Origin of the sequence: uncultured Lactobacillus sp. (assembly GCF_946477725.1) — a bacterium.
Taxonomy (GTDB): Bacteria; Bacillota; Bacilli; order Lactobacillales; family Lactobacillaceae; genus Lactobacillus.
Genome location: NZ_CAMKZC010000005.1, coordinates 1 through 57,671, shown reverse-complemented (window position 1 = coordinate 57,671; position 57,671 = coordinate 1). Strand labels below are relative to the sequence as shown.

At 36.2% G+C, this 57,671-nt stretch carries 55 protein-coding genes, 1 tRNA gene, 1 pseudogene and 1 other annotated feature (1 of these 58 running past the window's edge); of the genes and pseudogenes, 46 read left to right on the top strand and 11 right to left on the bottom strand.

Annotated elements, in window-relative coordinates:
- The 5 genes from Q0R51_RS03705 to Q0R51_RS03685 form a co-directional block, all read left to right on the top strand.
- Positions 1-250, top strand: the 3' portion of a protein-coding gene (locus Q0R51_RS03705) for a rhodanese-like domain-containing protein (RefSeq protein WP_046325094.1). 155 nt of this gene lie to the left of the window's left edge; 250 of the gene's 405 nt are visible here — the last part of the coding sequence; the start codon falls outside the window, past its left edge; its stop codon occupies positions 248-250.
- 69 nt (positions 251-319) lie between these two features.
- A complete protein-coding gene (gene miaA, locus Q0R51_RS03700; RefSeq protein WP_294756773.1) occupies positions 320-1,240 on the top strand; it encodes a tRNA (adenosine(37)-N6)-dimethylallyltransferase MiaA in 921 nt (306 codons plus the stop codon).
- Complete coding sequence (locus Q0R51_RS03695) at positions 1,233-2,486, top strand: methionine gamma-lyase family protein (RefSeq protein ID WP_294756771.1); 1,254 nt, start codon at positions 1,233-1,235, stop codon at positions 2,484-2,486. The genes miaA and Q0R51_RS03695 overlap by 8 nt, the downstream gene beginning before the upstream one ends.
- Positions 2,487-2,655: 169 nt before the next feature.
- A complete protein-coding gene (gene glnA, locus Q0R51_RS03690; RefSeq protein ID WP_294756770.1) occupies positions 2,656-3,993 on the top strand; it encodes a type I glutamate--ammonia ligase in 1,338 nt (445 codons plus the stop codon).
- A gap of 260 nt (positions 3,994-4,253) precedes the next feature.
- Positions 4,254-5,438 (top strand): MFS transporter, encoded by a 1,185-nt coding sequence (locus tag Q0R51_RS03685; RefSeq protein ID WP_294756768.1) that lies wholly within the window; start codon positions 4,254-4,256, stop codon positions 5,436-5,438.
- A gap of 92 nt (positions 5,439-5,530) precedes the next feature.
- Here Q0R51_RS03685 and pyrE read toward each other — a convergent pair whose 3' ends face one another.
- Positions 5,531-6,166: an orotate phosphoribosyltransferase gene (pyrE, locus tag Q0R51_RS03680; protein WP_294756765.1), complete on the bottom strand. Its 636-nt coding sequence runs from the start codon at positions 6,164-6,166 to the stop codon at positions 5,531-5,533.
- Complete coding sequence (pyrF, locus tag Q0R51_RS03675; protein WP_046325088.1) at positions 6,166-6,873, bottom strand: orotidine-5'-phosphate decarboxylase; 708 nt, start codon at positions 6,871-6,873, stop codon at positions 6,166-6,168. The genes pyrE and pyrF overlap by 1 nt, the downstream gene beginning before the upstream one ends.
- A gap of 242 nt (positions 6,874-7,115) precedes the next feature.
- On the opposite strand from pyrF, the gene Q0R51_RS03670 reads away from it, so the two are divergent.
- The 6 genes from Q0R51_RS03670 to carB all read left to right on the top strand — a co-directional run bounded on the left by Q0R51_RS03670 (position 7,116) and on the right by carB (position 15,415).
- Positions 7,116-8,039 carry a dihydroorotate dehydrogenase gene (locus tag Q0R51_RS03670; protein ID WP_294756763.1) on the top strand — a complete coding sequence of 308 codons (924 nt, stop codon included), beginning with the start codon at positions 7,116-7,118 and terminating at the stop codon, positions 8,037-8,039.
- A gap of 197 nt (positions 8,040-8,236) precedes the next feature.
- Complete coding sequence (gene pyrR, locus Q0R51_RS03665; RefSeq protein ID WP_046325086.1) at positions 8,237-8,779, top strand: bifunctional pyr operon transcriptional regulator/uracil phosphoribosyltransferase PyrR; 543 nt, start codon at positions 8,237-8,239, stop codon at positions 8,777-8,779.
- Between the two features lie 144 nt (positions 8,780-8,923).
- A complete protein-coding gene (locus Q0R51_RS03660; protein WP_187157577.1) occupies positions 8,924-9,880 on the top strand; it encodes an aspartate carbamoyltransferase catalytic subunit in 957 nt (318 codons plus the stop codon).
- Complete coding sequence (locus tag Q0R51_RS03655) at positions 9,880-11,154, top strand: dihydroorotase (protein WP_294756758.1); 1,275 nt, start codon at positions 9,880-9,882, stop codon at positions 11,152-11,154. Before Q0R51_RS03660 ends, Q0R51_RS03655 begins: the two co-directional genes overlap by 1 nt.
- A complete protein-coding gene (locus Q0R51_RS03650; protein ID WP_294756756.1) occupies positions 11,155-12,240 on the top strand; it encodes a carbamoyl phosphate synthase small subunit in 1,086 nt (361 codons plus the stop codon).
- Positions 12,233-15,415: a carbamoyl-phosphate synthase large subunit gene (gene carB / locus Q0R51_RS03645; RefSeq protein WP_294756755.1), complete on the top strand. Its 3,183-nt coding sequence runs from the start codon at positions 12,233-12,235 to the stop codon at positions 15,413-15,415. Before Q0R51_RS03650 ends, carB begins: the two co-directional genes overlap by 8 nt.
- A 77-nt stretch (positions 15,416-15,492) precedes the next feature.
- Here the strand turns inward: carB and Q0R51_RS03640 are convergent, their stop codons facing one another.
- On the bottom strand, positions 15,493-17,892 hold the full coding sequence (locus Q0R51_RS03640; RefSeq protein ID WP_294756753.1) for a Xaa-Pro dipeptidyl-peptidase: 2,400 nt from the start codon (positions 17,890-17,892) through the stop codon (positions 15,493-15,495).
- 109 nt (positions 17,893-18,001) lie between these two features.
- A complete protein-coding gene (locus Q0R51_RS03635) occupies positions 18,002-18,358 on the bottom strand; it encodes an arsenate reductase family protein (protein ID WP_294756751.1) in 357 nt (118 codons plus the stop codon).
- 135 nt (positions 18,359-18,493) lie between these two features.
- Between Q0R51_RS03635 and Q0R51_RS03630 the strand changes: the two genes are divergently transcribed.
- From Q0R51_RS03630 to Q0R51_RS03620, 3 genes are all read left to right on the top strand, one after another.
- On the top strand, positions 18,494-19,501 hold the full coding sequence (locus tag Q0R51_RS03630) for a LuxR C-terminal-related transcriptional regulator (protein ID WP_187157509.1): 1,008 nt from the start codon (positions 18,494-18,496) through the stop codon (positions 19,499-19,501).
- A 283-nt stretch (positions 19,502-19,784) separates the two neighbouring features.
- Positions 19,785-20,975 carry a nitrate/nitrite transporter gene (locus Q0R51_RS03625; protein WP_294756747.1) on the top strand — a complete coding sequence of 397 codons (1,191 nt, stop codon included), beginning with the start codon at positions 19,785-19,787 and terminating at the stop codon, positions 20,973-20,975.
- Positions 20,976-20,989: 14 nt separating this feature from the next.
- Positions 20,990-22,615, top strand: a complete 1,626-nt coding sequence (locus Q0R51_RS03620; RefSeq protein ID WP_294756744.1) for an amidohydrolase — start codon at positions 20,990-20,992, stop codon at positions 22,613-22,615.
- A 67-nt stretch (positions 22,616-22,682) separates the two neighbouring features.
- Here the strand turns inward: Q0R51_RS03620 and Q0R51_RS03615 are convergent, their stop codons facing one another.
- On the bottom strand, positions 22,683-23,720 hold the full coding sequence (locus Q0R51_RS03615; RefSeq protein ID WP_110446246.1) for a PTS transporter subunit IIC: 1,038 nt from the start codon (positions 23,718-23,720) through the stop codon (positions 22,683-22,685).
- 510 nt (positions 23,721-24,230) lie between these two features.
- Here Q0R51_RS03615 and Q0R51_RS03610 point away from each other — a divergent pair.
- A complete protein-coding gene (locus tag Q0R51_RS03610) occupies positions 24,231-24,716 on the top strand; it encodes a hypothetical protein (protein ID WP_052724654.1) in 486 nt (161 codons plus the stop codon).
- 80 nt (positions 24,717-24,796) lie between these two features.
- On the opposite strand, the gene Q0R51_RS03605 is transcribed toward Q0R51_RS03610, so the two are convergent.
- Positions 24,797-24,870 (bottom strand) — tRNA-Arg (locus tag Q0R51_RS03605).
- Between the two features lie 201 nt (positions 24,871-25,071).
- Between Q0R51_RS03605 and Q0R51_RS03600 the strand changes: the two genes are divergently transcribed.
- The 16 genes from Q0R51_RS03600 to Q0R51_RS03525 all read left to right on the top strand — a co-directional run bounded on the left by Q0R51_RS03600 (position 25,072) and on the right by Q0R51_RS03525 (position 39,573).
- Complete coding sequence (locus tag Q0R51_RS03600) at positions 25,072-26,835, top strand: DUF2207 domain-containing protein (RefSeq protein ID WP_294756740.1); 1,764 nt, start codon at positions 25,072-25,074, stop codon at positions 26,833-26,835.
- 87 nt (positions 26,836-26,922) lie between these two features.
- A complete protein-coding gene (locus Q0R51_RS03595) occupies positions 26,923-28,242 on the top strand; it encodes a DUF2325 domain-containing protein (protein ID WP_294756847.1) in 1,320 nt (439 codons plus the stop codon).
- Positions 28,243-28,416: 174 nt separating this feature from the next.
- Positions 28,417-29,256 carry a YitT family protein gene (locus Q0R51_RS03590; RefSeq protein WP_294756738.1) on the top strand — a complete coding sequence of 280 codons (840 nt, stop codon included), beginning with the start codon at positions 28,417-28,419 and terminating at the stop codon, positions 29,254-29,256.
- Positions 29,257-29,343: 87 nt separating this feature from the next.
- Positions 29,344-29,418, top strand: a sequence feature (ribosomal protein L21 leader region).
- A 13-nt stretch (positions 29,419-29,431) separates the two neighbouring features.
- Complete coding sequence (gene rplU / locus Q0R51_RS03585; RefSeq protein WP_046332289.1) at positions 29,432-29,746, top strand: 50S ribosomal protein L21; 315 nt, start codon at positions 29,432-29,434, stop codon at positions 29,744-29,746.
- Positions 29,747-29,759: 13 nt separating this feature from the next.
- The gene (gene rpmA, locus Q0R51_RS03580; protein ID WP_038523172.1) at positions 29,760-30,053 is read left to right on the top strand and encodes a 50S ribosomal protein L27; all 294 of its coding nucleotides are present in this window, start codon (positions 29,760-29,762) and stop codon (positions 30,051-30,053) included.
- 143 nt (positions 30,054-30,196) lie between these two features.
- Complete coding sequence (locus tag Q0R51_RS03575; protein ID WP_294756734.1) at positions 30,197-31,306, top strand: Xaa-Pro peptidase family protein; 1,110 nt, start codon at positions 30,197-30,199, stop codon at positions 31,304-31,306.
- Between the two features lie 72 nt (positions 31,307-31,378).
- Entirely contained in the window at positions 31,379-31,948 is a 570-nt protein-coding gene (gene efp, locus Q0R51_RS03570; protein ID WP_046325073.1) for an elongation factor P, read from the top strand.
- Positions 31,949-31,965: 17 nt separating this feature from the next.
- Entirely contained in the window at positions 31,966-32,424 is a 459-nt protein-coding gene (locus Q0R51_RS03565) for an Asp23/Gls24 family envelope stress response protein (protein WP_046325072.1), read from the top strand.
- Complete coding sequence (gene nusB, locus Q0R51_RS03560; RefSeq protein WP_294756732.1) at positions 32,402-32,794, top strand: transcription antitermination factor NusB; 393 nt, start codon at positions 32,402-32,404, stop codon at positions 32,792-32,794. The genes Q0R51_RS03565 and nusB overlap by 23 nt, the downstream gene beginning before the upstream one ends.
- Before the next feature lie 56 nt (positions 32,795-32,850).
- Positions 32,851-33,699: a tetrahydrofolate dehydrogenase/cyclohydrolase catalytic domain-containing protein gene (locus Q0R51_RS03555; RefSeq protein WP_294756730.1), complete on the top strand. Its 849-nt coding sequence runs from the start codon at positions 32,851-32,853 to the stop codon at positions 33,697-33,699.
- Positions 33,689-35,047, top strand: a complete 1,359-nt coding sequence (xseA, locus tag Q0R51_RS03550; protein ID WP_294756728.1) for an exodeoxyribonuclease VII large subunit — start codon at positions 33,689-33,691, stop codon at positions 35,045-35,047. Before Q0R51_RS03555 ends, xseA begins: the two co-directional genes overlap by 11 nt.
- Complete coding sequence (locus Q0R51_RS03545) at positions 35,037-35,279, top strand: exodeoxyribonuclease VII small subunit (protein WP_046325068.1); 243 nt, start codon at positions 35,037-35,039, stop codon at positions 35,277-35,279. Before xseA ends, Q0R51_RS03545 begins: the two co-directional genes overlap by 11 nt.
- Before the next feature lie 12 nt (positions 35,280-35,291).
- Positions 35,292-36,158 (top strand): polyprenyl synthetase family protein, encoded by an 867-nt coding sequence (locus Q0R51_RS03540; protein WP_294756726.1) that lies wholly within the window; start codon positions 35,292-35,294, stop codon positions 36,156-36,158.
- A complete protein-coding gene (locus Q0R51_RS03535) occupies positions 36,158-36,970 on the top strand; it encodes a TlyA family RNA methyltransferase (protein WP_294756724.1) in 813 nt (270 codons plus the stop codon). Before Q0R51_RS03540 ends, Q0R51_RS03535 begins: the two co-directional genes overlap by 1 nt.
- Before the next feature lie 9 nt (positions 36,971-36,979).
- Positions 36,980-38,668, top strand: a complete 1,689-nt coding sequence (gene recN, locus Q0R51_RS03530; protein WP_294756722.1) for a DNA repair protein RecN — start codon at positions 36,980-36,982, stop codon at positions 38,666-38,668.
- Positions 38,669-38,685: 17 nt separating this feature from the next.
- Entirely contained in the window at positions 38,686-39,573 is an 888-nt protein-coding gene (locus tag Q0R51_RS03525; RefSeq protein ID WP_294756720.1) for a GNAT family N-acetyltransferase, read from the top strand.
- A gap of 33 nt (positions 39,574-39,606) precedes the next feature.
- Here the strand turns inward: Q0R51_RS03525 and Q0R51_RS03520 are convergent, their stop codons facing one another.
- Entirely contained in the window at positions 39,607-39,882 is a 276-nt protein-coding gene (locus tag Q0R51_RS03520) for a hypothetical protein (RefSeq protein WP_046325063.1), read from the bottom strand.
- A gap of 177 nt (positions 39,883-40,059) precedes the next feature.
- Here Q0R51_RS03520 and gmk point away from each other — a divergent pair, with 177 nt between their 5' ends.
- From gmk to Q0R51_RS03470, 10 genes are all read left to right on the top strand, one after another.
- The gene (gene gmk, locus Q0R51_RS03515) at positions 40,060-40,674 is read left to right on the top strand and encodes a guanylate kinase (RefSeq protein WP_294756718.1); all 615 of its coding nucleotides are present in this window, start codon (positions 40,060-40,062) and stop codon (positions 40,672-40,674) included.
- A 1-nt stretch (position 40,675) separates the two neighbouring features.
- On the top strand, positions 40,676-40,894 hold the full coding sequence (rpoZ, locus tag Q0R51_RS03510; RefSeq protein WP_110446232.1) for a DNA-directed RNA polymerase subunit omega: 219 nt from the start codon (positions 40,676-40,678) through the stop codon (positions 40,892-40,894).
- Positions 40,895-40,955: 61 nt separating this feature from the next.
- Positions 40,956-43,355 carry a primosomal protein N' gene (gene priA, locus Q0R51_RS03505; RefSeq protein WP_294756717.1) on the top strand — a complete coding sequence of 800 codons (2,400 nt, stop codon included), beginning with the start codon at positions 40,956-40,958 and terminating at the stop codon, positions 43,353-43,355.
- 13 nt (positions 43,356-43,368) lie between these two features.
- Entirely contained in the window at positions 43,369-44,313 is a 945-nt protein-coding gene (fmt, locus tag Q0R51_RS03500; RefSeq protein ID WP_294756716.1) for a methionyl-tRNA formyltransferase, read from the top strand.
- Complete coding sequence (rsmB, locus tag Q0R51_RS03495; RefSeq protein WP_367178614.1) at positions 44,291-45,625, top strand: 16S rRNA (cytosine(967)-C(5))-methyltransferase RsmB; 1,335 nt, start codon at positions 44,291-44,293, stop codon at positions 45,623-45,625. The genes fmt and rsmB overlap by 23 nt, the downstream gene beginning before the upstream one ends.
- A 4-nt stretch (positions 45,626-45,629) precedes the next feature.
- Complete coding sequence (locus Q0R51_RS03490; RefSeq protein ID WP_294756713.1) at positions 45,630-46,379, top strand: Stp1/IreP family PP2C-type Ser/Thr phosphatase; 750 nt, start codon at positions 45,630-45,632, stop codon at positions 46,377-46,379.
- Positions 46,376-48,355 (top strand): Stk1 family PASTA domain-containing Ser/Thr kinase, encoded by a 1,980-nt coding sequence (gene pknB / locus Q0R51_RS03485; protein ID WP_294756710.1) that lies wholly within the window; start codon positions 46,376-46,378, stop codon positions 48,353-48,355. The genes Q0R51_RS03490 and pknB overlap by 4 nt, the downstream gene beginning before the upstream one ends.
- Positions 48,348-49,241: a ribosome small subunit-dependent GTPase A gene (rsgA, locus tag Q0R51_RS03480; RefSeq protein WP_294756708.1), complete on the top strand. Its 894-nt coding sequence runs from the start codon at positions 48,348-48,350 to the stop codon at positions 49,239-49,241. Before pknB ends, rsgA begins: the two co-directional genes overlap by 8 nt.
- 8 nt (positions 49,242-49,249) lie before the next feature.
- The gene (gene rpe, locus Q0R51_RS03475) at positions 49,250-49,900 is read left to right on the top strand and encodes a ribulose-phosphate 3-epimerase (RefSeq protein ID WP_294756844.1); all 651 of its coding nucleotides are present in this window, start codon (positions 49,250-49,252) and stop codon (positions 49,898-49,900) included.
- Positions 49,897-50,583, top strand: a complete 687-nt coding sequence (locus Q0R51_RS03470; protein ID WP_294756707.1) for a thiamine diphosphokinase — start codon at positions 49,897-49,899, stop codon at positions 50,581-50,583. Before rpe ends, Q0R51_RS03470 begins: the two co-directional genes overlap by 4 nt.
- 55 nt (positions 50,584-50,638) lie before the next feature.
- On the opposite strand, the gene Q0R51_RS03465 is transcribed toward Q0R51_RS03470, so the two are convergent.
- Positions 50,639-50,863 (bottom strand): IS3 family transposase, encoded by a 225-nt coding sequence (locus tag Q0R51_RS03465; protein ID WP_081945382.1) that lies wholly within the window; start codon positions 50,861-50,863, stop codon positions 50,639-50,641.
- Positions 50,864-50,911: 48 nt separating this feature from the next.
- The gene (locus Q0R51_RS03460) at positions 50,912-51,304 is read right to left on the bottom strand and encodes a DDE-type integrase/transposase/recombinase (RefSeq protein ID WP_152560586.1); all 393 of its coding nucleotides are present in this window, start codon (positions 51,302-51,304) and stop codon (positions 50,912-50,914) included.
- A gap of 121 nt (positions 51,305-51,425) precedes the next feature.
- Here Q0R51_RS03460 and Q0R51_RS03455 point away from each other — a divergent pair, with 121 nt between their 5' ends.
- The 5 genes from Q0R51_RS03455 to Q0R51_RS03435 all read left to right on the top strand — a co-directional run bounded on the left by Q0R51_RS03455 (position 51,426) and on the right by Q0R51_RS03435 (position 55,529).
- Positions 51,426-51,632 (top strand): hypothetical protein, encoded by a 207-nt coding sequence (locus Q0R51_RS03455; protein WP_038524448.1) that lies wholly within the window; start codon positions 51,426-51,428, stop codon positions 51,630-51,632.
- Positions 51,633-52,270: 638 nt separating this feature from the next.
- Positions 52,271-52,654, top strand: coding sequence for an acyl carrier protein (locus Q0R51_RS03450; RefSeq protein ID WP_052059689.1), 384 nt, complete (start codon positions 52,271-52,273; stop codon positions 52,652-52,654).
- On the top strand, positions 52,636-53,733 hold the full coding sequence (locus Q0R51_RS03445; RefSeq protein WP_052059688.1) for an aminotransferase class I/II-fold pyridoxal phosphate-dependent enzyme: 1,098 nt from the start codon (positions 52,636-52,638) through the stop codon (positions 53,731-53,733). Before Q0R51_RS03450 ends, Q0R51_RS03445 begins: the two co-directional genes overlap by 19 nt.
- The gene (locus tag Q0R51_RS03440) at positions 53,733-54,326 is read left to right on the top strand and encodes an NAD(P)H-dependent oxidoreductase (protein WP_038524445.1); all 594 of its coding nucleotides are present in this window, start codon (positions 53,733-53,735) and stop codon (positions 54,324-54,326) included. The genes Q0R51_RS03445 and Q0R51_RS03440 overlap by 1 nt, the downstream gene beginning before the upstream one ends.
- Positions 54,327-55,529, top strand: coding sequence for a beta-ketoacyl synthase (locus tag Q0R51_RS03435; RefSeq protein ID WP_122052582.1), 1,203 nt, complete (start codon positions 54,327-54,329; stop codon positions 55,527-55,529).
- A gap of 353 nt (positions 55,530-55,882) precedes the next feature.
- On the opposite strand, the pseudogene Q0R51_RS03430 reads toward Q0R51_RS03435, so the two are convergent.
- A pseudogene (locus Q0R51_RS03430) lies at positions 55,883-56,139 on the bottom strand (transposase); the annotation flags it as partial.
- A 54-nt stretch (positions 56,140-56,193) separates the two neighbouring features.
- Entirely contained in the window at positions 56,194-57,588 is a 1,395-nt protein-coding gene (locus Q0R51_RS03425) for an IS3 family transposase (protein ID WP_222710143.1), read from the bottom strand.
- Positions 57,589-57,671: the final 83 nt, after the last annotated feature.

The window sequence follows — 57,671 nt, the reverse complement described above, 5'->3', positions numbered from 1 at the left end:
GGTAGATTTACGTGAAAAAGCTCCTTTTAAAAGAAAACATATTGATGGGGCCAGAAACTTGCCTTACACAATGCTTAAATACCAATATACTGAATTGAGAGCAGATTTACCTGTTTATTTGTACTCCGACTCTTTATCAGTTACTTTACGTGCTGCCAGATTTTTACAAAAAAAGCATTTTTCTTCAATTAAATGGTTGAAGAATGGTTTTGATGAGTGGGATGGACGCACCAAGAAATCTAAATATTAAATAAAAAACATGTTTGTTGCACTGATCAAACGTGTTTTTTCTATGTTATTCATGAATGAGAATGTGATTATGCAAAAAGTTTTAGCTCTCGTCGGGCCGACAGCTATTGGTAAAACTGCTTTGGCAATTGAGCTTGCTCAGAAAATTAATGCTGAAATAATTTCAGGTGATTCCATGCAGGTCTACAGAGAGGTCGCAATTGGAACCGCTAAGGCAACTCCTACAGAACGAAAATTAGTACCACATTATTTGGTCGACACTCAAACAATTTTTAAACCTTATTCAGTAGTTGATTTTGTTACCCAGGCAGAAAAAGCCATTGAGCAAATAGTGCAGAAAAATAAAGTGCCTTTGTTGGTCGGTGGCACTGGCTTTTACGTTAATGCTTTGCTTAATAAATTGCAATTAGGTGAGCCGAATAAAGAAAATGCAGCTGTATCAGATAAATGGCAGGATTATTTAAATAAAAACGCTAAGACGGCGCTTTGGCAAGAACTAAAAAAACGCGATCCTTTAGCTGCTCAAAAAATTCCGTTAAACAATTCACGTAGAGTTTTAAGAGCTTTAACGGTAATTGATCGTACAGGACATAAATTTTCAGAACAACAGGATAAAATTGAACCGCGATACCAGTATTTTATTATTGGATTAAATTCTGCACGTCCAGAAATTTACTCTAGGATTAATAAACGTGTTGATCAAATGATGGACGAGGGCTTACTTGACGAGGCCCGTTTTGTCTATCAAAATCGTGACCAAGAATATACTATTTTACAGGCTATTGGCTATAAAGAATTTTTTCCTTATTTTGCTGGTCAGGATAATCTGGAAAATTGTATTAAAAATTTAAAAAGAGCTTCAAGAAGATATGCTAAAAGACAGCTGACATATTTTCACCACCAGTTACCCGTTTACTGGTTTGATCCTTTATCTGATTCAAATTGTGTGCAAGAGATTTTACAGAAAGTTGAGGAATGGTTAAATGAATAATTGGCCAAAAGAATTACAAGAAATTGTAGCTGATATTGATAAAAAGATTGAGCCGCAGCTGGCAAAAATTGAGCAAAACATTCTTTTTAATCAAAATAAAGTTTTGCAGGCGTTTAAAGATAAAGCAGTAGCAGAATCGGATTTGATTGGCAGTACCGGTTATGGCTCCGATGACAGTGGACGAGATAAACTTGATCGTATTTACGCCCAAATATTTCATACGGAAGATGCTTTAGTACGTTCACAGTTTGTTTCTGGCACTCACACTTTGGCTACAGCCATGGCTGGAAATTTATTGCCAGGTGATGAATTAACGTACTTAACCGGTATGCCTTATGACACTTTGCAACAAGTTATCGGAATTGCCGGTAATGGCAGGGGCAGTTTAAAAGCATATGGAGTAAAATTTTCTCACGTTGATTTATTACCCGATGGCAGCGTTGATTTTGCTTCTGCCCGCAAATTGCTTGCAGATCATCAACCTAAAATGGTAGTCATCCAGCGTTCACGTGGTTATAATACTAGGCCTAGCTTCACTGTAAGTAAGATTAAGCCGATGATTGCTATGATTAGGGAGGTTTCACCTAAGAGCATTATTTTTGTTGATAATTGTTATGGGGAATTTTCAGAAAAACATGAACCTACAGAATATGGTGCTGATTTAATGGCAGGCTCTTTAATCAAAAATGCTGGTGGTGGTTTAGCCAAAATTGGTGGTTATGTTGTTGGTAAACATGAGTTAATTGAAAACACAGCGGTCCGTCTTACAGCTGGCGGAATAGGTAGAGAAGAAGGTGCCAGCTTAAATAACAATTTAGATTATTTTGAAGGCTTGTTTATATCTCCTAGCGTTACTGGCAATGCCATTAAGGGTGCAATATATGCGTCTGCACTTTTAGAAAAGATGGGGTTAGAAGTTTCTCCTAAATGGAATGAAGACAGAACCGACTTAATTCAGACCGTTATTTTTCATAATAAAGATAAAATGATTAGGTTCGCTAAAGCTTTACAGGAAAACTCGCCCATTAATTCATTTGTGGATCCGATACCAAGTAATGACACCGGTTATGAAGATCAGGTAATCATGGCAGATGGATCCTTTGTTGAGGGTGCCAGCATTGAATTTTCAGGAGATGGCCCAATCAGGCCACCATATGCTTTATATATGCAGGGTGGATTGACCTATGCCCATGTGAAAATAGCGATTACTAATGCAGTTAACGAATTATTTTTTCAAAACAAATAATAGATAATCATAAATGTAAAGTAAAACTTTGGTAAAGTTTTAATATTTTGTGTTAGACCACTTTACAATGATTTAATCATTTGCTAATCTTATATCTAGTTTTAAATGAGGAATATAATTCCAATTAAGACTATACCAATTATTGTATGATTTTTTTAGGTGGAGAAGCATGACAAAGAAAATTTCAGCAGACGACATCAGAAAAAGTGTAGCAGAGGAAGATGTCAGATTTATTAGACTAGCTTTTACAGATATTAACGGAACTCTTAAAGCGGTTGAAGTTCCAAATAGTCAGCTAGACAAAGTTTTAAGTAATGATGTCCGCTTTGATGGTTCTTCAATCGACGGATTTGTTCGTTTGGAAGAAAGTGATATGATATTATATCCTGATTTTTCCACTTGGTTCGTTTTACCTTGGGATGACAGCGCAGGTGGTAAAATTGGCTGTTTAACATGTTCAGTTCATACCACAGATGGTAAACCTTTTGCTGGAGATCCACGAAATAATCTCAAAAGAATCATTGGCCAGATGAAGGAAATGGGTTTTACGGCTTTTGACATTGGTTTTGAAGCGGAATTTCATTTACTTAAACTTGATCAAAACGGCAACTGGACTACAGAAGTTCCTGATCATGCATCATATTTTGATTTAACCTCAAATGATGAAAGTGCGAGCTGCCGTAGAGATATTGTTGAAACTTTAGAGAGTATTGGCTTTGAAGTAGAAGCTGCTCACCATGAAGTTGGAGACGGTCAGCAGGAAATTGACTTTAGGTTTGATGATGCTTTAACAACGGCTGATCGTGTTCAAACTTTTAAAATGATCGTACGAGAGATTGCCAAACGACATGGTTTGTTTGCGACATTTATGGCTAAGCCTTTACAAGGCCAAGCAGGAAATGGCATGCACACTAACATGTCATTATTTAAGGGTAATCAAAACGCCTTTTATGATGAAAACAACGAGTATCATTTGTCAAAAACGGCTTTGTACTTCTTAAATGGTATTTTGGAACATGCTCGTGCAATTACAGCTGTCGGTAACCCCACTGTTAATTCTTATAAACGTTTAATTCCTGGTTTTGAGGCACCGGTATATATTTCTTGGGCTTCAAAGAATCGTTCACCAATGGTTCGAGTACCGGCTGCTGGTGAATTGAATACTCGTCTTGAAATGCGTTCAGCTGATCCTACTGCCAACCCATATTTGCTTTTGGCTGCTTGCTTAAGTGCTGGTATGGCAGGAATTAAGGAAGAAAAAATGCCAATGGAACCAATTACTTGCAACTTATTTACTTTAAGTGAAAAACAACGTAATGAAATGGGGATTAAACCATTGCCTTCGACTTTGCATAATGCCCTTAAAGCATTTAAGAAAGACAAGTTAATTCAAGACGCTTTAGGAGAACATTTAACTCAAAGCTTTATTGATTCTAAAGAATTGGAATGGTCCCAATATACTCAAACGGTTTCTGACTGGGAAAGGAACCGTTATATGGGTTACTAAACTAACTTGCTCTAGTATAGAAACTATTTCTGAATCTGGGTAATAAATTAATTAAAGATCTTTATGCCAAGCTATGGTTAGCTTGGCATTTTTGTTTGACAGTTTTTATAAGCAACCTGCTTAGCGGATGAATAAAAAAGCTAATAAACTAGCATTAAACGCAAAATAATAAATAATATATTCATTACAAGCTGTTGGAAAAATCAAATGAATTTAAGTGATAAAATAAATGAGTTGGGTTTTAAGTATAAGAGGTAAAAATGGTAAAAAGAAAACGAATATATACTAAAGACGTAATATTAGTTATGGCAGCTTCGTTCTTTTTTATGTTTAGTACGATGTTTGTAAATCCTTTAATCAATGGTTATGCCAAAAGTTTAGGTGCTAGTAGTGCTTTTGCGGGGATAATTGTGGGAATTATGAGTATTGCTGCGATGTTTTTGCGCCCGATTGCTGGTAATTTAACGGATAGATTTTCCAAATATCGTTTATCCTTTGTTGGGGGAGTTTTAATTGTAGTCGGAGTAATTGGCTATGTGTTGGCGCCTACAAGCAGTTGGCTACTTCTTTTTCGTTTAATTAATGGTTCAGGCTACGTTCTTTGCACCGTTTGTATGACTACCTGGCTTGCTTTTTTGGTACCGCGTGCTCATGTCGGTCAAGCAATGGGATTTTACGGCTTGATGAATGCTCTGGCCATGGCTATCGCTCCAGCGTTAGCAATTAATATTTATCAAAAAACCGGGTATCGGTTAGCGATTATTGCTTCCGGCATTTCTGCCTGTTTGATGGTCATTATGATTCAGTTTGTAGGAAATAAAGCAAAACCGCAAAATATTAATAAATCTCAAGCACAGAATTCATTACTGCACATTAAAATTATTCAGAAAAATGTATTGCCCATAGCAATGCTTACTACCTTATTTGCTTTTCCTTATTTCGCCACTCAGGCAGACCTGGTAACTTATGCTGAAGAGCAGCATCTTAATATAAATGTGGGCTCGTACTTTCTAATATATGCGGTGGTATTACTGCTTATAAGAATTACACTTAAAAATCTGTTTGATACTGTCAAATTCGGTACCTGGTTTTGGGTGAGTGTTGCAGCTACTTTGATTTACCTTATTTTATTGGCTACAATGAAAAACAATTTTTTAATGGGTCTGGCGGCCGCTTTTATGGCAGTAGGATATGGTTTAATGTATTCTGTTTTGCAGTCAACTGCAATGCTTTTGGCACCAATTAGTGAGCAGGGCCTAGCAAGTAGTACATTTTACTTGGGTCTAGATATTGGTATGGCCTTTGGTCCGATAATCATGGGCTTTGTGAATGATATGCTACCGGCTAAATATTTTTATTTGGTGCAATTAATTTTAGTACCATTTATGATATTGATCTATTTACATTACCGTACTCGTCTAAACAGTGCAATTAGGCATCATTAAGTTAAATTTTGAATAAAAAGAAACTGACTAAGCTTGTTTTTTGTGCAAACTTAGCCAGTTTTTAATGCATGTTAAAATATTGAAACTACTTTTTACTGAAACTTTTCACCCCATGCCCACGGGTCTTCATGCCAAGTTTTTAAAGCTTCATATTCTTTGGCATTTATATAATTCATTTCTTTTTCTTTTTGCAGCAGTTCTGGGTATGTTAATAGCGGACTATAATCAACACCGGCTTGAGCAAAATTAGCTGTGGTATCCTTTAAATAGTAGGTGAATATTGAACTTACTCCAATCACATGACCACCCTCTTTTTCAGTGGCTTTCACTGCATTAATAACTGATCCACCAGTAGTAATTAAATCATCAATTAGAACAATCCGATCATTTTCAGTAAAAAGGCCTTCGATTTGCTTACCTTTACCGTGATCTTTGGGCTTTGGTCGGACATAAATCATTGGTAAATTTAATTTGGCAGCAACCCATGCAGCATGAGGAATGCCAGCCGTTGCAACCCCGCCAATGATACTTACATCTGGATATTTTTCTTTAATGAGAGTTGCTAAATCTGAGGCAATCCAGTCGCGCAAATCTGGATAAGATACAGTTAATCTCAGATCTGTATAAACAGGTGATAACATTCCACTTGCATAAGTGTAAGGCTTGTTAGGGGATATTGTAATAATCTTCTTTTCAACTAACTTGTTAATGATTTGATCTTGATACATTATTCAAACTCCTTTTTAATTTCATGATATATTTGAGCAGGATTTTTTGCCTGGGTAATCGGACGACCAACTACGATTGCGCTGGAGCCAAATTCTTTGGCTTTCTGTGGAGTTGCAATCCGCTTTTGATCATCGTTAGATTTATTAGTTAATCTAATTCCCGGTGTAACATATAAAAAATCAGAACCAAAGTGCTTTCTTAGATTTTTGACCTCAAGTGGTGAACAAATCACGCCATCAGCTCCGGCCTTTTTTGCGGTTTGGGCTAAGCTGACAACTTGTTCAGGCATTGACAAAGAACAATTTTGCTCAGTAGACAAGACTTTTGCAGTAATTGAAGTTAGTTCTGTTACTGCTAGTAACTTTGGCACCTCACTACCTTGAACTGTGCCATCTTTTAAACCGTTCTTGGCGGCAGTAATCATCTCACTGCCCCCTAAAGCATGAATGGTTGTGCAGTAGACACCTAGATGCGCTATCTGTCTTGCAGCTTGGTATACCGTGTTTGGAATATCATGTAATTTAAGGTCTAAAAAAATGTGGTAACCTTGTTTTACCAGGCTGGTAACTAAATCTGCGCCATAATGATAATAAAGTTCCATCCCGATTTTGAGGTAGGTTTCTTCAGGCCGACCCAGATTTGCCAGTAAATTTTGCACTTCTTTTTGGTTATCATAGTCCAAAGCCACAAATACTGCTTTTTTCATTAAAAACCTCCACGAAAAAAAAGCCTATTTTGGTACGAGAGTGCATCAAAATAGACTAGCTAAAATTTGCGTCATGTTTTCAACTTGCGGTCTCTCTGTACCGTTTAAAGTTTATCATTATTGAGATTACCATTTTTATTTAAAAAATACAACCAAATTTTATTTTGAAATGGTGAAAAAATTGTGTAAAATATAGCCAAAATAATTGTACTGACAGAGAGCTTACATTTTGGGAGGATAAAATGACCAATATTAGTGTTAAATTACCCGGACTTAACTTAAAGAACCCGGTAATGCCGGCGAGTGGCACATTCGGATTTGGTGACGTACCAGCAGCAAAAAAATTTGACTTGAATGAGTTAGGGGCGTTAGTTATAAAAACTACTACCCCGAAAGCTCGCTTAGGTAATCCGCAACCGCAGATTGCAGTTGTAGATAAGGGCGTTTTAAATTCGGTTGGATTGACCAATCCAGGAGTAGATAATGTTATTGGGAATAAATTACTGGCAATCAAAAAACAATATCCCCAACTTCCTTTGATTGCCAGTGTTGGTGGTGAAAGTAAAGAAGGCTATATTGAAGTTGCGCAAAAACTATCGCAGTCCAAAATGGTTGATGCCCTGGAAATTAATGTTTCTTGTCCTAATGTTGCTCAGGGTGGAATGACCTTTGGAGTTCATCCCGAATTAGTTGCGGAATTAACTGCTGCTATAAAACAGGTTGTTAACTTGCCTATTTTTGTCAAGTTAACACCAAATGTAACGGATATAACCGCAATTGCACAAGCTGCTGAAGCAGGCGGCGCGGATGGCTTATCACTGATCAATACGATAACCGGAATGCGCATTAACATTGAAACGCGTAAACCTCTTTTGGGAAATAATTATGGCGGTTATTCTGGTCCCGCTGTTAAACCAATTGCCTTATACCAGATTAATCAGGTAAGAAAAAATACCCAGTTGCCCATCATTGGTATGGGTGGCATTAGCTCAGCCGAAGATGTAGTGGAATTTATGCTGGCTGGTGCTAACGCAGTCGAAGTAGGTAGTGCGCATTTTAAAGACCCTTTGGCTTGCCCGCATATTGCACACCAATTGCCGCAGCTTTTAGAGAAACTCGGAGTCAAAGATATCAATGAACTGGTAGGACAGGTTGAATTCAATTAATAAACCCGACTTGTCAATATGCAGCTTTACTATTGACAACTATTGCTTTAGCAAGTATATTTAAATAGATGTCCTTTTAAGTTAGTCCCGAGAGGCTAGTAAGGAAAGTTCAATTAAGTATTGACTTTTACGAAACACTTAGTCTCAGGCAGATTAAGTGTTTTTTTTATGGGCAAAGCACTAGTAGGAGAAAAAAGATGACAAAAGAAATTTGGGATGCATCTGCAATGAAAAGAGCGCTAACCAGAATTACTTATGAAATCATTGAGCGCAATAAAGGTACTGAGAATTTAGTTCTTATAGGAATTAAAACTCGTGGTGTTTATTTAGCTCAACGAATTCATGATCGAATTGAAAAACTTGAAGGTGTTGATGTACCGCTAGGTCAGCTTGATATTACCTTATATCGAGATGATCGTCATGATGCATCATTGAAGCTGGATCCCGTTGTTAATTCTAAAGAATTAGGTGTTGAAATTAGCAATAAGCACGTAATTTTAGTTGATGACGTGATTTTTACCGGTCGAACGATTAGAGCAGCTATGGATGCTTTGATGGACAAAGGCAGACCTAGTTCCATTGCTGTTGCTGCTTTGGTTGATCGCGGTCACCGTGAACTGCCAATTCGAGCAGACTTTGTTGGTAAAAATGTTCCAACTTCTTCACATGAAGAAATTGCAGTCCATGTAGAAGAAATTGATAATAAAGACAATGTAGAATTAAAACCATTGCCGCAATAAGAAATCAATTCAACCGTTTAATTGGCTCCAGAGAGGGTCAGAAGGGTTTGAGTTTATTTTGTTGAGTCATCGACTGAACTAGAGACCCTTTTGTAAACCTGGAGCTAAAAAGCTTCAGGTTTATTTTTGTGGAAAGAGTAAAAAATGAAAAATAGCAATTTTGTAACTTTAAAATCATTTGTCAGTGTTGAAAATTTAACTGTAGCAGAAGTAGGGGCGCTTATCGAGCGTGCAGAATATTTTAAAAATGGTGGAGCCCGCCCGCATTTAACTCAACCGGTTTATGTTACTAATATGTTTTTCGAAAATTCGAGTAGAACACATACCAGTTTTGAAATGGCGGAAAGAAAATTAGGTTTGACGGTCATTCCGTTTGATGCTGCTCATAGTTCAACCCAAAAGGGTGAAACTCTGTATGATACTTCTTTAATTATGGCAGCACTGGGAATTGACCTTGAGGTTATCAGACATTCGGAAAATGAATATTATGAGAAATTAATACATCCAAATAAAAACCAACACCTTAATATTGGTGTGATAAATGCTGGTGATGGTAGCGGTCAGCATCCTTCACAGTGTTTACTTGATATGATGACAATTCACGAACATTTTGGTCATTTTAAAGATCTCAAGGTAGCCATAGTAGGAGATATTACTAATTCGAGAGTAGCTAAAAGTAACATGGAACTTTTAACCAGGTTAGGAGCAAAGGTATATTTCTCAGGTCCTGATTATTGGTATGACAAACAATATGACAAATATGGTGAATATCTGCCGATAGATGAATTAGTTGCTCAAATGGATGTAATGATGTTGTTGCGGGTGCAGCATGAAAGACATGCAGGAGATCCTAACGAAGCCAAATTTGATGCTAAAAAATATCATGACAAATACGGAATTAATCAGAAACGCTATAACGCTATGAAAGATGATGCCATTATTATGCATCCAGGTCCAATTAACCATGATGTTGAGCTTAGTGGCAATTTGGTGGAAGCTCCAAAGTGTAGGTTCGTGCGTCAAATGGAAAATGGGGTCTTTATGAGAATGGCAATGATTGAAGCTGTTATGCGGGGACGCAATTTAGGAGGATTATCCTAATGGCAACAGTTATTAAAAATGGTTACATATACACTGGCGGAGAAATAGTCCATAGCGACCTTTTAATCAAAAATGGTGTGATTGCCGCAATTGGCAATAATTTAACAGCTGAAAAAGAGATTAATGCACAAGGAAAACTGGTTAGCCCTGGTCTAGTTGATGTTCACGTTCATTATCGGGATCCTGGCCAAACTGAAAAAGAAGACGTCCGAACTGGCTCATTGGCAGCAGCACATGGCGGTTTTACTACAGTCTGTGCGATGCCTAATGTAGACCCCGTTCCTAATACTCCCGATTTACTGGCAAAAATGGTCCAGAATAATCACAAAGCTGGTTTAGTCCATATTTTGCAGTATGCACCCATTACAGTTAATGAGGATAGTAAAGAAATTCCCGATTATGCTGGGTTAAAAAAGGCTGGTTGTGTTGCTCTAAGTAACGATGGCAAAGGGGTGCAGGATGCGCAAACTATGTTTTTGGCAATGCAAAAAGCTCAAGCAAATAATTTGCTAATAGCTGAACACGCGCAGGATGATTCTCTTTTTAATCATGGCGTTATGAATGATGGACCAACAGCGCGGCTACTTAAACAGGAGCCGATTACTGAGCTGGCAGAGACTACTCAAATTGTGCGTGATCTTTTATTGGCAGAAAAGACCGGCGTTCACTACCACGTTTGTCACGTTTCCACCAAAACAAGTGTGGAATTAATTAGGATTGCTAAAAGTCATGGTATTAATGTTACCTGTGAAGTGGCACCTCATCATCTTTTATTGGGGGAAGAAAATATTGGTAAAGATGATAGCAATTTCAAGATGAACCCACCTTTAAGAACCAAAGAAGATCAAAAAGCACTAATAGCGGGATTACTTGACGGCACGATTGACATGATTGCGACTGATCATGCACCACATACTGCAAAGGATAAACAAGGTGGCTTTAAAAAGTCCGCTTTTGGTATCGTAGGGAGCGAAACGGCCTTTAGTGAGCTTTACACCAAATTTGTCAAAACTGGTATTTTTACATTACAGCAATTATTAAACTGGTTGACAAGCGCTCCAGCCAAGGCCTTTGGTCTTAAAAAAGCAGGAAGAATAGCTGTAAATCAACCAGCTGATATTGCCATTTTTAATCTTGAGCGAAAAGCGGCTATCAATAGCGCTTGTTTCAAATCCAAAGCAAGAAACACTCCTTTTAATCAAGATTTAGTATTCGGTCAAACGGAATTAACAATGGTTGATGGCAAAATTGTTTTTCAAAAGGGAGGAAAGTAAATGAGATATTTAATTTTGGAAGATGGCAGCATTTTTGCAGGTGAAGGTTTTGGCGGAGATCGGGTAACCAAAGGTGAAGTCGTTTTTACCACTGGTATGACCGGTTATCAAGAAGCAATCACGGACCAGTCTTATGCCGATCAAATTCTGGTATTTACCAACCCATTAATTGGTAATTATGGCATTACGCTAGCTGATTATGAATCACTTGAACCGGGAATAAAAGGGGTGATTTGTCACCAAGTTGCGCGCTATCCCGACAACTGGCGCATGCAGACTACTTTGCCCGATTTTCTTAAGAGCTTAAATATTCCGGGAATTCAGGGAATTGATACTAGAAAATTGGTTAAAAAACTGCGCGCACACGGTACAATGAAGGGCCAGATCTGCGATTCTAAGGAAAATGCTGCTCAAATTGCCGCTGATTTAAGAGCAAATAAAATTACTGCAGGAGTGGTTAAGCGTGTTTCAACTGCGAAATCATATCCTGTGCCGGGTTCAAAACGGAATATTGTTGTTGTCGACTTTGGCTTGAAAAACAGTATTTTACGTGAACTTAGTAAGCGAGACTGCAATTGTATAGTTCTGCCTTACACGACTTCAGCTGCAAAAATTTTATCCCTGCAGCCAGATGGGGTGTTATTGTCAAATGGTCCCGGCGATCCACTTGAAATGAAGGATGCAGCTAAAATGGTGCAGGAAGTTGAGCAGAAAATACCACTCATGGGTATTTGTATGGGACATCAGGTTTTTGCTTTAGCCAACGGTGCTAAAACTTATAAAATGAAGTTCGGTCACCGCGGCTTTAATCATCCTGTACGTGAAATTGCTACTGGGAATATTGGGTTTACCTCTCAAAATCATGGTTATGCAGTTAGTCGTGATTCAATTGACCCTGAAAATTTAATGGTAACTCATGTAGAAGTTAATGATGGGACCATTGAGGGCTTACGGCATAAAAAATATCCTGCTTTTTCAGTGCAATTTCACCCTGACAGTACCCCTGGTCCGCACGATGAGGAAGGGATTTTTGATTATTTTATGCAAATGATTGATCAAAGAAAGGACAATGAAAGTCATGCCTAAAAGAACCGATATAAAAAAGATCATGGTAATTGGTTCAGGTCCAATTATTATTGGTCAAGCAGCAGAATTCGATTATTCTGGAACACAAGCATGTTTGGCTTTACGTGAAGAAGGCTATGAAGTGGTTCTGGTTAATTCCAATCCTGCTACTATCATGACTGATACTACAATTGCTGACAAGGTTTATATTGAGCCGTTAACTGTTGAATCAGTTTCCCGCATTATTCGTAAGGAATACCCTGATGCAATATTGCCTACTTTAGGTGGTCAAGTGGGTTTGAATATGGCCTTATCGTTAGCTAAAAGCGGCATTTTAGACGAATTAAATATTGAATTGTTAGGAACAAAACTTGATTCAATTGAACAAGCCGAAGACAGAGAAAAATTCAAGGAACTTTGTCAAACACTGGGTGAACCTGTTCCGCCTTCAACCAGTGTTAAAACAGTCCAAGAAGCTTTAGATTTCGGAGATAAAATTGGATATCCCATTATTGTCCGTCCCGCCTTCACTATGGGAGGAACTGGTGGTGGAATTTGTAATGATCGCGCTGAACTTGAAAAAATTGCCAAAAATGGCTTGGAACTGTCTCCGGTTACCGAATGTTTAATTGAACGGTCGATTGCTGGTTATAAAGAGATTGAATTTGAAGTAATGAGAGATCATGATGATAATGCCATGATTGTCTGCTGTATGGAAAATTTTGATCCTGTCGGTATTCATACCGGGGATTCAATTGTTTTCTCACCGTCACAGACATTATCTGACAAAGAATATCAGATGTTGCGTGATTGCTCCTTAAAGCTTATTCGGGCACTAAAGATTGAGGGCGGTTGCAATGTTCAATTGGCCTTAGATCCAAATAGTTTTAACTATGATGTCATTGAAGTTAACCCCAGAGTTTCACGTTCTTCTGCCTTGGCTTCTAAAGCTACTGGCTATCCGATTGCCAAGATGGCGGCCAAAATTGCTGTGGGTATGACTTTAGATGAAATTAAAAACCCAGTAACAGGCACTACCTTTGCGGAGTTTGAACCAGCATTGGACTATGTTGTCTGCAAGATACCACGCTGGCCCTTTGACAAATTTGCCAAAGCTAATCGCGAACTGGGTACACAGATGAAAGCGACTGGGGAAGTGATGGCGATAGGGAGAACAGCTGAAGAAGCCTTTCAAAAAGCCGTTCGTTCCCTGGAAATCGATCAAAAAGATTTTTATTCAGTTGAAGCTCATAAAGCCAGTGATGAGGACCTCGAAAATAAACTGGTTAGAGCGCAGGATGATCGTCTTTTCTACTTAGCTGAAGCCTTTCGCCGGGGTTATTCAATGTCGGACTTGCATGAATTAACCAAAATTAATTTTTACTTTTTAGATATTGTTAAGCATATTGTCGATTTAGAAAAAGTTATTGCCGCAAATCCTGATGATTTGAAGGTCCTTAAAAATGCTAAAAAATATGGTTTTAGTGATAATACAGTCGCTAATTTGTGGCACGAAGATGAAGACAAAGTAAGAACTTTGCGCAAGCAAAACCATTTGCTGCCAGTATATAAAATGGTGGACACTTGTGCAGGTGAATTTGTTTCTCAAACTCCATATTTTTATTCTACTTATGATACCGAAAATGAGAGTCAGAAAACTTCCAAGAAGTCTGTTTTGGTAGTTGGTTCAGGTCCAATCCGCATAGGGCAGGGTGTAGAGTTTGATTATGCCACAGTACACTGCGTTAAAGCCCTGCAAAAGATGGGTTATGAAGCCATTGTCATTAATTCAAATCCAGAAACTGTTTCAACTGATTTTTCCGTTTCTGATAAATTGTACTTTGAACCTTTAACTTTAGAAGATGTGTTAAATGTTTGTGATTTAGAACAACCAGAAGGTGTAATTATTCAGTTTGGTGGACAAACTTCAATCAATTTGGCCGCTGGTCTGGAAAAACATGGTATCAAGATTTTAGGTACTAGCGTAGAGGATCTTAATCGAGCAGAAGATCGAGAATTATTTGATCAAGTAGTAAAAGAACTAGGTTTGAAGCAGCCGCAAGGAATTACCACAACTACACATGATGGTGTAATTAAAGCAGCTGAGAAGCTGGGCTATCCGGTTTTAGTCAGACCAAGTTATGTATTAGGTGGAAAGGCAATGGAAATTGTTTACAATCAACCTGAACTTGAAGACTACTTGCACAACCATGTTGACATTGCCAGTAGTCATCCAATTTTGGTAGATGACTACCTCGATGGTCGCGAGTGTGATGTTGATGCTATTTGTGACGGAGAAGAAGTACTTATTCCTGGAATAATGGAGCATATTGAACATGCTGGGGTTCACTCTGGAGATTCTATGGCCGTCTACCCGGCTCAAACATTTTCTCCTGCCATTAAGCAAAAAATCGCTGACATTACCAAAAAACTGGCTTTAAAGCTTAATTGCCGTGGAATAATGAATTTGCAGTTAATTGAGCGCGGGGGAGAAATCTATATTATTGAAGTTAATCCTCGTGCCAGTCGTACGGTCCCGTTTTTAAGTAAAATTACCAGTATTGAAATGGCTCAGGTTGCTACTCGGGTCATTATGGGTGAAAGTCTAAAGGAGCAAGGCTATAAAGATGGTCTGGCACCAGAAACAAAAATGATTAGTGTTAAAGCACCAGTCTTCTCGTTTAGTAAACTTTCAGATGTTGATAGCTACTTGGGGCCGGAAATGAAATCAACTGGCGAAGTCATGGGCAGCGACTTGAGTTTTCCAAAAGCACTTTATAAGGCTTTTTCAGGAGCCAACATGCAAATACCAGACAGTGGCAACATTTTGTTAACCATTGAAGATCGGGATAAGCAGGAAATATTACCTATTGCTCAAAGATTTGCTCAAATTGGTTATCGTATTTTTGCTACCAGTGGTACAGCAAGCTTTTTAAAGCAAAACCAATTACACATTACACTGGTTGATAAGATTCATCAGCACAGTGAGACTAATATTTTAAATGAGTTTAAAAATGGGAAAATTGATTTGGTAATAAACACTATGGGACATGACTTGGCGAAAACTTCTGACGGCTTTATTATTCGTCAAGCGGCCATCCAGCAAAATATTCCTTTAATTACTAGCTTGGACACTGCCCGTGCACTTCTAACTGCCTTAGAAAACCGCTCGTTTTCTACAATAAGCATAAAATAAAATTTAATAAGCAAAAGAGCAACCGCGTAAACAACAGTTGCTCTTTTTGTACTTAAAAAGGTGCGTGCAGATAAATTTTATTTAATACTAAATTTAATAGCTGTTTCAGACAGATCTATTGTATAAGTCGTATTTTCAAGGGGTCTCTTGGTCATTCCCTGATCGGTTGAATAAATAATTAAGCAAAGTTTGCTGCCAACAGGCATTGTGTAGTAGGTTGGCTGCAGCTTAAATTGTAAGTCATAAAATTCACCGGCTTTAATACTACTTGGCCTTTTCATATCCGCATAATTTTGCAGATTCATATGAGATTTGGTAATTAATTTAGCATGAGTCAGCTTATCCGGCATAAATTCTTGCAAGGAATCTAATTGAAAATGAAAGCCTAATTCTTGGCCACCTGGCATTAGGATTCTAGGAGTAGCTGTCAGCCGTTTACGATCGCCTATTTCAACTAAAGCTACAGAAATTTGACCTCTGTTAAGACTGGATGCTACCCGCATTCTTATTTCTGGTCGTCCAACTATTGTTACTGGATGAATAAATTCATCGGTCGTGAAGCGCAAACTTGCTTGAGCCCATTTCTTGTTGCCACAAATAAACTGGTATTGCCAGTCATTTTCAGAAATTTTGGCTTTTTTAAATTCGGTTCCGCCTACATCTGTGAAGGAAACTTTCTTTTCGCTACTTGTGTCCTTTGCTAATTCATTGTCATCAGCTGGGAAATAAACTGTTTCTTTTCCGCTATCATTGCTCCAATCCTCTTCTTCATGCCACTTATCTGCTTTTAGATTGTCCTGAACTAAGACAGTTGGCCATTGCTGATATGCGTTGTTTTCAAGACCTAATAGTTCATGAACCAGCCACAAATTCATCAGGTCGGTAAAATCAATTGAAACTAAATTGTTCATGTTATAGTGGGGACCTTGATGCAAGAAAAGATGATGTTCTACAGGAAGATTTTTGACTTTTTGCCAAATTTTGTAAACATTTTTCGGCTTGACATTCCAATCATTGAGACCGTGGACACTAATCCAGGAACACTTAATATTATTGGTATGATGACGATAATTGCGTTTTTCCCAGAAATCAGAATACTGGCCGGTTTTACGATCAGCTTTGTCTAATAAAATCTTTTGCATTGCGTCAAATTTAGGTTTGATCTTTAAGTAGTCTCCTGCATCCCATAAGTTGGACTGACAAGTTTCTGCCAGCATGTCTAGGTCTTCTCCTTGACATTCTTCTGGCGCTATTACTAATCCATGCTCACGATAATAATCATACCAAGAAGAAATGGCAGCTTCAGAAATAACCGTTTTTAAACCGGCAACACCGGTAGTTGCGATTGCTATTTGCAAGGTTCCTAAATAAGACCGTCCGGTCATCCCAATCTTTTTGTTGCACCAGGTAGCTTTGGTTTCATGTTGTCTGGATCTATCAGTGTAAGCAATTCTGTCCCCATGTAACCATTCAATTATTTCTTTTGCACTTTCGGTTTCTTCTGGTGCGCCGGTAATTCTGAGGCCATCACTGCCGCGGGTACCAATCGCTCCAGCAAAGACGCTGGCGAAGCCGCGAGCTAACATGTATTCGTTTAAACCGTAGGAAGATTTGCCAACGGCTTGTTCGACTGACTTATAAGACACAGTATCATTGTTTGGCTTTTGAGCTTTAACAATTGGAGCAGCTTGATATTGCGGATTTTCCCATTCTGTTGCATCACACAAATTTTCGTCAACGTTGTGGTTACGCTTTTCATTATCAATCATACCGCCAAAATAGGGACTAGCTGTGTATAATGCTGGTACAGGCATATTTTCACTTTCAATTGGTCGAAAAATGGTTGTTTGCAAGAGATCGCTCTTGCCGTCGCCATCAGTGTCAAGGTCACTTTCAACGTAAACTACTTCTCTGATTATTTTGCTGGTATCAAAAACTGGCATACTTTTGCCATTAAAATAGAGAAACTTATTTTTGGTAAATTGGCTTTTGCGGTTATAAAAATAGCCTTCACCCGCCATCACATCAATTAAAAGCTGTCCGTTTTTAGCACGAGTATTTAGTAAACGATAAAAGGCGCGGATGAGTGCTTGCTGATCATTAATATCTGCAATATAGGGCAGCGCCTGCTTTTTCATGAATTTTAGAGGATCTACCAGTTGATAATCGTACCCAACGTGGTACCCTAAAAGTTGCAAGGCCACGTTATAGAATTGGGGAGACAGTATTTTTACCGGATTGCCGTCTAAAAATTGCTTGAGTGTTTGTGTTTCTGATACAGCAAACTCGGCTAATTTTGCCTTTCGTGCACCCGCATCTTTGGGATCGACTACTGCCACTGCATTTGCTGTCAGTTCAGCTAAAAGTTCTGCAAAAGTAAGCTTTCCATAATCGGCTGGTAAAAATTTAATTTGTTGCAATTCTTTAACTTCTGTTTGGTAATCAGTTTTGACATAAGCGTATTGATTGTATTTCATAAAATTCTCCTTTTTGTATTATTTTACCTGTTATTAAGATCATTAGAAAGCCAGTTATTAAAATAAAAAAGAAAGAAGGTTTTAAAAAATCTTCTTCCTCTAATGTAAATCATAGCCAAACTTCTTGGTAGGTCTTTTCATTAAAACCGCAGGTCAGTTTTTCACCTTCAACCACCAATGGTCGTTTAATCAATTTACCATTTTTGGACATCATATCTGCTGCGGCGGCAATTGACATATCAGCTACCTGATCTTTGAGATGCAGTTTGCGGTAGTCTTGTCCGTGCGTGTTGAAAAAATACTTTAACCCGCGATCATGATGTTGGGTAAGCCAATTAATTAAGTCAGCTTTCTCGGGTGGTTGCTCTACCAAATCCTGAAAGTCAAATTTAACATTGTGCTCTGTTAACCATTTTTGAGCTGCTCTTGAAGTTGAGCAGCGCTTATAACCGTAAAATTTTATCATTTTCATGCTCTCCTTTGCTTAAATTATAGCAATGATGGCAAGCAAAAATACAATAATAAAAACATTTTTATAATTTAGGATGTATTATGTTAAACTCAGTGTATAGTTTTGAAATAAAATTTGGGAGTTGCAATTTTGCAAGAAATATTTGTTTATATTTATAATATTGCCTTTTTAGTTCTTTATTTATGGGTAATAAATGTTTCAGAATATGCTTATAAAACCACTAATAATAGTATTTTTTACTATGTGGGCCTGCTTTATGTAACGTTAATAATTGACAGTACGATAGCTTTTTCATCAGATCTGCTAAAAGTCACTAATAGTAATTACCAGATTGATACCAAAGCCTTTTATTTAATTAGAATTTTAGCATTTATAATAGGGGGAATTTGTTATGTTAAATTGATGTCCAGCATGATAAATAAGAAACCCCAAATTTTATACTATATACCTATTTTTGCTGTGTCCTTGTTAAATGTCGCTTTTGTGTTAAATTCTTATAGTGAACAAAATGCGGGAGTACTCCAAAGGAGTACCCAGGATGCTAGTATTTTATTTCTTTGCATAATTTATTTTTGTAACACTTTTAAATCAGATTCTAAAGGAAAAAATAGCAAGAAAAAATATTACGATCGTGCTGTAATATTAACTGCTATTTTTATGACGTTGTCATGCTTAGAAGGAATCTTATTTTTATTTTTGAACGATTTAAATCAAAATAGTTTTGTCATTTTAACCAGTTATATGAGAGTTATCGGTTTTAATGAAGATCTTTTTTCAATTATCCTGTCTTTATTAATTATTTGGTTTGCTAAAAGGGAAGAGGAAGAAGCAAATAAAAATAACTTAGAAATTTTAGTGCAGCAAAAAATGAATCAATATCAATCTATGCTTCACGAAAAGGAAAATGCCAGCGAAGAAAGTCAAGTTGTTGAATTCTGTAATTATTACAATATGACAAAAAGAGAATCAGAAATATTAAGACTAGTTTTAAAGGGAAAGAAGAATCAGGAAATAGCTGATGAATTGTATATTTCTGTAGGAACTGTGAAAACACATATATACAGCATTTATAAAAAATTAGCTGTTGATCGCCGCAGTCAGCTAATGCATGTTTTTATGGAATATAAAGAAAAATAAGCTAAAACTAATTGGGTAAATCTCAAGTTCAAGCATAGAGACTGGAAAATCATGTCACTGGTGAGTGATTTTTCAGTCTTTTTTCAGTTTTGCCAATATTTTATAGCACCGTTTTTTAGAGTTTTGGCATCTACTACTAAAGTTTAGTTTTTAAAATTGCTTAGTTGCAGCACATTTTATGCTTAAAATACAACGAAAGTTGATTGCATCATTACTCTTTTTTGCTTAATTTGATCTATGAATTTAATCCATAAATGGATCAAACAGAAAAGGAGAAAAAGTTATGGAGAAACAAAAATTGCCTGCTTATCGCTGGGTGATTCTAACGATTGTTAGTTTGTTGTGTTTTATTGCTAATTATATTCAGTTTCAGGTTTCAGCGTTGGCCACGATTATTATGCCTCAATTGCATATTACGACTGCTGAGTTTTCGGCTCTCTTAATGGCCCCAATGCTCGTAGCCGTTGTGCTCAGTATTCCGGCTGGTTCTTTAGGAGATAAATTTGGCTCTAAAAAGGTAATATCTGTGGGTTGCATTTTATCCATCATAGGTGCATTTGGCCGGTTTATTGCATCTAATTTTGCCATGATGATGATAATGCTCTTATTATGCGGTATTTTTATTTCACTTTTAAATGCCAACTTAATTAAAGTTTTGGGTACCTGGTTTAAGCAGGATACAGATGCTGCCATGGGTGTATTCTACGCAGCTTCATGTTTGGGAATAACTTTGGCTCAAATCACTAGTTCATGGTTTCCGTCTGTTAATGCCGCTTATATGTTTTCATCTATTTCATTATTAGTTTTAACTATTTGCTGGATAGTTTTTGTTCGTGATACTCCTAAAGGCGAATCATTGCCGCCAGCAGAACCGACAATGAAATATTTAAAAGTTGCTATTAAAAGTAAAAATACCTGGATTGTCTCAATTTGTGCTGGCTTAGGAATCGCCTCAACAACTGCTTATGCTGGTTTTTTACCGCAGGCGCTTAATTTAGGTCAACATATTAATAATTCAACAGCCGGAATTATGTCTTCTGTAGTTACTGTCGGTAGTTTCTTTGGCTCTTTAATTGGTCCAGCTTGGTGCAACAAGCTTGGTCGTTACAAGATGTTTTTGACCGTAACGACATTAATTGGTGCGATCGTAATGTACTTTACCTGGTATACACCAGCTGGTTTCTTTTTATGGGCCATGTTAGTAATTAATGGTTTCTTTACTGCAATTAGTGGACCAATAGTTCAAGCTATGCCAATACAATTTCCAGAAATAGGAGAGAAATATTCTGGTAGTGCTGGCGGAATAGTTGGTACAGTTTCAATGCTGATATCATATTTTATTCCAATTATTGTGTCCAAGATTGCTGGAAACGACTACGCTAAGAATCTGGGGATTGAGTCATTAATTTTTGGATTATCGATACTATGTATATTGGCGTTGCCTGAAGTTGGTAGTAAAGCAAAAAATAAATAGAAAGGCAAGAAAAAATGGAAAAAGCAGATTTCGTTTTAAAAGGATCAGCTATTTTTACTGGTGCTGGTGATAAGCCAATATCTGGTTGCGTTTTAATCAAGGGAAATCGCATCTTGAAGATCGTGCCGTTAGATAGAATGACTGGTTATATTGATGAAAAAACCACCGTGATTAATTGTGGTGATCATTTGATTATGCCCGGCTTTAACGATTCTCATATGCACATTTCGCTAGGTTCTGTTCAAAATGATCCGGACTTTTGCATTCAAATGATGAATTGTAAGAGTGAGGAAGAATGTGTACAAATGGTTAAATCATTTGCTGATTCGCATCCTGATAATCCTTGGATATATGGTACAGGTTGGTATGCAGAAGTTTGGGATAATCCTCATACTCCCTCAAAAGAATCACTAGATGCTTTAAATTTAGACCGTCCAGTATGTTTAAATTCATTTGATCTTCACTCAGTTTGGTGCAATTCCATAGCCTTGGACAAGATTGGCATTAAAAAAGATACGCCTAATCCTCAAGGTGGAATTTATGGTCATGACGAACAGGGCGAACTAAATGGTATTCTATACGAACCACCAGCAACAAAGGCCATGATGGACGAAGTTTTAAATGTGCCGACACTAAAACAATCTTTGCTGAAATGTCTGAAGCATTTTCGTGAATTAGGTATTACCTCAGTCGCTGATGTCTATCCTTCAGGACTAACAAATGACAATATCCCGGAAATATTTGATGAATTAGAGCAATCTGGAGAATTAACTACCAGAATTACATCATTTCCATCCTTGACAGATATTGCTGGTGCGAAAGAACTGAAGATAAAGTATCATACTAATAAGCATAGGGTTGCAGGATTAAAACAAGTTCTTGACGGTGTAGTTGAAGCTCATACTGCCTTTTTGAGCAAAGAATATGATAATGATCCTGGAAAATTTGGTGATACGTCTTTAACTCAGGATGAGCTCAACAAATATGTTCTAGCAGCGCAAAAAGAAGGGTTCCCTGTCAAAATACATACTATTGGTGATCAGGCAAGTACGATGGCCCTAAATGCATATGAATATGCTAAAAGTAAAACTGGCAAGTTAACTTTGCACAATTCCTTAGAACATATTGATATGATTAGACAAGACGACATTGACAGACTGAAGAGTTTAAATGTAATGTGTGCAGTTCAACCGCAACATTGCATTGGAGACTATATGAGTGGAGGATATTTGCCATGTATTGGTAAAGAGAGGTTGTCACACACTTGGCCATACCGTGAAATACTTGATGCGGGAAGCCATTTGGCTTTTGGTTCAGACTTTCCCGCTGTATACTCTGTAAATCCAATTTGGACAATTTATGCGGCTGTAACGCGTTGTGAACCAAATGAAGGTAAACCAGATGGAGGTTATTTCCCAGAACATGCAATTACTCTGACTGAAGCTTTGCAGGCTCATACCAAGTGGTCGGCCTATGCTGAATCTTTTGAAAATGAACTGGGAACTTTGGAGCCCGGCAAATTGGCTGATGTTATCGTATTAGATAGAAATTTATTTGACATTGATCCGCAAGAAATTCGCTTTGCTAAAGTTAACCTAACATTTTCTGATGGCAAGCTGGTTTATAAGCGCGATAAGTAAATTAAAACTAAAAAACTGATAGTTACCGATCATGATTGATAACTATCAGTTTTTGTTTGTTTTGAAATTAATTGAAATCTAGTTCAAAGTCTTTACTTGTAAAAAGATGTACTTTGCTATTAAAGAGGTAGTTCATCAATATGCCCAATGCAATTGGCAAAAAGAAGAAAAGAATCGCGATTAAAAGAATATTGAACAAATTTGCGGACCGATTAGCCATTGCCGCTATGGGACCGATTAAACCAGAAAAACCAAAGCCCGCACTCATTGGTGTTCCCTGAATTTGAAAGACTGCTCCTAAACCACCCATGATACCAGCATTAATTAAAAGTGGAATAAGTAATTTCGGATTAGTCATTAAATTAGCCATTTGCATTTTAGGAGAACCCAAGAAGTGAGCAATTGATGTCCCGAAATTATTGGATTTCCATCCAAAAACTGCTAATGCAAAGGAAACGGCAGTGATACCGAGATTAGCAGAGCCAGAAGCAATGCCGGAAATGCTGATTGCTGTGGCGATACCGACTGAAGAAATCGGAGAAACAATAAGCAGACCGAATACTATTCCCATCAGCATGCCCATAATAATTGGCTGCAAGTCTGTGAGTTTTTGGACTCCTAAACCGATTAAACTGGTGAGTTGACCAACAGGTATACGCGTCAGACAGCCGATTCCACCTGCTATTAGTAAAACTAAAAGGGGAACCAGTAAAATCGTGTATGCCTTTAATTTTTTACCAAAAAACAATACTAGTCCGTAAGCAATCATAATCGTAATCGCGGTATTAATAACATCACCACTGCCTGTTACAGTGACTTTACCATTATTCATCATGAAATTACCAGCGCCAGCTGTTGCCGCTAAAGCGATGGATGAAGTTTGAATAGGTGTCAATTTACCAGTCATGCCGACGCATACTGCACTAATTGCTGGTAACAACGCTGAAGCAAAGGTAGTTAAGGCTAAGATAAAACTTAGTTGTGGCATACTGGGTAAAAGAGCTTTTACCAGCTGGTTAATTAGGGCTCCCGGAATTAAGGCTACAACTATACCAGTTGATAAGCCGTTTAGAGTATCTAGCGTAATCTTTTTCAAAGTATTCATTTTACTCTCCTAAATAAAAACTCACACAGATGACGACAACTGTGTGAGTCTTCAGAGAAGAAAGTACTTAAGTCTTTGAACACACAATTGTCATGAAGATTGAACTGTGTGTCTAAGACAATGACAAACTAGGCACTCAGATCAAATAGCTGAAGTACCAGAAATAATATTTAACTTGCGGTTGATTAATTTTTTTAATTGCCGTCATAATCTTTACCTCTCATAAATATTTAAGCAATATCATAACTTAATAATAAATAAAAAGCAAGTCCTAATTTAATTTAATTTTAAAAAGTTGATACAGCAATTAATTAAGCAATTTAAAATTATCCTGCTTAAGTAATACAAGTAAGTTTATATTAAAATACTAAATCAACTTGATATTATATTTTTAATATTACTAGAGCTAGAAAACTAAAAAATTAAAAATAAATGCTTTGAATAACTCTTTAGTAACGACTAGAATATTCTCAAGTAAAATATAAATTTATTCTATTGTAAAAGAAAGAAGTGTTTATTATCACACTGTTTATTAACTGTATCAGTTTTTTGGGTGACTGGTTGCTATTCGCTTTTCCTCTATATCAGGGATTAATGGAGCTTTATGACTATGAATGGTTTTTAAAAGAATTTAATCAGTCAAGCAAAGCACAGCCTAAAATTTCTCCTCTTTACTGGATTATACCGATTGTCAAAATATACCTAGAAAAGAGACGAGCAGTCAAAATTCTAGGCAGTATTATCAAAAATGAATCGGATTTACGGACAGCTATGAGTTTTATTGACAAAGCAACTGCCTGGTATTTTGTTTCTCTTGGTGGCTGGTTAAAGATGGTATCTTCTTTATATGAATTTATCGGAGAACTTCATGAAGACAGTATATTGCTGCTAGTTGGCGGAACCATAGTTTTAACATTTTTAGGTATCTTTTCAGGTTATTACCGCTTGAATCCGAAGAGACAAAGAGTGTTGATTTCAAAAATTAAGAAGAACTAGCAAACAAAAAGAACTATAACAATTCAGTTATAGTTCTTTTCTGTAAGAGTTCAAACAAGTGTTAACTACTTATAACAAAATGATCCGGGTGAGATTCGAACCCACGACCCACGGTTTAGAAGACCGTTGCTCTATCCAGCTGAGCTACCAGACCGTCAGTTTTGCGTATTCCTGCGCAAGAACATTAACTATTATAGAGAAAAATTTTTGTAATTGCAACCAGAAATTGCGATTTTGTTTAAATAATTTTAAAGCAAGGTTGATGTTAGCAAAGAAGAGATTGTAAGATTAATATGTTAATTGTAGTTTGTAATCGGTATAATTAAAATAATTATTTTAAATGATTGGAAAAATTATGAAACATAAATTACTAAAATTTATCTGTCTCTTAAGCATGCTTCTAGTTAGTTTCAGCCCTGTACAAAAAGTAAAAGCCGATGTTGATTATGATATTGCTAAAAATATCACAAGCGCTAAAGTTAATCCTGATGGTTCTTTGTCGATGAAAAGGGCAATTACCTACCAATTCAATAGTCGAGCACATGGCGTTTATTACCGGCAAGCTTTAAATTCAAATCAAAAAATTGAAGACGTAAAAGTACAGGTAAAAAATGAAAATCAAAAGATACAAACAGTTAATAACTATGTTCTTAAAAAAATGAAGCGCGGATATCGCTTTAAAGTGTTTTATCCTATAAAAAATCACAGCCATTTTACTGTGACGTATTTTTATCGCATAACCAACGCCATTACTAATTATCGCGACATTGCTGAACTTAATTTTAAGATTATTGGTAATGGTTGGGACACTGACTTAGACTATGTCAAGGCCAGCGTTATTTTCCCTGGACCAGTTAGAGGACTGAAAGCCTGGGCCCACGGACCACTTGATGGCTACCTTAAAGTTAATCCGAAAAAAGGAAAAATTGTTATGATAGCTGAGAATCTTGCTGGCGACACCGGTATCGAAGTTCATACTATTTTCCCCTTAAGTATCACAGCCAAAAATAAAAATGTTAAAAATAAGAATCACCGAAAAGCAGTTATAGAGCAAGAGAAAAAATTAGCTCAAGCAACTATTAGAAATAGGCAGAAAAAAGAAAGAAGAAGTATTTGGCTAATAGCATTAGGTTTGATTGTCGGACTACTGGGAATTATTAAAGGCTTCAGAACAAAAGCAGCTGGTTTTAAGCCGCGCAAGAGTCGCGAATTGGCTCATAATTATGAAATACCTGATGTAGATCCAGTGTTGGCGCAAATTTTGGATACTGCTAAAAAGCCGGATAATAAGGCCTTTACGGCATACTTAATTAGCTTAGCAGCTAAGAAAAAGATCAAGATCGCAGATTTTAAGGTTCATCGTAAAACTTATTACCAAATAACATTGCTAGACAGAAGCATTCTTGATAATGATATTTTAATCAAAACCCTATTCAATAATATTGGTGATGGTAACCAATTCACGACACAAGAATTGAAAAAGTACCATGGTAAAAAGATTGGAAACTCTTTTGATACCTGGGCAACTAATTATTTTGACAGTAAAGAAAAACAAATATATTTACCTGATACGTTGACCAATAGTCGAGCTAAAGTTATTGGTATTATTATTTTGACGATGGCAGTGAGCTTTGCATCTGCGGTAATTGCATTAACAAGTTCTTTAAAATATCTTTTGATAATAGTTTTTGGTGAAGCTTTAATTCTGCTATTGAGTCTTCTTGCTTTAGTTTATAGTAATAAAAAGATTGGAATATACTCTGAAAAAGGCAAAAATGAAACTGAAAAAATACGTGGTTTCAAGAAAATGTTGAGAGATATCGGTAAGTTTAAAATGAAAGATGTCGGTGATCTCATACTCTGGGAAGATATTATGCCTTATGCCGTTGCTTTCGGTTTAGCAGATAAAGTCATGAAGGAAATGAAAATCGAATTCAGTGAAGAAGAGATTCAAGATAGTAATTATTTCTATTATGGTTTTATTTCAAACACGGGCAAAGACAGTTTTTCTGCCAACTTTGATTCTTGTTTTAGTGACGGTATATCTTCTGGTTCTAGCAGTTTCTCCAGTGGTTCATCCGGCGGCTTTGGCGGAGGTTCGGGTGGAGGAGCCTTCTAGTTTGGTTATTTGACTTAAAACCTGGCCTGAAGTTTGGCTTTTGTCTTTGCTATAATTAAGTAAATTTCTAAAAAGATAGGTAAAATGATGTTCGATTATCGCAACAATTTAAAAAGAATTCTTAATCAGACGGCGGGAGATGATAAGAGCTTAAAGAATGGGATAGCAGCAATTAAATTAATTTTGGGCATGACTGATGAGCAGACTGCAAAAGTAACAGCTAAAAATAATATCGAAGTTGATTTACAGCAACTTAATTTACTATTAACCAGCTTAGCCCAGTTAATTAAAAATCCTGGAGATATTGCCAGTAAGAACACAGCACTTTCGGCAATTCAAAAACTAAAGCTTGCTCCAAATATTAATAAAAAATATCGCCAAAATTTGGTCAACCTAAAGCAAGCAATTAATCTGCTGCAAACGCCTAAGGATATGATTGATAAAAAAGTTTTTGAAAAAGCCCTTGAAGTTCCCCAAAAGACTAAGAGAGATTATCGAAAGGGCAAACGCTATACAGTAATTCGATTGCTATCAGGCTGTGATTTAGTTAACGACAGCAACAGAAGAGTGTACACGTTGAAAGAGTCTCAAATTCATTCTTTAAACTTAAAAAGTGGTGATATAGTAGAGGCCGTTCCAGAAGATAAAAATTCACATTATGAAGCAACTATTTTACGCGTTGTTGGCTTTCGTGAATTGCCGTCTATGGAAGTTGATTCAATCTCAACATTTAAATATGCGGTAGTGCAAGGACGTGCAGGCCATTTAGCTATTACCCGCAATGCTCAAGGAAAGAAATTACGTGTTAATGGTAAGGCGGTTCTTCTTCCTGTTGATTCCAGTAAGTATTGGGATGAAAACATAAGATTAATTGATGGATCAATTGTTGACTTAGCTTGGTATGATGGCGATGTTCGTTTGAAAAAAAATCCGGAAGAAGCAATTCAAATTCGCTGGATTTATGAGCTTGAGCAACCGCAGAAGCCTAATAGCGCTAAAAAGAAAAAAAGTACTACTGCAGAAAAAGATGAGAATTTAGCTAAGCTGGCATTGGATTTACATTATCAACGAGTAGGCATTGCTATTGGCAATAACCAGAATGAAGCCATGCTGGAAGGGATAGTCAAAAGGTATAATGGCATACCTATCCCCATTGATGCTTTCCAAGGTAAGAAAAAAATCATGGAAAATCAGATCAAGGATCTGGATATAGTGATCTTGGTAACGGCATTTGCGGCTCATGACAGTACCTGGAATATCAGTGAATTTGCCAGTAAGTATCACATCAAATTTGCAGTTAGTTCAAGTAAAGGCTATCAAGCGTTTGAGCGGGCATTATACCGTGCAGAAAAGGGTTTGCCAGCGTATGAAGGTAATCAAACAATCAATTATCAGGTTGCCGACTGATAGTCGCAATAATTTTCTTTATAATTTCTTAATAATTTAAGAAATAAAGGTCAGCTTTGTGTTTTTGGCTCATGCAATTTTACTGCAGGTTAAATAGGAAAGCCCATATTTCTTGCATAATTTGGCATTTTTCCTGTACAATATTAAATAACAATTTTATGGAAGGAAGATGAGATGAAAACAAAAACGCAAAAGCATACTTGGCAATATTGGCTTTTTTTCTTAGCCGGTTTGGAAATAATTACAATATCAATAAATTTCTTTTACGCTCCAATTAATGTTGCTGCAGGTGGTTCTACAGGAATTTCAATATTGATTGATGCTGTTTGGGGAATTAACCGCTCTTTTTCAGTATTTGTGGTCAATGCTCTGATGCTTATTTTAGCTGCCGTTTTTTTAGGTAAAGAAACTTTAAAAAAGGTGGCTTTAGGCAGCCTTTTAGTACCTGTGTTAATGGCAATTACACCTAGTTTTAAACTGACTTCTAATAATATGCTTGCAGTTATCTATGGCGGGGTCTTAATGGGTGTTGGTGTTTCAATGCTATATCGCATTAACGCTTCGTCCGGTGGGACTACGATCCCACCTTTGATTATAAAAAAGTATTTTTATATTGATCCCGCGCTGTCATTGATGGTTATCGATATGTCCGTCATTTTTCTGAATATCTTTGTTGATGGCACTGAAGCCTTTCTGCTGGCAGCTTTTTCTCAGGTAATTACTACAATGACTATGCGTTATACAGAAACTGGGTTTGATAAAAAATATCAGGTGCGCATTATGAGTAACAATAAGTTGGAAGAAATTCGTCAAATGTTGCAGCAGGATTATGATGGCTTGACCGTTTACAATGTCGTAGGTGGTTATAGTGATCAGGATAAGCAACAGCTGGTGATTGTTGTTGATACTAACGAATATGGTCAGCTAGTTGCTAAAGCTCGTAAAATTGATAGTGAAGCATTTATCGTCACTGAAAACATTGCCAAAGTGCATGGTGGTAAATGGCAAATTTAAACCTTATTTAGCAGATAAAGAAGACATTTTTTATTGCTAATTGAACCTGATAGTAGTATGATGTAGTAGTTGTATTTGTGGGTTCCTCCACATCTGCAACCGCACATTTTGAGGTCATAAGTCTTGGCTAGAGCACCTCAATTGGCGAGTCTAAGTAATTTTTGGAGGGTAGTAAATGTACGCAATTATTAAAACCGGTGGAAAGCAATATAAAGTTGCTGAAGGCGATAGTGTTTTTGTTGAAAAGCTTGATGCTGCAGAAGGTAAAGAAGTTACTTTTGATGAAGTAGTTCTTACTTCAGACGGCAAGGACGTTAAAGTTGGTACACCGTTAGTTAAAGGTGCTAAAGTTGTTGCTAAGGTTGAAAAGCAAGGTAAGGAAAAGAAAGTAGTTACTTTCAAGTACAAGCCTAAGAAGCACTCACATTCAAAATATGGTCACCGTCAACCTTATACTAAGGTTACAGTTGAGAAAATTGAATTAAACTAGAGGTGAAATAATAATGAATATTTTAAATCTTAAATTATTTGCCCACCACAAGGGTGGAGGTTCTACTGCCAACGGACGTAATTCAGCAGGTCGTCGTTTAGGCGCTAAGGCTGCTGATGGCCAAACTATTCACGCTGGCTCAATCATTTATCGTCAACGTGGAACAAAGATTCACCCTGGTAAAAATGTTGGCCAAGGTGGAGATGACACTCTGTTTGCTTTGGTAAATGGTGTAGTTAAATTTGAGCGGAAAGACAAGTACAGAAAACAAGTTTCTGTTATTCCGGTTGAAGAAGAAGCTAAGTAATTTAGTTCTTAAACCAAAAGACGAAAAGCATATGCTTCTCGTCTTTTTTCTGTTTTATTTAAAAAAGTAATGATGTGATGGTATTGTATATCCCTTTAGGGTTAAAATTGAGGTAAAAGTTTGATACACAGGAGAATACAAGCATGACTGAACAAAATGATTTATTAACATTAATCAACAGGCGCATACAGAAAGTAACCGAACTAATTAAAGAGCGTGATGCCGATGGCTTGCTGATTTTTAATCAAGCTAATTACCGTTATCTTACCAATTTTACTGGTGAAGAAGCACAATTAATTTTAACTGCTGAAGGGGAGCGGATATTACTGTCGGACTCACGCTTTAATGACCAGATTAAAGCTGAAGCTCCGGGCGAAATTGACGTAGTAATGAAAACGAAAGATCAAGACGTTGAAATTACTAATCAATTGCAAAAAGCTAACTTGCAAAAAGTTTTAATCGAAGGAGAATTTGTTTCGGCGGTTGAATTCACGAAATTGCAAAAACTAAACCCGCAGGTTGATTTTGAGATTTGTGAAGAGTTAGTAGAACAAGTCCGCAACGTCAAAGACTCCCTTGAATTAGAAACATTACGTACAGCCATTAACATTTCGATGGATAGTTTCAATGAAATTTTGCCTTTAATCAAACCAGGGGCTGTCGAACGGAAAATAGGGGCTAAATTAGATTACTATTTTAAAGTCAATGGCGGTGATGGACCGAGTTTTGATACCATTATTGCTTCAGGTGTACGTTCTGCTTGGGCTCATGGTGTTGCCAGTGATAAAATGATTGAAAATGGCGACATGGTTGTAATCGATTTTGGTGCATTTTACCACGGTTATGCGGCTGACATTACCAGGACTGTTGCGGTTGGCAAAGTTGATCAGGAAATGCATAAAATTTATAAAATCGTCCACGAAGCGCAAAGACGGGGCATTGAAGCTGCAGTTGCCGGCAACCACGGTTCTGATGTTGATCGAGCAGCCAGAAGCTATATTACTGAACAAGGATATGGCCAATATTTTGGCCACGGAATAGGTCATGGTATAGGACTTGAGATACATGAACTTTGTCAGCCGGCTCTGCCTTTTGGTAAACAAGAACTAATTAATAACATGGTTCATACAGTTGAACCAGGAATTTATTTGCCAAATAAGGGTGGTGTCAGGATCGAAGATGACATCTTAATCAACGATAACTGTCCTGAAACACTATCAACTTTACCTAAAGACGACTTAATTTCTTTGTAAAAGATAAATAATAATTATAGTAAAATCGCTTACTAATTGGTAAGATAATATTATGGAGATGAGGTACTCAATATGACAATGATTTCAGTTAATGAGTTTAAGAATGGTTTAACTATTAAGTATAATAATGACTTATGGCGAATTGTTGAATTTCAGCACGTTAAGCCTGGTAAAGGTAGCGCTTTTGTTCGGTCAAAGTTAAAGAGTTTGAACACAGGTGCAGTGCAGGAATACACTTTCCGCTCAACCGCTAAAGTTGAAACTGCAGAAATAGAGACCAAGGCTATGCAGTACTTGTATAATGATGGCTCAAGTTACGTTTTTATGGATACAACAACCTACGATCAGCTGGCAATTCCTAATGAACAAGTAACAGACGAAGCTAAATTCTTAAAGGAAAATATGAACGTCAGTGTAATTATGCATGATGGTAAAACATTAGGAATTCAATTACCGAACACTGTTGAATTGACGGTTACCAAAACAGAGCCTAATATTAAGGGAGATACCTCATCAGGTGGTGGTAAGCCCGCAACAATGGAAACGGGTCTTGTTGTTAACGTACCTTTCTTCATCAATGAAGGAGACGTTTTAGTAATTAATACGGTCGATGGTACATACGTATCTCGCGCAAATAAATAATTTTTCGAGGTAAAAAAATGGCAGATAGTTCAAAAATTGTCTTAGATGATAAAAATAACGGTGAAGAAATTGAAATTGATCCTAGTGTTCTTGAAGTTATTATGGGGATTGCTGCCGAAAAAGTGGATGGAGTTGCCGAAATGCACGGTAACGTCAAATCTGGAATCAATCGCGTTTTAGGTAGAGAAAACCATGGCAAAGGCGTCTCTGTTAACATTGATGACGAACACAATTTAACCGCCGATGTTTACGTTAGCATTGAGGCAGGAAAAAATGTGCCTCAAATAGCAACGAACTTGCAGAAGTCTTTGAAACAGCAGGTTTTACAGATGACAGATTTAACTCTTAGCGAAATTAACGTGCATGTTACCGGTCTAGAATTCCCAGATGAGGAAGAAGAGGATGGTAGTGGTACTTCACAACTGTTTTCTGACATAGATGAAAAGGGTAAAAATGAATCAACACGAAAGTCGTAGAGTCGCAATGCAGGCCGTTTATTTAGCAAATCAAGATCTTAAATATACGGCTAGTGAAGTTGAAGCCAAAACTGTTGCAATGCTTGATTTGAAAGAACTTCCTGCTTATTCTAAAGAAATAATTGAAGGAGTAATTCAAAAGCGGGATGAGTTAAAAGGTGAATTAGCCGGTTTTTTAAAGAAAAACTGGCGGATTAACCGTATTAACCAAATTTCGCTGGCCATCTTGGAAGTTGCTCTGTATGAAATAAAATACAGTAAAGAAATTGAGCCAAAAGCTGCAGTAAATGAGGCTTTGAACTTGTGTGATGAGTTTGCTGATCCCAAAGATAAGCCATTTATTAATGGTATGTTGGCAAACTTTGTCTAAAATATCTTATAGTCGGCTTTAGGCCGACTATTTTTTTAGAAAAGGAAATGACAATAATGGGGCAGCTTTTGGACGGCAAGCGCTTGGCTGATATACGTGCTCAAAAATTGCAAAAGCAAGTCTGCGAATTAAAATCACTGGGGGTGCAGCCACTATTTTGCGTAATTAATATTGGTAATGATCCCAGTAGTAAAATTTACCTCAAAACTAAAAAAAGAAGAGCAAATCAAATAGGCATAGAGCAAAAACTGTTTCAATTACCAAGTGCGATAACGCAGCAAGAACTATTAAAATTAATTAAACGCTTGAATAATGAAAAAGCCGTCAATGGCATCATGATTCAATTACCTGTACCACAGCAGATTAATTTAAATGAAGTTTTAGCAGCTATTGATCCTGAAAAAGATGTTGATTGCCTGACACCTGCAAACATAGGACGTTTATGGCAAGGGGAACATTTTGTTGAACCTGCAACAGCTCATGGCATTTTGGCTTTACTAGACTATTATCACATTACTTTGAAAGGTAAAAATGCGGTAATTATAGGTAGAAGTAGTATTGTAGGCAAACCGTTAGCTGCATTAATGCTTGAAAGGGATGCAACAGTTTCAATTTTACATTTAAAAACAAAGAATTTGGCAGAATATACCAAAAGAGCTGATATTCTGGTGACAGCAACTGGACAAGCCAATTTAGTCACTGCTGAAATGGTCAAAAAAGATGCAGTTATCATAGATGTGGGTATCAGTCGTGTTAAAGGAAAAACTGTCGGTGATGTCGATTTTGCTCAGGTAGCTCCTTTGAGCAGCTTTATTACCCCGGTGCCAGGGGGAGTTGGGCCTCTTACAGTTGAATCTCTTATGGAACAGGTTGTCCAGTTAACAAGGAGAAATTATGGAAAGTGATAAATATCTCACAGTTTCAGACCTAAATTACTATATAACGCAAAAGTTTAAAAACGATCCTTACTTACATAAAGTATTTCTTCAGGGTGAATTGTCTAATTTCCGTTATCGCCGTAATTCTCACCAGTATTTTTCACTAAAAGATGAAAAATCTAAAATTAATGTAGTAATGTTTCGTTCATATTTTGCTAAAGTAAAGTTTAAGCCTGAAGAAGGAATGAAAGTCTATGTAACTGGTTACGTTAGTGTTTATGGTCCACAAGGTTCTTACCAGTTTTACGCAGAATCGATGGAACCGGCGGGATTAGGAGCCTTATATGAACAACTGAAACAGTTGCAAAGAAAACTAGCAAATGAAGGATTATTCGACCAAAAATATAAAAAGCCCTTACCTCGTTTTCCTGATTATATTGCCGTTGTAACCAGTGCTTCTGGCGCCGTGGTCCATGATATTTTAGTGACGGTTAACAGGAGGTTTCCACATGCAGAAGTTGATTTGTTCCCCGCTCAAGTCCAAGGAGATTCTGCTGCAGATTCATTAATATCTGCTATGAAGCAAATAGCTCAGTTTAAAGACAAATATGATGTCATGATAATTGGTCGTGGCGGTGGTTCACTTGAAGATTTATGGCCTTTTAATGAAGAAGGGGTAGTACGACAAGTGTTTGCCATGAAAATGCCGGTTATTTCTTCAGTAGGTCATGAAACGGACACCACATTATGTGATTTAGTTGCGGATGTGCGCGCTGCCACTCCCACGGCAGCTGCTGAATACGCTACTCCTAATTTGGCAGATGAATTAATTAATATTCGTCAAATGCAGAATAGTCTTGTTTCTAGTATGCAAAATACAATCAGAATTCGGCGTGATACTTTAAATCGTATTAATAATTCTGTTATCATGCGAGAACCTACACGACTGTATGATGAACAGGCACAAACATTAGACCTTTTGCGAGATAATTTACATAATAATATGGTGCGTCAATTAGAACGCAGAAGACAAAGTTACCAGTTGGAAAAGCAAAGACTGCTTGCAGTCAGTCCTGGTAAAAAAATTGCAGCGTTATTGCAACAAACAGATTTTTATTATCAGAGATTAGTTGCTAATACCAAGCAATGTTTACAAGTAAAACGCAATGCCCTAAGTCAGACAGGGCAGCAACTTAATGATTACAGTCCTCTCAAAACTTTGGACAGAGGTTATGCTTTTGTGACTGATAAACAAAATAAAACTGTTAGTTCTATTGCTCAAGTTAAAATAAAAGATGAAGTCAGACTGCATTTCAAAGACGGACAAGCGACAGCAATAATTGGTTCAACTAGGAGAGAAAAAAATGGCCACTAAGAAAAATAATTTTGAAGCAGAATTAAAAGAATTGCAGACAATTGTTAATAATTTGGAAAACGGTGATATCCCACTAGAAGATGCTCTTGAGCAGTTTCAAACAGGTGTCAAATTAAGCCGCAATTTGAATAAAAAATTAACTGAAGCTGAAGAAACAGTAGCAAAATTAATTGAGAGTGATGGTACTGAACGCAAGCTTGACCCCAATGATGCTGCTGCACCTGAAAAATAAAGAAGAGTAAAAATGACATTTAATGAATTCAAAGCAACATGGACTCCAGTAATAGATAACTTTTTAAGAGAACATCTTGAAAGTGAAGTTACAGATAAAAAAATAAGTCAAATCATGTCATATTCAGTTATGGCTGGTGGTAAAAGGCTGCGTCCCTTACTATTTTTAGCAACTTTGGCTGCACTGAAAGCCAAAATTAGTGACAACGAAATAAGAATCGCGTGTGGAATTGAATTAATTCACACATATTCATTAATTCATGATGACTTACCCGCGATGGATAATGATGATTTTCGTAGAGGAAAATTAACAAGTCATAAAAAATGGGGTGAAGCTGAAGCAATTCTTGCTGGGGATGCACTATTACCAATGGGAATTCAGTGGATCGCTCAAGGAAGCAACTCGGCAAATTTAGTGAATATTATTACTAAAGCAGTGGGTCCCAATGGTATGGTTGGCGGTCAGTATTTAGATATTGACTCTACAAATAATGAAAGTGTCGCTCATAATTCTGAATTTATAAATAAGATGGAATGGTTAAAAACGGGCTGTTTACTCAGAGCATGTGTTGAAATGGCAGCAGATTATGGTCATGCAAATATGTCCCAAAGAAAACAGCTTCTCCAATTTGCTCATGCTTTTGGTCGTTCATATCAAATTTATGATGATTTAGTTGATGTGGTCGAAACTAGTGAAGAAGCAGGTAAGAAAACGCATAAAGATTCCGAAAATGGTAAGAATAATACCCTAACTTTACTTGGAGTTGCCCAAAGCCGTGAAGAGTTATCTGCTCTAATTAATGAAGCTCAGCAATCTTTAAAAAATATTGACTCACATGTTTTAGCAGGATTTCTGGATTTATATAAAAAGGTATTGTAATGGTAAAAAAGAGAGCGGATATTTTATTAGTTCAGCAAGGATTATTTCATTCGCGAACTCAGGCTCAGCGAGCTATCATGGCTGGATTAGTCTCTGATCATAATCATCAGAGAATTGATAAGAGCGGTACCAATTTTCCGGTTGATGAAATATTTTATATCAAAAAAAATGATAAGAAGTATGTCTCTCGCGGAGGTTTTAAGCTTGCAAAAGCCCTAAAATCTTTTCAGATTGATTTAACAGATAAAATCTGCCTTGATATTGGTGCTTCTACTGGCGGTTTTACAGATGTGGCTTTACAGAATAAGGCTAAACTCGTTTACGCACTGGATGTTGGCTATAATCAACTTGCATGGCAGCTGCGAGATGATCCTCGTGTAATTGTGATGGAAAAACAAAATTTTCGTTATAGTCAGCTAAGTGATTTCACTCACGGACAGCCCGAATTTGCGATGACAGATGTTTCTTTTATTTCGCTTGATTTGATTATGCCGCCGATGTTTCAGATCTTAAAAGATGGTTGTGATGCAGTTTGTTTAATAAAACCGCAGTTTGAAGCAGGTCCACAGCATGTCGGCAAGCACGGAATAGTCCACGACCACGCTGTTCATTGCGCTGTCATTAAGCATACAATTGAAAAAGCCAGAGCAATTGGATTTAATGTTTTTAATCTTGACTATTCACCGATAAAAGGTGGCAAAGGTAATATTGAATTTTTAATACATTTACAAAAAGAAGAAAAAGATGGCGGAAAATTGTTATGGTCTGGGACCCCGGAAGAAGTGGTTGCTCGGGCTGTTGCCGATCTTTAGGAGAAAGAAATGTTAGTTGAACTGGATATTAAAAATTTTGCCATTATAAAAGCATTGAAGGTTCGCTTTCAAGAAAATATGACTGTCTTAATTGGTGAAACTGGTGCTGGGAAATCTATTATTATCGATGCAGTTTCTTTATTAATGGGCAGCCGTGGTCAAAAAGAAATGATTCGCAGTGGTGAGAAAAAGGCTGTTGTTACAGGCTTATTTGAAGTTGACCATGTGACTAAAAAAATTACTGCAATTTGTGAAAAATATGGTATTCCCAATACAGACAACCAATTGATTATCAGCAGGGAATTAGCTGCTAAAGGACGCAACATTGTTCGAATAAACGGTCAATTAACCACAATTAATGTTTTGCGAGAGTTAGGTAATTATCTGGTTGATATTCATGGCCAAAATGACCAGCAGATTTTAATGGATCAGGATAGACAAATCGATTTAGTGGATAATTACGCGTCAAATGATTTTAAACAAGAACTCTCACTTTATCAATCAAACTTTAAAAAATGGCAAAAATTAACAGCGCAAATCAGTCATTTGCATAAAAATGCACAGGAAATGGCGCAAAAGCAAGATATTTTGTCCTTTCAAAATGATGAACTATCTAAGGCTGACCTGAAAGACCCTCATGAAGATGACCAACTTGAAGAAGAATATAATGAATTAAATAATTATCAGAAAATCGTTGATACAGCTAATTATTTAATGCAATTATATGATGACGAGGATCACGGTATTGAAACTTTAATAGGTAATGCTCAAAGTGCCGCAAATGAACTCACAGAGTATGGTGCAAAATTTAAAGATATTGCCAAGACAATTGATGATGGGGTTTTTGCTTTAAGTGATGCGCGCAGTGAATTATCAAATGTTCTTGACGAAATGGACTTTGATGAGGAAAGATTTCAATATGTTTCCAGCAGGTTAGATTTGCTTAATTCACTCAAGAAAAAATATGGTCCTACATTAGAAGATGTTTTTGCTTTTTACGATAAAATTCGCGCTGAATTGGGTCAATATGAAGTTGGCGGACTTGATGAGGAAAAACTGCAAAAGCAGCTCAAAACTCTGGAACAAGAGCTTCAGGCTGAAGCAAAAAGTCTGCATGACATGAGAAAAAAAGTAGCTGCGAGTTTGGAAAGCAAAATCAAGCAGGAATTAGCAGATTTATATATGGCTAAGGCCCGCTTTAGTATAGATTTTGCAACGACCAAAACTTTTACTAAGAATGGTACAGATAATATTGTCTTCTTGATTGCACCAAACCCGGGTGAAGAATTAATGCCTTTAGTTAAGATCGTATCAGGAGGAGAACAATCCCGTTTGATTTTGGCGCTAAAAGCAATTTTTAGTAAAGTTGAACCAGTGGGAACAATGATTTTTGATGAAATTGATACTGGCGTCTCCGGCCGCGTTTCCGCGGCAATTGGTCAAAAATTGCATTCAATTGGTGAAAATAAGCAAGTTATTGCCATTACCCATTCACCGCAAGTGGCAGCTGCAGGTGATCAAAAATATTTAGTTGCCAAAAAAGTCAAAGATGGCGCTACTTATACACAAATTGGGCCTTTAACCCAGGAAGAAACAATAACTGCAATCGCAGAAATGATGGCTGGTAGTGACGTGACGCAAGCAGCTAAACAAAATGCTAAGGATTTGATGAGGAGCTTTAAAAGAAAAAAGAAATAATAGTGAAAGGGAAAAGAATGGAAGTTGTTGAAAAAGTTACTTTAAATAACGAGGAGACTAAACAGGCTGCTGGTTTAAATAAAAGAATAAATAAAGCTGATCATACCTACTCTAATATTTATTTAAGCAACAAGTACAACTATTTTGGTGATATGCCAACATTTGTCTTAGCTTATGAAGGACAAAAGTTAATCGGTTTAACAATGCTTTATGCTGATGATGGTCCTGCTGAAGAAGTCGAAGTTAACTTAGTAGTTGATCCTGAATTTCGCAGACACCACGTTGCTAGCAAAATGTGGAAACGTGCCAAACATATTTTGTTGCAATATGGTTATCATAAGTGGGAATTTCCAACAGAAAAAGCTTTTTTGGCAAAGAATCCGGAATTTTTAACCAATTGCAAGTTGACTGCAGTGAAAGAAGATTCAGATTATTATATGCGGACTGAACAACCTTTGCCACTTGATAAAGCAGATAGATTAAACCAAATTCTAGCAGTTAAGCCGTTAACAAAGAACTATATTGCTCAAGTTGCTAAGGCTCACAGCAATGCTTTTGGAGAAGCAATTGCCACATCTACTAAATATGTTAAAAATGCGTTGGCAGATAAGAATACTACAAGCTTTATTTTATTAAAAGGTAATGAAGTTGCTGGTTATTGTGCTGTGGATCATGGCGATAACGAAGATTACTTTTTTGGCTTGTTTATTGATAAGCCATTTCGCGGACAAGGTTTTGGTACATTTTTTATCAAAAAGATGATTGCAATTTTGCAAAAGGAAGGCAGCAGAGTTTTTGCTTTAAATGCTGATGTTGAAAATAAAGCGGCTATTCATATTTATGAAAAAGCTGGCTTCAAAATACTAAGCGAAACACTGTATTTAAAAAGCCAAGAATCAAATTGATTCCTGGCAATAAATTATTTTAGTAAAAATTGACTATTCAAGATCAATTCTGAAAATATTATCAATATCAATAATCTTTATAATCTTTTTATTTACTGAACGCAAAATAAAACGCCCTGCAGAAATACGGTTGATAATTTGTCCGATTTCACTTGTTCCATCCTGATAACTGATTAGCACATATGAGCGTCCAAGTAGAGCTCTATTAAGCTCAGCTAAAATTTCATAATTATATTGGCTGTAAATACTTAATTTTTCATCGTCATAATCAAAAAAATAGTGACAAAGTTTTTTTAGTGAATTTTTCATCAAACCATCCCTTGTATTTTACCGAACATTTGTTTGACAACTTATATTATAAGAACATCTGTTCTAAAAAACAAGTATTAAATTTAAATTTTTTTGTTGGTTAAAAATACCATGACTTGAAAATATTATCATTTTAGTGCAAACTAGATACAATAGCTTTTCATAAGGGAGTTTGGCATGACAGAAAAAGGTTTGTTACTTGTCCTTTCGGGTCCCTCGGGAGTAGGTAAGGGTACCGTTAAAAGTGCAATTGTGAAGAATAAGGTTTTTCCATTTGAATATTCCGTGTCCATGACCACCAGACAGCCGCGACCAGGAGAGATCAATGGTAAAGATTATTTTTTTGTTACTGAGGAACGATTTAAGCAGGCAATCAGTCAAAATGAACTTTTGGAGTATAATCAATATGTGAACCATTTTTATGGCACTCCTAAGGCACCAGTTGCAAAAATGCTTGATGAAGGTAAAGATGTTCTGCTGGAAATTGACGTTAATGGTGCCCAAAAAGTTAGACAAGAAATGCCTGATGGGGTGTTTATTTTCCTAACGCCGCCTGATTTGCATACATTACATACCAGGTTGGAAAATCGTGGTACTGAATCAGAAGATGTGATTATGGGTCGAATAAGGCAGGCCCGTCAAGAAATTCTGGTGATGCAGGATTATGATTATGCTGTTGTCAATGATACAGTTGCCAATGCAGTTGATCATATCAAGGCGATTGTTGAAGCTGAACATGTTAGTGTAAAACGTGTCATTGATACTTATCGCAAAATGGTTAAGGAGGACTAAAATGAGAGTTACATATCCATCTATTGATAAATTGTTGGCACAGGTTGATTCAAGATATTCTTTATCAGTTCTTGCGGCCAAAAGAGCACATGAATTGGAAGACGGCGACCCTGAAGCTTTAAAAAGCTACAAATCACAAAAGCCAGTTGGTAAAGCTTTAGAAGAAATAGAAGCTGGTAAAGTTACCGTTGATCCCAGTCATCGCGAGGTTAATCAGTAATTAATAAAATTTATGACCTCCATCCTAAAAGAGATGGAGGTCATTTTTTGAAGGTGATAAAATGATCGCACAAGTCATCGTTGATGTTGCGGCTAAACAAACGGATCGAGTCTTTGAATATCATGTGCCAAAGGAACTTGGTAAAGTTGAAATAGGCTCAAGGGTCTTTGTACCATTCGGTCCACGCAAATTACAAGGTTTTGTGGTAGGACTAAATACAACAAGTCAATATCAAGGTAAATTAAAAGATTTACTTTTAGTGGTTGATGAAATGCCGCCGCTAACTTCGGAATTAGTAAAGCTGTCAAAGGATTTAGCTGATAATATTTATTCTTATCGCATATCAATTTTAAAAACGATGCTTCCAAGAATTATGCGGGCCAACTATCGTAAAATTTTGGTACCTAATTCCGCAAAAGCGCAAAAAATGGGTCTTTTCCAGGGCGACCCATTGGATTTAAATAAAATAACCGACAACAAGCAAATTGCCACAATACGTCAATTATTGCGTTCAAATGATGCCAAAGTGGAATACCTTGTTGAAAATAAAGCCCGGGTTAAAACTGAAAACGAATATTCTCTATGCAAAACTAAAAACGAATATGGCAGTATCTACGAGTCATTAAGGGGAAATGCTGTCAAACAAAAACAGCTCATTATGTATTTAATTGAAAATTTTAATAATTTTCCTTTAATGCAAAGTCAAATAGAAAATAATACCCACCTCAATACAGTTTCATTAACCAATGCTGTCAAAAAGGGCTGGCTTAATAAGAAGCAAATTGAAAAATATCGTGATCCATTGTCAGACTATAGCCGCACCAAAAATTTGTCTAAAAAAATCAAGCTAAACAATGATCAAAAAGAAGCGCTTGACCGTATAGTACCAGCAGTTAAGGTAAAAGAATCACGAATCTTCTTGTTGGAAGGTGTAACTGGCAGCGGTAAAACTGAAGTCTATTTAAATGCTATCAGCGCTACGCTAAAAGAGGGCAGAAATGCTTTAATGATGGTTCCGGAAATATCTTTAACTCCACAAATGGTTGACCAAGTCAAAAGCAGATTTGGTCAACAAGTTGCTGTTTTGCATAGCGGCTTGTCTGAAGGCGAAATGTATGATGAGTGGCGCCGCATTCGACGTAATGAAGTTCGTGTAGTTGTTGGTGCCAGAAGTGCAGTTTTTGCGCCCTTAGAAAATATTGGCTTGATAGTGATTGATGAAGAGCATGAATCATCGTACAAGCAAGAGGACAATCCGCGCTATCACGCTCGAAATGTTGCAATTTGGCGCAGTAAGTACCACTCTTGTCCCCTGATATTAGGCAGCGCAACCCCATCTCTTGGAAGTAGAGCACGCGCGCAAAAGGGTGTTTATCAATTGTTGAGGTTACCACATCGTGCTAATAAACAAAGTTTACCCCAAGTTGACATTGTGGATTTAAAAAAGGCAAACTATACTGGTGGGCAGTTTGATCTTTCTACCGAGTTGGTTAAAGCAATAAAGCAAAGAATAGCTAAAAATGAGCAGGTTATTTTAATGTTAAATCGGCGGGGCTTTGCTAACTTCATGCTTTGTCGTGAATGTGGCTATGTCATGAAGTGTCCTAATTGCGATCTGTCATTGACTATGCATAAAGATACAAATAAAATGCAGTGCCATTATTGTGGTTATGCGACTACAATTCCTGAAAAATGTCCAAATTGTCAAAGTAAAAAAATACGGTTTTTGGGAACTGGCACTCAAAAAGTGATGACAGAACTAAATCAATTATTACCAGGTACTCGCGTCTTACGTATGGATGTAGATACCACAAGAAGAAAGGGTGCATTTAAAAAGATTCTAGATGCATTTGGCAATCATGAAGCTGATATATTGTTGGGCACGCAAATGATTGCTAAGGGACTGGATTTTCCTAATGTAACACTGGTAGGGGTTGTTAGTGCTGACACAGGTCTTTGGCTGCCAGATTATAATGCCTCTGAGCGCACTTTTGAATTACTGACTCAAGTGGCAGGCCGAGCTGGTCGAGCTCAAAAAAAGGGCGAGGTAATTATTCAAACATTTAATCCGGATCATTATGCGGTTAAACTAGCTGAGACTCAGGATTATGAACGTTTTTATCAATACGAAATGCGTGTTAGACATGCTGGTAATTACCCGCCATATTTTTATACTGTTTTGGTCTCAATAGCTGCTAAAAAAGAACAAAATGCTGCCAGAGAGGCTTTTAAGATAAAAAAATGGTTACAACCCAAATTACACCAGTCAACAATAGTTTTGGGCCCTACACCTAGTGCAATTTCTCGTCTAAAAAACAAATATTATTATCAAATACTGGTAAAATATAAAAAAGAAGATAATCTTAACCAGTTGTTACATCAAATTCAAGAATCGGCCCAAAAAATGAAAAAGTATGGCTTAACTGTCTATATTGACAATGAGCCTGAACGCATAATGTAAAGGGGAATGTTTAATGACATCAATAATTTTTTTAGGAACTCCTAAATTTGCCGTGCCCATTTTAAAGGCTCTTGCAAATGAAAAATATGAAATCAAGGCAGTAGTTACTCAACCTGACAAAAAAGTTGGTCGCAAGCAGGAAGTTACTGAGTCTCCAGTTAAGGTTTTAGCACAAAAATTAAATTTACCAGTTTTTCAACCTGCTCATTTAGCAAAATCAGAAGAAGTAGCTGCATTAATAGCTATGCACGCAGATTTGATTATTACAGCTGCTTACGGTCAGTTTTTACCTAGTAAATTTTTGCAATCGGCTAGAATTGCTGCAGTTAATGTTCACGGTTCAATGTTGCCAAAGTATCGTGGTGGGGCACCTATACAATATGCTCTGATCAATGGAGATAAGCAAACTGGAGTAACAATTATGGAAATGGTCAAGCAAATGGATGCAGGTGCCATTTATGCTCAAAAAGCAATTGACATTCAAAAAGATGATACAGCAGGAACTGTTTTTGAGAAATTGTCTTTTTTGGGACGTGACTTGTTGCTTCAGACTTTGCCTCAAATTATTGCAGATCCTCAGAAGAAAACGGCTCAAGATGAAACCAAAGTAGTATTTTCCCCAAACATCAGCAAAGAGCAGGAACAAATAAAAATAAGCATGACTGCAACGGAAGCCAACAACTTAATTCGCGGTCTTAATCCCGCTCCCGGAGCTTATTTGCTGGTTGATAATAAAAGATTTAAAGTATGGCGAGCCGAAGTGACTCCAGAAACTACCTCTCTATCAGCTGGAACAGTGGTTGATAATAAAAAACGTTTTGCTATCAGTTTTGCCAATCATACAGTTTTAAATTTACTTGAGGTTCAGCCGGCAGGAAAGAAAAAAATGACTGTAAAAAGCTTTTTAAACGGACAAGGAAAAAGCTTTGCTATAGGTGATAAAATTGTCGGCTCCTAAAAGCGCCCGGTCAGTGGCCCTGTCTACTTTAATTCGGGTATTGTGTTCAGGTTCCTATTCGAATATTAGTTTTAATAATAGTTTGCGTGAAGCTAAGCTTACTCAAGCTGATCAGAATTTAGCAACCAGAATTGTCTACGGCACTATCCAGGAAAAAATCTATTTGGAATATCAACTTCATGATTTACTGAAGACAGAACTTAAGGAAGATTACCTTTGGCCATTATTATTGATGTCTTCCTATCAAATCTTGTTTATGAACAGCATTCCCAATAGGGCAGTCTTAAATGAGGCTAATAAATTAGCAAAAGAATACGGTAAGAGGCATTCTGCTGGATTTAAAATTGTCAACGGTATCTTACGTTCTTTGTTAAGAAGAGGCTCGATTTTGCCAAATGAAAAAGACAAGACGCTTTATCTTAGTGTTAAGGAAAGCACACCTAAATGGTTAGTTCAATACTTGATTAGTCATTGGGGTGAAGATAGAACCGCTGCCATATTAGCTAGCATTAATAAACCATCTAAAAATACAGTGAGAGTTTCAGGATTGGCTGATTATAATTCGGTCAAAAAAGAGTTATCAAATTTAGGATTTCTTCCTGCTGATTCCCAAATTGCTTCAGATGAACTGGTCTTAGCACATGGAGGAATCTTTAAAACTGCTTTATTTAAACAAGGCAGATTGACAATTCAAGATGAAGCTGCTAGTTTGGCGGTAAGTGCTTTTTCTTTTAACGGTAATGAAGAAGTTCTTGATGCCTGTAGTGCACCAGGAGGTAAAACTGTTCAGATCGCTGAAAAGTTGAAGCGGGGTCATGTTACCGCACTTGATATACATGAAAATAAGCTGCGCTTGGTTAAAGAGAATGCCAGCAGAATGCATGTGGAATCAAAAATAATTGTCAAGCCACTTGATGCCAGAAAAGCAGATCAAGAATTTAAAAAAGAGCAATTCAATAAAATTTTAGTGGATGCACCTTGTTCTGGTTTAGGTCTTATTAGGCGGAAACCTGAAATCAGGTATACTAAAACATTAAATGACTTAACTAAATTGCAACAAATTCAATTAAATATTTTAAATCATGTAAGTTCCTTAATCAGTCAAGGTGGAGAATTAGTGTATTCGACATGCACTATTTCCCAGGAAGAGGACGAAGACGTAGTTAAAGCTTTTTTAAAAAGGCATGATGAATATGAATTACAGCCTTTTACAGCGGGTAAGCTAAAAGCCCCAAAGGGGATACTTAAAATCTTACCGGATAGTTATGGTAGCGATGGCTTTTTTATTGCTAAGTTTAAATTGCGAGGTTAGGATTTTGATTAAAACAGCATTTACTTCTAGTATTGGACGAATACGCAAGAGCAACCAGGATTCTGTACAGGTTTTTAAAAATAAAAAAAATGCTTTGTTGGCTATTGTTTGTGATGGTATGGGCGGACATCAAGGTGGAGATGTGGCTTCGACTATGGCTGTGAGTCATTTGGGTCACAATTTTGGTGTCACCGACTTTTACGATTCAAACAGTGCACGTAAATGGCTGAACGTTCAACTAAGTAATGAGAATGAAACAATTTTAAGAACTGCTGACCGTTTTCCAGATTTAAATGGCATGGGGACAACAATAGTATTGGCTGTGGTTTTTAACGATGAAGCTTTAATCGCCCATTTAGGAGATTCAAGGGCCTATGGCTATTCAGATGGCCAATTCGTTCAGCTTGTAGAAGATCATTCTCTGGTCAATGAATTGGTTAAACTTGGGCAAATTACTAAGCAGCAAGCTAGAAATCATCCTCAAAAAAATATCATTACTCAATCACTTGGAGTTTCCAGCACAATTGATCCGGAATATAAGCAGATTGCTTTAAATGATAATGATATTATTTTGCTTTGCACTGATGGGTTGACTAATTCATTAAGTGATCCCCAGATTCAACAGATACTTGCAACCAAGGATTTGTCTTTAAAAAGTCGTTGCCAAAAGCTGATTGACGAAGCTAATCGCTTGGGTGGTGAGGACAATATCACGGCTTGTTTAATTCTAAATGAGGGTGGTGACAAGCAATGATCAATAAGGGCTATTTGTTAGGAGACCGGTATCGTATAATTGATACTTTAGGTGAAGGTGGCATGGCAAATGTTTACCTGGCTGAAGATATCATACTGCAGCGAAAAGTCGCCGTAAAAATTTTGCGGCTCGATTTACAAAAAGAACCTCAGACCTTGGCCCGTTTTCAAAGAGAAGCACTTGCTACCAGTGAATTAAGTCATCCTAACATAGTGATGGTTCTGGATGTTGGCACTGACCATGGTCTGCCGTACATGGTTATGGAATATGTGGATGGTCCTGATTTAAAAGAATATATTAGAGCAAATTCACCTTTGAATTTAGGTAATATTATTAAAATCATGGACCAAATACTGAGTGCAATGTCTTTGGCTCATAAGCATAATGTTATTCACCGGGATCTAAAACCGCAAAATATTTTAATGGACAAGCATGGCAATATCAAAATTGCCGATTTTGGTATTGCCGTGGCCTTAAACCAAAATTCTGTCACCCAAACCAATTCTGCAATTGGATCTGTCCATTATATGTCTCCGGAGCAAACTAGAGGTGGACTGGTTACCAAACAATCCGATATTTATTCTTTAGGAATAATTTTATATGAATTGATTACAGGAAATGTGCCTTTTAATGGCGATTCCGCGGTTTCAATTGCTTTAAAGCATGCTCAAGAACCAATTCCTTCAATCAGAAAACAAGATCCTAATATTCCGCAACCACTAGAGAATGTAGTCTTAAAAGCGACAGCTAAAGATCCGCGCGACCGGTATAATTCTGCTAAGGAAATGAAAGATGACCTTGATACCAGTTTGGAACCAGGGCGTGCTAATGAATCAGTTTTTAAACCCACTCATGGCAACAATGATGATGAAACCATTATTTTGCCGAATTTCAAACCTAATCGAGTAGTCGAAAAGACTGATTCGGAAAATAGAACTCAAGAAAAGACTGCTGACTATCAAAAGAATCGTTCCAGCTTTACGCAAGCTTTGCGTAAATATAAATGGTGGTGGCTTTTTGTAGGCATGGCCGCAGTCTTAATAATTGGCTTAATGTTTTTTGTGCTCGATAATAACAAAAATAGTGATATACGAATTCCCGATGTTACAAATCTGAGTGAGAAAAAAGCAAGAAATAAACTTGAAAATGTTGGTTTAAAGGTTGGCAAAATAAAGCATAGAAATTCTGATAGCATTGATCGCGGCAAAGTAATTGAAACTGCACCTGTTGCTGGTTCAGAAATAAAACGAGGTCGCTATATAGACCTGTATATTTCTGATGGAGCAGGTATGGTTCAAGTACCTGATGTCACTGGTGATGAATATGGCATTGCTGTTCAAAAACTTGAAAAATTAGGTTTTGAAGTAATTCGTGAAAATCAATTTTCATCCAGTGTTCCACCTGATCATGTCATTTCTCAGAGTGTTGCTGCCGATGTTGAAGTAAAGCCGGAACAAACAACAATTACGTTAGTAATATCTAAAGGAAAAAATCCGCGCTCAAAGCATCATATGATTAGATTACCTGATTTAAAAGATTATTCTTTAAAGCAGGCACAAGAATTTGCTCATAAACACGGCTTGACACTGCAAGTTAGCTCTGCCTATTCCAGCAAAGTGAAGAAGGGAATGATTATTTCCATGAGTCCAGCAGCAGGTACACAGGTTCCTCGTGGAAGTACAATTTCTGTTAATGTTTCAGAGGGAGCAAAGAAGGAGCGCAATTCAACAGCAATTAAAAACTTTACGGTTAGCTACGAAGATAATGATGAAGATGATTCTGATAATAAGCGCGGTAATCATGTTCAAATATATATTGCAGATGATAATCATTCAATTGATAACATTTACCGGGATTTATATATCAAAAAAGATATGAATTTTTCAATTCCATTCGAACTAAAGGATGGCCCGGGTCAACTAAAAGTAGTACGTGATGGTCAAATAATTTTGAATGAGAAGGTCAAAAATGATTAAAAAGGATCAAGGAATTGTTATTGGTTCAATTGCAGGCTTTTATGATGTTCAGACTGCTAATGATATTGTAAGAACTCGTGCCAGGGGGATTTTTCGTAAAAATAAATTGAAACCAACTGTTGGTGATCACGTTAACATTCAAATTGATGACCAAGGCACAAATTATTTGGTGGATGTTTTACCACGTAAAAATCTGATTGGTCGACCTGCTTTAGCTAACGTAAATCATGTTTTATTAGTAATGTCAGCAGTTCAACCCGATTTTTCTCTGCAGTTATTGGACCGCTTTTTAACTTTCTTTTCATGGCAAGGTGTGGCTGTAAGTATTTACCTATCAAAGAGCGACTTACCAAGTAGGTCAAAGCTAAACAAGATTCACGAGGACTTGCTTTACTATAACGCTATAGGATATCAAATTTATTATAGCAAAGAAGAGGTCGCCAATAACCTGATTCACGAGATTGCTAATAAAAACATCTGGACACTTGCTGGACAATCAGGAGCAGGTAAATCCACTCTAATTAATTCACTTCAAAGTGATGTTAAGCAAGAAACAGGCGCCATTTCTAATTCCTTAAATCGAGGCAAGCATACTACCAGAACAGTTAACCTTTTTCCTTTAGGAAAAGGTTATCTTGCAGATACTCCAGGCTTTTCAGCAATTGACCTTACGCCAATTAAAGTAAAAGAGTTATGTGATTATTTTATTGAATTTAAAAAAGCCAGTAGCAATTGTAAGTTTCGGGGTTGTCAGCATTTAAACGAACCCGGTTGTGAGGTAAAAAGATTAGTTGAAGCGGGAGAAATTAAAAAAAGCCGCTATGATGATTATTTGTTAATTCGCAAAGAAATAGAAAATGGTAGGCTGCCCGAGTATTTAAAATAAGGAGAAAAATAGTGATTGCACCGTCAATTTTAAATATTAATAATCTAAATTTGGAAAAAGATATTCAAACAGCGATTGATTGCGGCATCAGCCGCTTTCATATTGATATTATGGATGGACATTTTGTGCCAAATTTGTCGTTTGGTCCGCAGCTCGTATCTGATTTTAAAAAGACTTTTCCTACAAGTGAAGTTGAAGTTCACTTAATGAGTAATAACCCTGATGTTTTGGTACCTGCTTTTGTCAAAGCGGGTGCACAAATAGTGTTACTTCACTATGAGGCAATGAATGAGGATAAACTCAATTACTGGCTGGATTATTTAAAAGAAAACAATGTTAAAGCGGGTTTAGTTCTTAATCCAGATACTGCAGTTTCTGTTTTACAGCAATTTCTTAAGAAAGTTGATCAAATTTTACTAATGACCGTTTATCCCGGTTTTGGTGGTCAAAAATTTATTCATGAATCTTCTTCAAGGATTAAACAGGCCGTTAGTTTAAGCGCTGGAACAGTACCAATTGAAGTTGATGGGGGAATTAACAAACAAACTGCTAAAATTGCTAAGGATGCAGGAGCAAAGATCTTCGTTGCTGGCTCTTATTTATTTTGTCAGAATAGTATTAAGAAGCAAATTACGGAGTTAGAAGGCATACTGCAATGAAATCCTATGCACTGCTAGGCGCGCCTAAACAGTTATGGCCTGACGATCTCAAAGAGCAATTTCTAAAAGCTAATAGAACCGGTGATTTAGTAATAGGTGTTGATCGCGGGGCTCTTCTTTTACAAGAAATGGGTATTAAGGTAGATCTGGCCGAGGGTGATTTTGATTCACTAAAGAGAAATGAATTGGCAGAAATCGAAAAAAATGTCGCTGATATTAGATATTCGAGTCCAGAAAAAGATTGGACTGATGCTGAGCTGGCTATTCGCTGCGCCTTTTTAGATTACCGTGCTTCTCATTTAACTCTTTTTGGTGCCACGGGTGGACGCTTAGATCACTTTTTGTCTAATTTATTTATGGTTCTTAAGCCTGAGTTTAATCAGTTTGCAGAAAAAATAACGCTCATTGATCAGCAAAATTCAATTAGATTTTATAATGCTGGGAAACACTTAGTTAAAAGACAGCTAGGTTATAAATATTTTGGAGTAGTAACTTTAACCGGGGTCTTAAGTTTAAATATAAATGGAGCTAAATATAATTTGGCCAATTTTAGGAGTGCAAATCCCGTCTCGTTTAGCTCGAATGAATTTTTACCAGAAAAAGATACATTTGAACTTTCATGTGCAAAAGGAGTAGTAGCGGTTATTCAGTCCAAAGATATTAATCGTTTTCAAAATATTTAAGCAACAAAAAAAGCAGAAGATTTCTGAAGCTAACCCCTAAAACTGGACGTTAGTTTTATATCATTTTACTTAAGGCTTGATTCCGATATTGAATCGGAGTTAAGCCTTTTAGTTTGTGCCGAATTCTATCTTCATTGTAATAACTTAGCCATTCTTTCATTGCCTTAACCAATTGTTTCTTAGTATCAAAGTGATGTGTAAAATAATTCATTTCAACTTTCATAATGTGAAAGAAACTTTCCATAGCTGCATTATCATGATATGTAGCTCTTCGTGACATGCTTTGAAATACTTTATGTTTTCGTAAAGCATGTCGATATGGATTAGATTAATATTGAATTCCTTGATCACTATGGATTATCATTCGATAATTTAATAGCTTTTGTCTTGCAGTAAACACTCCCTCTAATCCTTCTAGAACATATCTTGTTAATGGACGATCGGTGATCGTATAACTAATAATTTCACCATTGAATAAGTCCTTAAATGGCGATAAATATACACGATCACGGATAGTCATGTTACCATATCTAAATTCACTAATATCAGTTACGACCTTTTGATATGGTCTATCAGTCTTAAACTTTTGATGGAACCGATTCTTAGCTTTCTTATTTTGTGGACCCTTTGAAGAATCATATTTATCGGCTCTCAGATTATATTTATTAGCTCCTAAATTGTTCTCACGCATTAAGCGTTGGACACGTTTATGATTAATCATTAGGTGATAAGTCATCATCATAATTTTCGATACTTTGAATAGCAGAAAACAGCTTATTTCTTAAATTAATAGCATAGGACAATAAAAACAATTCAATTTTAAAATAAGGATAGTTACTAAGATGACGAAAGAAGGGAAAGAAGACAAGCAAAAAGGCTTATTGCATTATTTGATGATTTATTTATGTAGCAGCTACGCCAATATTGTGCACCTCAAAGCTCGACGGCTGCCTAACCAACCAGATCAAGTACTGTGCCACAAGCAAAGCAATTTTATCTTTCTAGTGATGATGCACCTTGGATTAGAGAAAGGGTTAAATATTACCTAATTGTAAGCTTGTTTTAAATTGCTTTCACTTATTGAAATATTGTCGTAAGGCTGCTGTTAATACTAAAATAGCCGCCACTTATTGTTTATATCACTTGGGGCTTTAAACAGTCAACGCGACAAAGTAGAATTATATTTTAAAACGCGTTATAGTGATCGAGCTTTAACATTACCCAAATCGAGATGTTAAAGAAGGTCAAAACTTATATCTTAGGCAACTGGCAAGCTATTTTAAATACGCAGACTACTACTTATCAGCGGTGAAGGTCATATAAGTGGTAATATAACTAAGTATTTGCTTGAAAAGTAAATAAAAATTATTAAAGAGTAGCAAATTAAGCGTGAAGATCAGCACTTTAAGGTAAAAAATGTAGTATTATGAGCATTTTCAAGCAAACTTTGACGAAGCAGTTAAGACACATTACTGGCATCAAAGAATTATTAATGGCGGTAAAATATTAGAACTATCTGAGCAAATAATTTAAAAAGTGAAACCTGCAACTAGCAGCAGGTAAGGGCTAAAAGTTTATTACACACAAAAAGTTGACGCTAACAATTAACATTAACTGTTATTAATATAAATAATAAAAATGTTATAATCATTGTGTTAAATAAAATTTATTTAGAAGGGATTTAACTATGGAAAAAGAATTCAGTAAGTTGCTCAATATAATTTCTGAGATATCTGGAGAAAATAAAGAAACAATAAAAAAGAGTGATAAGTTAATTGTTGATATGGATTTTGACTCATTAATGATGATTGATTTAATTCAGACAATTGAGTTTGAATATGGATTATCTGAAAAATCCATTGATTATAAAGAACTTAGTGAGGAAATTACCGTAGGCGAGGTTTGGAGTATAATTCAGAAAGAATTAGGTATTAATGTATCAAAATATGAAAAAAACGTATCAAGTATAAATTCATTTCCTGAAATAATTAAATTTGACGAAATACAAAAGAAGTATGGAGATAAGGTGCCATATTTTATTAGGATGAAGGAGTGCCTACTAATTATATAAATGAAGGAGGCAAAACATATATAAATTATTCTACATATAACTACTTGGGATTAAATGGTGATAGTAATGTAAAAGAAGCTGCTAAAGTTGCTATAGACAAGTATGGAACATCTGTGTCTGGTAGTAGGCTATTAGGAGGAGAGCTAAAAATTCATGAAGATTTAGAACATGCGATTGCACAATTTTTAGGTACGGAAGATTCCATTGTACAAGTAGGTGGACATAGTACAAATGTAAACATGATTGGTAATATTGTTAATGAAAAAGATTTGATTGTTCATGATGAACTTGCTCATAATAGTATAGTTGAAGGAGCGAAGCTTTCGCATGCAATGAGACGCTCATTTAAGCACAATGATATGGTATCTTTAGAAAAAGTATTAAAGAGATTAAGAGATAATTATAGGCGTACCTTGTTAATTGTTGAGGGTGCTTATTCCATGGATGGTGACATTTGTAATCTGCCTAAATTACTTGAATTAAAAGAGAAATATGGTTGTATTTTAATGATAGATGAAGCTCATTCATTTGGAACAGTTGGAAAAAGAGGAGCTGGCATCTGTGATTATTTTGATATTGATCCGAAAAATATTGATATTTTAATGGGAACTTTAAGTAAAACTTGTGCTAGCTGTGGAAGCTATATAGCTGGTAGCAAAACTCTTATAAATTATTTAAAGTATAATTCACCTGGCTTTGTTTTTAGCGCAGGTATTACGCCAGCTAATACTGCAAGTGCTTTAGCTGCTATTAATATATTTAAAAGCGATCAAAGTAGATTGAAATCGCTTAAGCGAAATTCAAAAATTTTATTAAATGAAATTAAAAATTTAGGTTATGATACAGGAAATAGTAAGGACACACCTATAATACCAATAATTTTAGGAGAATCTGAAAAAGCTATGAAGCTTTCAAAATTTCTTCGATTTAATGGTATAAATGCTTTACCAATAATCTATCCAGCAGTAAAAGAAAGTGAGGCAAGAATTAGATTTTTTGTCTCTAGTATGCATACTGATAAAAATATAAAAGATACTTTACATATTCTCCGAGAATTTAAGGCAAAAGAGGCTATGTAATGAAAACTACCATAATATACGCACATCCTTATATAAGAAGCTTTAACCATGCAATACTTAATAAGGTTACAGAAGCATTGATAAATAATAAAGAAGATTATGAAGTTATAGATTTGTATAATGATAAATTTGATCCAACATATTCCACTGAAGAACTATCTTTATTTAGTGTTGGAAAGACAATTGATCCTTTAGTTAGTAAGTATCAGAAGATCATCAAAAGTACAGATAAAGTTATATTTATTTTCCCAGTATGGTGGAATGATACTCCAGCCATTATAAAGGGGTTTATTGATAAAATAATGAAAAAGGACTTTGCTTACAATGTAGGCAGTACGGGAGTAATAGGAAACCTTAAAAATATAAAAAAGACTTTGATTCTTACGACTTCGACTTCTCCGACATTTTATTTGAAAATGTTTTGTGGCAATGCTATTAAAGGAGTTTTTATTAACAGTACACTTAAACAGCTTAATTTCCAAAAGCGAGTATGGAAAAATTTTGGAAGTATTGATCATAGTAGTATAAGTAGAAGAAATAAATATTTAGAAAAGATAGCTAATTATGTGATTGAATGGGTTGGTGAAAACTAATTGAATCGAGTAGTTGTAACTGGTTTAGGAACAATTAATCCCTTAGGTAATAATGTTATTTCAACTTGGGAAGCAGCTCAAAAAGGTAATAATAATTTTGAATACTATGAAAAATTAAATGTTACTATTAGTCGAGTAAGAGCAGAACTGTCTGATTTTTTGTCAAAAAGAGAACAAAGATATCAGGATCGTGTTTCACAATTAGCAATGGTTTCGACTATGGAAGCTGTTAATGATAGTGCACTTTTACAAAAAGATTTAGATAGAGCAATTATAGGAGTTGGAACTTCAATTGGTGGGGTTAACACCACAGTTGAAGAAACCAAGAAAGCCACTCAAAAGTCTATTAAAGCAATAGGTATTAGGACTATAATTAAAATGTTACCTAATATGATAGCGTCAAATCTATCAATTAAATTGGGAATTCATGGAAGTATTACAACATATAGTGCAGCATGTGCTTCCGGTAGTGTGAGTATAGGGGAAACATTTAGAAAACTACAAAATGGTGATGCCGATGTTGGTATTGTTATAGGAGCAGAATCTTGCTTAAATGATGAAGCAATAGAAGCATTTAAAAAATTAGGCGTGTTATCAGATAATCAAGATTTAGATAAAGCTTCTGTGCCGTTTATGAACAATAGGTCAGGCTTTGTTATGTCTGAAGGTGCTTCTACTATTATTTTGGAAAATATGGGTCATGCTTTAAAAAGGAATGCTAGAATTTATGGAGAAATATTAGGCTATGGCAATTATTCAGATGGGCTATCTTTAGTTGCACCAAGTAGTGAGGGTATGATATTAGCGATGAAACAAGCAATTTTAGATGCTAAAATTGATGCACAACAGGTAGCATATATAAATGCTCATGGAACTTCTACGATAGCTAATGATAGAGAAGAAGCTAATGCAATTTCATCTATTTTTTCTAGTAATAAAACTAAAGTTTCTTCTACAAAGGCAATTTTTGGTCATATGCTTGGAGGTTCTGGTACATTAGAAGCTTTACTATGTATGAAAATGTTAGAAAAAGGCATATGCATACAGCAATTTGGAATTAATAATACAAATTTAGATAATACATCAGAAAATTTTTCTAATATGCTATTAAGAAGTAATAGTAGTTTAAAAAATTATGTAATGTCTAATTCTTTTGCTTTCGGTGGTACTAATGCTGTTTTAATTTTTGGTAAGGTGAACTAAAATTTTAAAATATTAGATTTACATAGATGTAAAATTAAAAGCTAAAGGTGGGTTTTCTTATCTTTCGTGATATATTAGCATTTTATAAGAAAATATACGTAACTAAGCCTTTTCTAAAATTAAGAGTTAGTTGTCAAACATCTTAAAGTAGATAGTAGGTAAAAGTATGATGATATTTTTATTTACTTTTTCTTTTATAATTAAAGTTGAGATCGACAACAGAATTGAATTTTTGACGCTTTGTCAAATTTGTTGATAAAGATAAATAGTAAATTAGATTCGAGTCTGGGAAAAAACTAGCTTATTAGACAAAAAAATATAGACCAAGAATTTCTCTTTAGAAATACTTGATCTATTTTTTTCTTGCCTCGCAAGTGTGTTCTTCGCATACCAAATACACTCTTCATATGCCCAAAGACTGGCTCGACATCTATTTTTTACACCCATAGATACGTTTACCTTCGTCACTTTGAAGAGTTTGTTTGGCTTTTTCTTTTAAATATTGCCAGTTGGGGTTATATTGCACCTGTCTTTGGATCCCGCTCTTAGTTTTAGCTAGCTTAATCAGTTCTGTTAACTGAAACTCATCTGCTTCATAGATTTTTTAAAATCAGATATTAAAAAAATTAATCTGAACTCTAAAATTAGGACAGATTATTAAACTTTAACTTAGGACTAGTTCCCGATATTTTATCGGGGCTAGTCCTTTTAATTTTATTTTGATTCTTTCATTATTGTAATAATCGATATATTCTCTGATCGCCTGTTCTAATTCAGTTAGATTCTTAAAATTTTTTTCAAACCCATAAAACATTTCTCTCTTTAAAATGCCAAAGAAGCCTTCCATTAACCCATCATCTAAGGAATTCCCCTTACGTGACATTGATTGCTCAACACCATGATTCTTAAGCCATGCCTGAAATGATGCGTGCTGATACTGCCAGCCTTGATCGGTATGAAAGACTAAGCCATTTAATGCTGGATGTTTCTGCCAAGCTAACTTTAACATGTCCATTGTTTGCTTTAAATTAGGACTGCGGGAAATCGTGTAAGAAATAATTTCCTGCGTGCAGCCATCAATAATTGGCGACAAGTATGTTTTTTGACCGTTAAGCTTAAATTCAGTCACATCAGAATACCATTTACGATCAGGTAAAATAGAGAAGAAGTTACGTCTAATTAAATCAGGCTTAATTGGACCTTGACTGCCGCGATAGCTGTTGTACTTCCGCCAGCCCTTGATTCTAATACCATATAATTTCATTTTAGTCATTAATCTTTGGATCTTTTTATGATTAACTTTAATACCTAAATTTTGAATTGTTTGAGCAACACGGCGATAGCCATAATGATGTTTGTTATCTTCATATATTTTGCGTATTAAGGTCATTAACGGTTGATTTTTTGCATCTTTATCTTTCTTATTAATGGTGTAGTAATAATTACTGCGTGACATGTGCGGCAGATCAGGATTGGCGTTAATAGTTTCAAGAATAAAAGTTACACTGACTTTAAGTTCACGTCTTAGCTGGGTAACTGCCGCAGCTATTTCTTCGGCTTTTGGTTCTTGTTCCTTTGGTTGACTAAGACGTGCAATTTTTTTACAAATTCGTTCTCGATAGTAAGTTTTAAGTTCGCTTGGCGTAAGGCTTGGTTTTCTTGCTTTAAGCGGTGATTTTCCTGCTTGATCAGCTTGTTTTTGGCTTTCATGACGAGGGCGTCCTTTCGGTTTAATAATGACATTATACCCGTTTTCTTTGTAAGAGCGCACCCAATTAAACAGTATACCTGGACTCTTAAGTCCTAAGTCCAGCGCAACACTGTACAAAGACTCATGATTAACTATGACACGTCTAATAGCCTGTTCTTTAAATTCTGCAGAATAAGTAATGTAGGATTTATTGAGGATACTAAAACCATGGCGATCGATTAAAGCAACTAAGTAGTTAAGTACACTAATATTTACATCATATCTGCGACTTAATTCTCCAGAACCAACCTGATAGTTTTTCCATAGATTATAGATATCAATTTTGTCTTGCTTAGATAATTTAGACATAATAAAAACCTCAAAATTAATTTGTCTTAATTTGAAGTGCTCCATAATAGTTAGACATTAATCTGACTATTAGGAGCACTTTT

Bases quoted from the DNA above. Each gene is read 5' to 3' on its own strand.
- nusB (WP_294756732.1), top strand. From the start codon at position 32,402: ATGAATCAACACGAAAGTCGTAGAGTCGCAATGCAGGCCGTTTATTTA.
- glnA (WP_294756770.1), top strand. From the start codon at position 2,656: ATGACAAAGAAAATTTCAGCAGACGACATCAGAAAAAGTGTAGCAGAG.
- efp (WP_046325073.1), top strand. From the start codon at position 31,379: ATGACAATGATTTCAGTTAATGAGTTTAAGAATGGTTTAACTATTAAG.
- Q0R51_RS03440 (WP_038524445.1), top strand. From the start codon at position 53,733: ATGAAAACTACCATAATATACGCACATCCTTATATAAGAAGCTTTAAC.
- Q0R51_RS03620 (WP_294756744.1), top strand. From the start codon at position 20,990: ATGGAAAAAGCAGATTTCGTTTTAAAAGGATCAGCTATTTTTACTGGT.
- Q0R51_RS03535 (WP_294756724.1), top strand. From the start codon at position 36,158: ATGGTAAAAAAGAGAGCGGATATTTTATTAGTTCAGCAAGGATTATTT.
- miaA (WP_294756773.1), top strand. From the start codon at position 320: ATGCAAAAAGTTTTAGCTCTCGTCGGGCCGACAGCTATTGGTAAAACT.
- Q0R51_RS03555 (WP_294756730.1), top strand. From the start codon at position 32,851: ATGGGGCAGCTTTTGGACGGCAAGCGCTTGGCTGATATACGTGCTCAA.
- fmt (WP_294756716.1), top strand. From the start codon at position 43,369: ATGACATCAATAATTTTTTTAGGAACTCCTAAATTTGCCGTGCCCATT.
- Q0R51_RS03465 (WP_081945382.1), bottom strand. From the start codon at position 50,863: ATGTCACGAAGAGCTACATATCATGATAATGCAGCTATGGAAAGTTTC.
- xseA (WP_294756728.1), top strand. From the start codon at position 33,689: ATGGAAAGTGATAAATATCTCACAGTTTCAGACCTAAATTACTATATA.
- Q0R51_RS03450 (WP_052059689.1), top strand. From the start codon at position 52,271: ATGGAAAAAGAATTCAGTAAGTTGCTCAATATAATTTCTGAGATATCT.
- gmk (WP_294756718.1), top strand. From the start codon at position 40,060: ATGACAGAAAAAGGTTTGTTACTTGTCCTTTCGGGTCCCTCGGGAGTA.
- rplU (WP_046332289.1), top strand. From the start codon at position 29,432: ATGTACGCAATTATTAAAACCGGTGGAAAGCAATATAAAGTTGCTGAA.
- rpoZ (WP_110446232.1), top strand. From the start codon at position 40,676: ATGAGAGTTACATATCCATCTATTGATAAATTGTTGGCACAGGTTGAT.
- Q0R51_RS03635 (WP_294756751.1), bottom strand. From the start codon at position 18,358: ATGATAAAATTTTACGGTTATAAGCGCTGCTCAACTTCAAGAGCAGCT.
- Q0R51_RS03460 (WP_152560586.1), bottom strand. From the start codon at position 51,304: ATGATTAATCATAAACGTGTCCAACGCTTAATGCGTGAGAACAATTTA.
- Q0R51_RS03655 (WP_294756758.1), top strand. From the start codon at position 9,880: ATGGCAACAGTTATTAAAAATGGTTACATATACACTGGCGGAGAAATA.
- priA (WP_294756717.1), top strand. From the start codon at position 40,956: ATGATCGCACAAGTCATCGTTGATGTTGCGGCTAAACAAACGGATCGA.
- Q0R51_RS03565 (WP_046325072.1), top strand. From the start codon at position 31,966: ATGGCAGATAGTTCAAAAATTGTCTTAGATGATAAAAATAACGGTGAA.
- Q0R51_RS03520 (WP_046325063.1), bottom strand. From the start codon at position 39,882: ATGAAAAATTCACTAAAAAAACTTTGTCACTATTTTTTTGATTATGAC.
- Q0R51_RS03595 (WP_294756847.1), top strand. From the start codon at position 26,923: ATGTTCGATTATCGCAACAATTTAAAAAGAATTCTTAATCAGACGGCG.
- Q0R51_RS03525 (WP_294756720.1), top strand. From the start codon at position 38,686: ATGGAAGTTGTTGAAAAAGTTACTTTAAATAACGAGGAGACTAAACAG.
- Q0R51_RS03545 (WP_046325068.1), top strand. From the start codon at position 35,037: ATGGCCACTAAGAAAAATAATTTTGAAGCAGAATTAAAAGAATTGCAG.
- pyrF (WP_046325088.1), bottom strand. From the start codon at position 6,873: ATGAAAAAAGCAGTATTTGTGGCTTTGGACTATGATAACCAAAAAGAA.
- Q0R51_RS03425 (WP_222710143.1), bottom strand. From the start codon at position 57,588: ATGTCTAAATTATCTAAGCAAGACAAAATTGATATCTATAATCTATGG.
- Q0R51_RS03615 (WP_110446246.1), bottom strand. From the start codon at position 23,720: ATGAATACTTTGAAAAAGATTACGCTAGATACTCTAAACGGCTTATCA.
- Q0R51_RS03600 (WP_294756740.1), top strand. From the start codon at position 25,072: ATGAAACATAAATTACTAAAATTTATCTGTCTCTTAAGCATGCTTCTA.
- Q0R51_RS03590 (WP_294756738.1), top strand. From the start codon at position 28,417: ATGAAAACAAAAACGCAAAAGCATACTTGGCAATATTGGCTTTTTTTC.
- Q0R51_RS03660 (WP_187157577.1), top strand. From the start codon at position 8,924: ATGAAAAATAGCAATTTTGTAACTTTAAAATCATTTGTCAGTGTTGAA.
- recN (WP_294756722.1), top strand. From the start codon at position 36,980: ATGTTAGTTGAACTGGATATTAAAAATTTTGCCATTATAAAAGCATTG.
- Q0R51_RS03650 (WP_294756756.1), top strand. From the start codon at position 11,155: ATGAGATATTTAATTTTGGAAGATGGCAGCATTTTTGCAGGTGAAGGT.
- Q0R51_RS03625 (WP_294756747.1), top strand. From the start codon at position 19,785: ATGGAGAAACAAAAATTGCCTGCTTATCGCTGGGTGATTCTAACGATT.
- Q0R51_RS03470 (WP_294756707.1), top strand. From the start codon at position 49,897: ATGAAATCCTATGCACTGCTAGGCGCGCCTAAACAGTTATGGCCTGAC.
- Q0R51_RS03685 (WP_294756768.1), top strand. From the start codon at position 4,254: ATGGTAAAAAGAAAACGAATATATACTAAAGACGTAATATTAGTTATG.
- pyrR (WP_046325086.1), top strand. From the start codon at position 8,237: ATGACAAAAGAAATTTGGGATGCATCTGCAATGAAAAGAGCGCTAACC.
- Q0R51_RS03640 (WP_294756753.1), bottom strand. From the start codon at position 17,892: ATGAAATACAATCAATACGCTTATGTCAAAACTGATTACCAAACAGAA.
- Q0R51_RS03575 (WP_294756734.1), top strand. From the start codon at position 30,197: ATGACTGAACAAAATGATTTATTAACATTAATCAACAGGCGCATACAG.
- pyrE (WP_294756765.1), bottom strand. From the start codon at position 6,166: ATGTATCAAGATCAAATCATTAACAAGTTAGTTGAAAAGAAGATTATT.
- rsgA (WP_294756708.1), top strand. From the start codon at position 48,348: ATGATTAAAAAGGATCAAGGAATTGTTATTGGTTCAATTGCAGGCTTT.
- Q0R51_RS03695 (WP_294756771.1), top strand. From the start codon at position 1,233: ATGAATAATTGGCCAAAAGAATTACAAGAAATTGTAGCTGATATTGAT.
- Q0R51_RS03455 (WP_038524448.1), top strand. From the start codon at position 51,426: ATGACGAAAGAAGGGAAAGAAGACAAGCAAAAAGGCTTATTGCATTAT.
- Q0R51_RS03670 (WP_294756763.1), top strand. From the start codon at position 7,116: ATGACCAATATTAGTGTTAAATTACCCGGACTTAACTTAAAGAACCCG.
- Q0R51_RS03540 (WP_294756726.1), top strand. From the start codon at position 35,292: ATGACATTTAATGAATTCAAAGCAACATGGACTCCAGTAATAGATAAC.
- carB (WP_294756755.1), top strand. From the start codon at position 12,233: ATGCCTAAAAGAACCGATATAAAAAAGATCATGGTAATTGGTTCAGGT.
- rpmA (WP_038523172.1), top strand. From the start codon at position 29,760: ATGAATATTTTAAATCTTAAATTATTTGCCCACCACAAGGGTGGAGGT.
- pknB (WP_294756710.1), top strand. From the start codon at position 46,376: ATGATCAATAAGGGCTATTTGTTAGGAGACCGGTATCGTATAATTGAT.